Raw genomic sequence first — 54372 nt, forward strand, 5'->3', positions numbered from 1 at the left:
TTGCTGGATGTGGCCGAGCCCGAGCCTTTGCCCGCCGATTCGCCGCTGTGGCAGCACCCGCGCATTCTGCTCACGCCGCACATCGCCGCCAGCGCCAGCCGCCGTGCCAAAGCGCAGCAGGTGGTGCGAAGCATGGCGCAATGGCAAGCGGGCGAACCGCTGGCCAATGCCTTGGATCGCCAACGCGGTTACTAGAGCGGCGTTTTTTCAGGCTTTGTCCAGGGCGCGGTCCAGGGCTTGCCAGTACTGCAATGCGCTTACGCCCTCCAGCTTGGCCAGCGCAGCCAGCGGGTCGCCCTCATCGACATACGCATACGCCATGGACCAGGTCGGGTAGCGGCGAGCGCCCTCCAGCTCAGCCTGGAGCACGGGCGTGAATGCGGTGTGGCGGCTGTCGCGGCTGAGCCGTTGGATCAGGCCTTGGAGGGCCGGCACCGGCCCTTCCAAATACTGGCCAAAGCGCCAGCCATCGAACACCAGCAGCCCCGTGAGCGCATGCTCTGCATTGAACTGCCGCGCCGCTTTGACGATGGCGGCGACGCAGTCCGCGCCCTGCCCCTCGGCCAACAGGCTGTGATACAGAAAACACTGAAGCCTTGAGTTGCTCAACCCGATCCCCTTTGATTTTTTAGCGCCGTGGCTGGGCATGGCGCCTTGCGTTGCACGAGCTTAGCGCATTCTCCGCTTGGAGACGGCGGCCTGCGCTTGCGGGCGGTCCTACAGGTGCAAACCCCTAGGCCAAGGGGCACCAGGCGTGCCACCAAGACGCGCACTCTCTCGTATAGTTTTCGGATTCCCGATGGAGAGCTGCAGCAATGGATTACACCCGCCCCAACCATGTTCCCACTGATGCCGAAGAGGCCCGCCAAACCGAGCAAGAGCAGCGCGGCCTGATTATTTTTGCCGTGCTGGTGGTGGCGATCACCCTGGTGGCGGCCATTGTTTTTGGCAGCCAGATCACGCGCTGAAACGCCCGCACGCTCTGCCCACCTTGCCATGCCCCGGCCACCGGGGCCTTTGTTATGGGCCATGAATGAGCCGCAGCGGCGCCAGCCGCAAGCGCAGTGCCCGTTCCTCCGGCCTCAGGCAGAGCGGAGCATTTTTTCCCACCACAGCCGCTTCAAGGGCTCCCGCTTCAGCCACAATCGCCGCTGGGCCTGGATTTGCTGCGGGCCCGTCTGTGCCCTGTTGCTGCCATGTCTTCCGCCCCTTCCGCCTCTCTTGCCCCTGACGCTGTTTCTCCCCGCGCCACCGCCATCGGTCTGTCTGCGGTTTTGTGCTGGTCTACCTCGGTCGGATTGTTCCGCAGCGTGGCCGAGCATCTGGGCCCCATCGGCGGCGCGGCCTGCGTTTTCACGCTCAGCGCGTTGCTGGTAACGCTGCGTTTTGGCCTGCCCAAGCGCGCGCAGTTGGCACGCATGCACCCGGCCTATCTGTGGGGTTGCGGCCTGGTGTTTGTGCTCTACGAGATTGCGCTGTCGCTGTCGCTCGGCTTTGCCAGCAACCGCAGCCAGACGCTGGAGCTGGGCATGATCAACTACCTCTGGCCCAGCCTGACGATTGTGCTGGCCACCGTGTTTGGCTTGCAGCGCTTTCATGCCGGCCTGGTGCCCGGCGTGTTGCTGGCTATGGCCGGCATTGTGCTGGTGCTAAAAGGCGACGGTGCGCTGTCGGTGCAAAGCGTCTGGGCCAATGTGCAAAGCAACCCGCTGGCTTACGGCCTGGCGTTTGCCGCAGCCTGGTTGTGGCCTTGCTACTCAGTCATCTCCAAGCGCTACGCGCAAGGCGCCAACGCGCTGTCCCTATTTTTGTGGCTGGTCGCAGCGGTGCTCTGGGCCAAATATGGATTGAGCAGCGAAGGCGCACTGCAGTGGTCGCTGCCCGCCGTGGTGCAATTGGCCATGCTGGGCGGCCTCACCGCGCTGGGCTACAGCTGCTGGGATTACGGCATTCGCCGCGGCAATCTCACGGTGATGGCAGTGGGCTCGTACTTCACGCCCGTGCTTTCGGCCCTGGTGGGCACCGTCTGGCTGCAAGTGCAGCCGGGCTGGAGCTTTTGGCAGGGCGTGGCCCTGGTCACTGCCGGCTCGCTGATCTGCTGGTGGTGCACGCGCAGCCGCCACTAACAGTTTTCTGCCAGCGCAACAACCAGTAACCACAGCCGCTACACGTTGGCACACCAGCGCCATGGCCGCATGGCACACTCGCGGGTTTTGTACCAACCCGAGGGGGGATGATGCTGGGAAAGATTGAAAGTGCTTTGCTCTACCTGATGCGCCTGGTGATGGTGCTGCTGGTGCTGTTCACGCTGTTCACCTTTGTGCTGTGGGGCGTGGAGACGCTGCGCCCGGCCAAGAGCGAGACGGAGCAGGCCGAGGCCAACAAGCAGCGCGATTGGTCGGCCGTCAAGGTCAGCGATGAAGAGCTGAAAAAGATCACCTATTCCGATTTTGGTTACGGCGATGCCGACCAGGCCTTGAACGACGGCAAGCTGGCCGCCGACAGCGCCGTGGTAGCCGCGTTTGCTGAGGTCGATACGCTGCTGCGCACCGCTATTGAGCGCAACCCGGAAGCCCGTAAAAAACTGGAGCAAGAGAACGGCGAAGCTGGCCTGGCGCCCGCCAAGCCGCTGCCCGAGATCATCAAAGCCCTGCAAGCCAGCCAGAGCGCCAGCTATAGCGCTGCAGCCGCCGTTGCCGCAGCAGCGACCGATGCCACCGAAGAATCGGAAAGCGATTACCAGCCCCAGCCCACCAGCATTGGCGAGGCTTTGCTGAACCAGGCGCGCAACACCATCAGCAGCTACGGCTATGACGCCGGCCGCGCTTTTGTGCTGGGCGCGCCCGCAGCGCTGAAGACTTTGCTGGCCGATCCGCAAGTGCAAGCCGGGATCGACAAACAGACCGCTTCGATGGTGGTGAGCAACCTCACGCTGAACTACGGCATGTCGTTCAGCAACAAAGCCAGCGCCAGCGAGCCCAGCGAGAAGCCGCGCCACGGCTGGCTGGAGCGCCTGCTGGAGCCGAGCAATCTGCTGGTCTTCACCATCCTGCTCTGGAGCTTTGTGCTCATGATGATGATCGTCGTCTTCCTGCGCGTAGAGCGCCATTTGCGCGCCATGGCCGCCGAAGGCAAGCTGCTGGCGCAGCGCAAACCATAAGCGTTTGTTGCCGATCTGAGGCTGCACGGCGCAAGCCGCCGCAGCCCATAAAAATGGGGAGCCCAAGGCTCCCCATTTGCGTTTTAGAGCAGCTTTTTGCTGCCCGGTACGGCTTTACTGCTGTTTGACGCTGTAGCGGATATCAGCCGGCGCGCCAGCGGTCAGATCACCGGGTTTGACCTTGCGGAAAGCGTTTTCCGTCTCGGCGCCGGTTTTGGAAGCCGCCGTCACCTTGGCCAGCAGATCGGCCGCGCTCACGCCCGAAGCCGGGTTGAGTTTGACAACAAACTTGCCATCGGAGGCGATCGAGTTGACCGAGTTGCCGCCGGTCAACTCCGAGACCGAATAGCTGCCCGCCGGCAAGCCCGATTTTTGCAGCTCCATCATCGCGCGGGCTGCGGCATGCAAGGCGCTGGTACGGCCGTAGTTGCTGCTGCTGTGGCCGCCCGGGCCTTGGAATTCGGCCACGATGGTGGTGGCCGCGCCTTGTGCCTGGGCCAGGCTTGCGCCGGCCGCCAAAGTAGCCAACAACAGGCTGGAAATGATTTTTTTCATGGTTTCGCTCCTGTTCCTGCTTACTTCACTTCACGCGTACGCACACCGATAGGTGCCAGCGCCGGCTCGATCACGCTGCCATCGGCCATGTTGTAGCCCGAGGCAATCAGCACCGCCGTCAGCGCACGCTGAATGCGCTGCACTTCCTTGGCCGGATCACCCTTGGTGCCCCATTCCCAGAAAGCATGGCCGCCGCCGCCCGCTGCGTTCGATGCCAGCGACCAGTTGTAGGTAGGCACGCCGGTGTTGGCGGGCACGTTGTCGTTCAGGCTGCTCGATCCGCTAGGCACCTTGCTGGCCTTGTCCACATCCACCGACAGCGCCGATTGCCAGCCCGCTTGCAGCGCGATATTGGCCGTGTCGCCGTTGACAAAAGCGGGGCGCAGGCCGTACCAGATTTGCTCGATCGAGACAGCATCTTGCGCGCCATCGGTCTTGCCCATGCGGCTGTTTTCTGCTGTCATGCCAGCCTTGAAGGTGGGCTCGATGCTGGCACGCACCTCGTTCAAGGTGTCGGTACGTTCCGAGCGCATGTCCACCAGCAAGGTGCAGCTGGGGATCACATCGCTGCCAGCGGCCGGGGCTTCGCAGCTGGCTTGGCCCACGGTGTAAGTGGTTTTGAGCGCGTCGCTGCGCAGCTCGGAAGGCGTCTTCACATCGGCAATCTTGGCGATGGTGGCCGCCATGGCTTCCACAGCGCTGGGCGAGCCGTCGCCTGGCGTGGCTGGAGCCTTGAACTTCATCTCGAAACGGTAGCTGCCAGTGAAGTTGATCGCGCCACCGCCTTCGGAGCCGAAGTTGGCCACGATGTTCAGCGGGTTGGAGCCAGTGCCCAGATCCTGGTCAAAGCCATAGAGCTGCTTCATGCCGGCCAGGTTGCCCTTGCCTTCTTCGCCCGCCGTGCCGCACAGCCACACGTCGTACACCGGCTTGATCTTGTGCTTTTTCATCATCTGCGCCAGGGTGAACACGGCCGAGGTGTTGCCCATCGCGTCCGAATAGCCAGGCACATACATGCGCACCGCGCCGCCCGCTTTGGCTGCGGCTTCGTTGCTGAACCACTTGCGCGCCAGGGCGTAGTTGGCGTCTTCAACAATGCGGCCCGAGCTGTTGAAAGCCAGCTCGCTGCTGATGGCTGCCAGCTCGTCCGGCGTGGTCACCACGGCTTCGGTCATGGGCTGCAGCTTGATCGGCAGGTACGGGCTGCTTGCAGGCGGCAACACCTCGGGGTTGACCACGTCGAGGTGCGACTCGATCAGCACCTTGGGGTATTGGCCCTTGTACGACTGCGCGCCCTTGCTGCTGGAGTAGCTGCCCTTGATTTCGACACAGGCGTTGTACACGGCCGAGCCGTCGACCACCTGCACATCGGTGCCGGCGATATTGCCGTCGGCCCGGGTCTTGATCTCGCTGGCCGAGAAGCCCCACTCCTGGGCCATGCGGCGGTGCACCTCGGCCACCATGCGGTGCTCGAAGCGCGAGGGCGATGCAATGCGCACCAGCTCCATGTGCTGGTCAAAACGCGCTTTCTCGCTGGCTGGCGTGTTGAGCTCGGCGGTGATGGCGAGGATGTTCTTGTCCGTCACCAGCTTGGCCGAAGCCGCTGCGATGGCCGGATCAATGGCGGGCACGCCATCGACAATCTTGGTCGGCTGGGGCAGCTGTGCTGCCGGGGTGTTGTCGTCGCTGCCCGATCCGCCGCCACAGGCGCTCAGCAGCAAAGCGGCTGACATGGCATAAAAAAGCGGTGATCGGCTGAAAGTTGTTTGACGCGTCATGCTCTGGTCTACTCCTTTGGAAGTGCGTGTGCACGGTTGCTCGTCCCCGCCAGCCCCGCGTGGTGGACTCTCGCGACATGCATGGGGTCATGCATGTTTATTAATTTTCACAATATATTTATAAAAATTCACACGGGCGCGACGCATCTTCTGCTTGACGCAAGTCAGGAACTGTCACCGATTTGTCAAATTAGGGTGAAACCTAGGCACAGCTAACCAGCAGCAACCATTTCCAATTGCAACAACCGCAAGGGCTGCAAAAGCGGCTCCGTCATCAGAGCAACGCAAAAGCAGCATCAACCCAGGCGCAGCAACTGCCACAATGCCAGGCATGGCTGCGCCCCGCCCAGCCGCTGACCGCACCACCATGTCTTACGCGCTTTCGCTGCTCACCATCGCCGGCATCTATCTGGCCATCCTCGCCAGCCCCGGCCCGAACTTTTTCATCCTCAGCCAAATGGCGCTGCAAGACCGCAAGCAAGAGGCGCGTGCCGTGGTCTACGGGCTGACAACGGGTTCGGTTTTCTGGGTGGTGTTGGCGCTGGCCGGCCTGTCCACTTTGTTGGCACAACACCCTTGGCTCTCTACCACGCTGCGCGTGTTGGGCGCCGCTTATCTGGTGTGGTACGGGGCGCATCTGCTGCGCTCGGCTTTCCAGCCAGCTGCAGCCACCGGCGGCACCGAGCCCAATGCGCCGCCCGCACAGCACCTGTCTACCAGCAGCGCTTACCGCACCGGCTTGCTCACGGGCATGACCAACCCCAAAGGCGCGGCTTTTTGGACCAGCGCTTTTGCCGCCCTCTTCCCGGCCCAGGCCCCGCTGTGGTTTTACGTGGCCACAGTAGTGCTGGTGACCAGCATGTCGCTGGGCTGGCACCTGGGCATTACGCTGGTGTTCGGCAACGCTGCCATGCGCCGCGGCTATCTGCGTATTGAACGCAGCGTGAATGGCGTGGCCGGCGGCGCGCTCGTGCTGCTGGGCATTCAGCGCATGGTGAGCCGTTAAACACGCGCAAGGCGACGTCGCGCTGTCGCTGTTTTGATGGCCGGTGGCGGCCGTGCTTGGGATCAACGCTCGGCTACAGCTGCCGGCGCTACGGCATTCGCCGTGGCAATCTCAGCGTGATGGTGGTCAACGCCATGGCACTGGCTGATCGCCGCCAATACCCAAGCCTACACAGCCGCTGGTGCCCCACAAATGCGCGCGCAGCTGCTATGAAAAACGGAGAGCCCAGGCTCTCCGTTTGTATTTGCAGCGGGCTGTTTATTGCTGCTTGACCGTGTAGCGGATGTCCGCCGGCGCACCCGCCGTCAGATCGCCTGGCTTGACGTTGCGGAAAGCGTTTTCTGCCTCGGCGCCGGTCTTGGCGGCGGCGGTCACTTTGGCGAGCAAATCGCTGGCGCTGATGCCCGATGCTGCGTTGAGTTGCACCACCAGCTTGCCATCAGACGCAATCGAGTTGACCGAGTTACCGCCACTGAGGGACGACACGGTATAGCTGCCTGCTGGCAATCCCGCTTTTTGCAGCTCGACCGCCGTGCGCGCTGCCGCATGCAAGGCGCTGGTGCGGCCATAGTTGCTGCTGCTATGGCCGCCGGGGCCCTGGAAATCGGCCACGATGGTTTGCGCCTGGGCCAGGCCCGCCGTGCACGCCAGGGCCGCCAGCAGGGTGTGGGAAATCAGTTTTTTCATGGTTCTCTCCTGTGGGGCTTATTGCACTTCACGCGTGCGCACGCCGATGGGGCCGACGGCCGGGGGCAGCACCGTGCCGTCGGCCAGGTGGTAGCCCGAAGCGATCAGCACCGCCGTCATCGCGCGCTGCATGCGCAAGGCTTCGCGCTTGGGATCGCCGCGTGTGCCCCATTCCCAGAAAGCATGGGCGCCGCCACCCACCACGGTGGATTCCAATGTCCAGTTATAGCTGGGCACGCCGGTGTTGGCGGGCACGTTGTCGTTCAGGCTGCTGGAGCCCGCGCGCACCTTGGCCACCTTGTCCACATCCACCGATTGCGCCGATTGCCAGCCCGCCTGCAGTGCCACATTGGCGGTGTTACCGTTCACAAAGGCCGGGCGCAGGCCGTACCAGACTTGCTCCATGGTCACGGCGTCGGGCGCACCTTCGGCCTTGCCATAGCGGGCGTTTTCCGCCATCAGCCCGGCCTTGAAGGTGGGCTCGATGCTGGCGCGGATTTCGTTCAGGGTATCGGTGCGCTCTGAGCGCATGTCCACCAGCAAGGTGCAGCTGGGCGCCACGGCGCTGCCCGCTGCCGGCGCTTCGCAGCTGGCCTGGCCCACGGTGTAGGTGGTTTTGAGCGCGTCCTTGCGCTGCTCCGACGGTGTTTTCACCTCGGCAATCTTGGCGATGGTGGCGGCCATGGCTTCGGCAGCGCTGGGCCCCTTGGCCGAGGGCTGCGCGGGTGTTTTGAACTTCATCTCGAACCGGTAGCTGCCGGTAAAGTTGACGGCACCGCCGCCTTCCGAGCCAAAGTTGGCCACGATGTTGAGCGGGTTCGAGCCCGTGCCCTTGTCCTGGTCAAAGCCGTAGATCTGCTTCATGCCGGCGAGGTTGCCCTTGCCCTCTTCACCCGCCGTGCCGCACAGCCACACGTCGTACACCGGCTGGATGCCGTACTTTTTGAACATGTGCGCGATGGTGAACACCGCCGACGTATTGCTCATCGCATCGGTGTAGCCCGGCACATACATGCGCACGGCATTGCCCGCCTTGGCCGCATCCTCGGTCGCAAAGGACTGGAAGGCGCGCGCGTAGTTGGCGTCTTCCACAATGCGGCCGTTGGCGTCAAAAGCCAGAGTCGTGTTAATGGCGGCCAGTTGCGCCGGGGTTTTGACCACCGGCTCGCTCATGGGTTGCAGACGGATCGGCAGGTAGGGGTTGCTGGCAGGCGGCAGCACCTCGGGGTTGACCACGTCGATGTGCGATTCGATCAGCACCTTGGGGTACTGGCCCTTGTACGACTGCGCGCCCTTGCTGCTGCTATAGCTGCCTTTGATGGCGACACAGGCGTTGTAGACCGGCAAGCCATCGACAATTTGCACGTCCGAGCCTGGCAGATGGCCATCGGCACGGGTTTGCACATCGCTGGCGGCAAAACCCCAGTCGCTGACAAAACGTCGGTGCACTTCGGCCGCCATGCGATGTTCGTAGCGCGATGGCGAGGCAATGCGCACCAGCTCCATGTGCTGGTTAAAGCGCGCCTTTTCGCTGGCAGGCGTGTTCAACTCGGCCATGATGGCGAGCAGCTTTTTGTCCGCCACCAGCTTTTGCGCGGCAACGGCAATCACCGGGTCGATAGCGGGCACGCCGTCGGTGATGGTGGTGGGCTTGGCGACCGGGGCCGAGGCGCTGCCGCCACCGCCCACCGACGTGCAGCCGCCCACGGCCAGCAACAGGGCTGCCGACACAGCGACCGACAACGGGGATCGAGAGAAAGGAGAGAGGCTTGTCATCTTGGGCAAGTGCTTCCTGAAATGTGCCTGCGCACGGGGATTGTGGATAACTCGGTGGATAGCCACATCAGTGCCAGATAGCTACATTTTTAATAGCATCAAACAACTGCATAATGCGCGCTACATCCGAGATTAGGCCGCGAGCATAAACGAGCCACCGCCCTCGCCTTCTCCGTGAAAACGCGAGGTTGTCGTAAGCAAATGCATCCGCAACGATGGCCACTGTGCCCGAGCTGCGTCATCAGTGCGCTGGATCACCGCGCTGGTGCTGCTGGACATTCAGCGCATGGTCAGTCGCTAAACAAGCTCCGAGCTTGCTATCAAGCGCCCCGGCGCGCTGCCTCGATGGCCGCGATGTCGATCTTGGTCATGCCCATCATCGCGGCGAACACGCGCTGGGCGGTGGCAGCGTCGGCGTTGAAGACGCCTTCGGTCAGCACCCGTGGCGTGATTTGCCACGAGATGCCCCAGCGGTCCTTGCACCAGCCGCAAGCGCTTTCTTGCCCGCCGTGGTGGACGATGGCGTTCCAAAGCCGGTCCGTCTCGGCCTGGTCATCGGTCGCAATTTGGAAAGAGAATGACTCGTTGTGCGCAAAGTGCGGCCCACCATTGAGCCCAATGCACGGAATGCCGGCCACCGTGAACTCCACCACCAGCACGTCACCCTGCTGCCCATCAGGGTAGTTGCCTGGTGCGTGGTGCACCGCGCCTACGCGGCTGTCGGGGAAAGTGGCCGCATAAAAGCGGGCGGCTTCCAGCGCCGCGCCGTTTTGGAACCAAAGACAAATGGTGTTTTTGGGAAGCATGCCGGTCTCCTTGCTTAGAACCTGTTTCCGATCTGCAAGCGCACCAGCCTAACGGATACCAACCGAACAGGGGTAACAAGATTCAGCAGCCGGTGCTGGCAGCCTTGGCCAACTCGCGGCAGGCGAGGCTATTCCTCGTCGCTGCCCGCCACCACCTTGCGCACCACATCGCCACCGAAGCCCCGGCTGGCCAGAAAACGCATTTGCTTGGCGCGCTCCTGTGGGGTGGTGGGCGGGGTGCCAAAGCGGCGCTGCCATACCTCGCGGGCTCGCGCCAGCTCGGTGCCACGCAAGCGCTCTACGGCATCGGCAATCAGCTCGTTGTCTACGCCTTTGTGGCGCAGCTCTTGTGCCAGGCGGCTGGCGCCAAAGCGGCTGCCTTTGCTGTAGATCACACTTTCGACCACGCGCTCGGCGCTGATAAAGCCCTTGGTCTCCAGCTCGGCCAGCACGGCCTCCAGGTCGTCGCCCTCTTCCACATGCTTGGCGAGCTTGCTGGCCAGCTCGGCACGGGTATGCTCGCGCAGCGCCAAATAGCGCAGAGCACGGCCTTTGAGGGAGAGTTTGGCAAACGACATCAGCTTTTCAACACGACAAAACAAAGAGCTGCTGGCGCTTGGTGGTAAGCGCCAGCAGCTGGTTTTTGAACAAATGGCTGGGCCGCGATCTCTACGCAGTGGTATTGCAAGGAGATCGCAACACCTTCTTAGGCCTGGGCGCTGGCCTCGGGCATCTCGATCACGCCGTCTTCGGCGGGGCGCGGCGCAATATTCAGGCTTTCGCGCACCTTGTTCTCGATCTCGATGGCCAGATCTGGGTTCTCGCGCAGGAACTCGCGCGAGTTGTCGCGGCCTTGGCCGATTTTCTCGCCGTTGTAGGCGTACCAGGCACCGCTTTTCTCGATGATGCGGGCGTTGACGCCCATGTCGAGAATTTCGCCTTCGCGCGAGATGCCTTCGCCAAACAGAATGTCGAACTCGGCGGTTTTGAACGGAGGCGAGACCTTGTTCTTGACCACTTTGACCTTGGTTTCGTTGCCAATGGCTTCGTCGCCCTTTTTGATGGTGCCGGTGCGGCGGATGTCGAGGCGCACCGAGGCGTAGAACTTGAGCGCGTTACCGCCAGTGGTGGTTTCGGGGCTGCCGAACATGACGCCGATCTTCATGCGGATCTGGTTGATGAAGATCACCGTGCAGTTGGTCTTCTTGATGTTGGCGGTCAGCTTGCGCAGCGCCTGGCTCATCAAACGGGCCTGCAGGCCGGGCAGCTGGTCGCCCATTTCGCCTTCGATTTCGGCCTTGGGAGTGAGCGCGGCCACCGAGTCGACCACGATCAGATCGACCGCACCCGAGCGCACCAGGCTGTCGACAATTTCCAGCGCTTGCTCACCGGTGTCGGGCTGGCTGATCAGCACATCGCTCAGGCTGACGCCCAGCTTTTGGGCGTAGCTGGTGTCGAGCGCGTGCTCGGCGTCGATGAAGGCGCAGGTGCCACCGAGCTTTTGCATCTCGGCCACCACTTGCAGGGTCAGCGTGGTTTTACCCGAGGATTCCGGGCCGTAGATCTCGATCACCCGGCCGCGTGGCAGGCCGCCTACGCCCAGTGCAATGTCCAAACCCAGCGAGCCGGTGGAGACCACCTGGATGTCCGCGATCGCCTCGCCTTCGCCGAGCTTCATGATCGTGCCCTTGCCGAACTGCTTTTCGATCTGGGCCAGGGCGGCGGCCAGGGCTTTGGCTTTTTCGGAATTGGCTTCGGGCTTGGTAGCGGTGGCGTTCATGGATTTCTCCTTGCGTTTGGTATTCATGTCGGTAGGTCTTGCACCAACTGTATGGGTATACAGCCTGGATGCTTGAACAGTAGTTTATGGGATCTGTACATTTTACAAAACCATTTTTTTAGTCAGTTTGCTTGACTATATCTATACTCGCCACACAGCCCTTGGCTTGAACGCAAGCCCTTGTTTTTACAAAGACCATGCCCATTCTTCTGCCCCATTTGCCCGACGACAGCTGGCGCCTGACCCACCTCGGCCGCCTGCTCGGCCATGCCATGCGCCGCTTTGATGCCCGGGTTTTGCAGCTGATGGTGCGCGATGTGGAGGTGCCACTGGCGCTGTCCAACCTGGCCGCACGCGACCAGATCAGCGCCGCGCACATCCACATCACACGCCACCTCGCCCTGGCCGGCGACCGCCTGACCGACCTGGCCGAGCGCGCTGGCATGAGCAAGCAGGCCATGGCCAGCCTGGTGGACCAGTGCGAGGCCTGGGGCCTGGTCACCCGCGAGAGCGACCCGCGCGATGCGCGCGCCCGCATCGTGCGCTTTACCGATACCGGTTTGCTGTGGCTGCAAGCCTTTGAGCGCGCCGTGACGCAGGCCGAGGCCGAGTTTCGCGAAGAGGTGGGCGACGAGGTAGCCACCGTGGTGAAACTGGGGCTGGAGGCTTACGCGGGCGATGACTGAGGCGGCCAGGCCTTGCTGGCGCAGGTTCCCACGCAGCAAAAAGGCCCGTATTGCCACGGGCCCTTGTCAGCGCGGTGAGCGCCTGAGCGCATCAGGCCGCGTTCATCAATCAAAGACGATCACGCTGCGTGCGATACCGCCGCGCTCCATGGCGGCGAAACCTTCGTTGATGTCTTCGAGGCGGATGCGCTTGGAGATCAGCTTGTCCAACTGCATGCGGCCTTGCATGTGGAAATCCACCAGGCGGGGAATATCCACGGTGAAGTGGTTCGAGCCCATCATCGAGCCTTGTACGCGGCGCTCAAACAAAAAGTCGTAGCCATGAAACTCCACCTTGGTGCCCAGCGGGATCATGCCCACAATGGTGCTGGTGCCACGCGGGCGCAGCATGGCAAAAGAGTCTTCGGTGCACTTTTTGATGCCGATGCACTCGAAAGCGTAGTCCACGCCGCCGTCGGTCATGGCGACGATCTTCTGGACCAGCTCGGCATCGTTACCGTCTACGCCATCGGTGGCGCCAAACAGCTTGGCCATCTCCAGCTTCTGGGGATCAATGTCGATGGCAATGATGCGCGAAGCACCCGCCAGACGGGCCGCGTGAATGGCGGACAGCCCAACACCGCCGCAACCAATGACGGCCACACGTGATCCCGCTGGAATCTGCGCCGTGCGGGCCACCGCGCCGTAGCCTGTCAACACGCCACAGCCCAGCAACGCGGCGTAATCCAGCGGCATGTCGTCGCGCACCTTCACGAGCGCGTTCTGGTGCACCAGCATCTTCTCGGCGAAAGAGGACAGGTTCAGAAATTGGCCCAGGTGCTCGCCCTTCCAGCGCAGGCGCTTAGCCACGCCAGGCGGCTGTTTGACAGCCGTGTTGACGCACAGGCTCAGGTGGCCGTCCACGCAGTATTCGCAATGGCCGCAATACACCGACAGGCACGACACCACGTGGTCGCCGGGCTTGAGCAAATCTACCCCGTCGCCCACGGCTTCGACCACGCCAGCGGCCTCATGGCCCAGGACAACGGGCACCGGTGTGGGGTACTTGCCCTGGATGAAATGCAGATCGCTGTGGCACAGGCCGGTCGCCTTCACGCGCACCAGCACCTCGTTGCGGGCGGGCTGGTTGATCTCGACTTCTTCAATGGTCATGGGCTGGCCCACGCCTTGGAATACGGCAGCTTTCATGTCTCTCTCCTGGTGGTTCACTCTGAAGGCGCCGCAGGCCTGGAGGCCTCGCAGCGCACTGCGGGCAGGTCAGGCAAGGCCTTGCGCCACACCCGAGCCGCGCCCCGGGGACGCGGTCTGAACCAGTCTGCCACTGCTGCACCAGCTGGGCTTGCGCTGCATCAGGCCACGGCGGCGCAACTTGTGCACTCTGCCTTGTCCATGTTCAGCGGGCCCGCGTGTCAGTCTTGCCCCGCTTGCCTGTGCTAACCCCGCTTCTCAAAGCGGTAGAACAAATTGGGCTCGGCCACGATGTACAAGGTGCCTGCCGGGTCGATGGCCACGCCTTCGGGCTGGCCGATGCTCTCGTCGAGGCCGCTCAAACCGGCCCACAAGGGCATCAGGCCCAGCAGTTCGCCGGCGCGCGTGTACTCGTAGAGCACGGAGGATTCTTCGCCCAGCAAGAGCAGGTTGCCGCTGCGCGGATCGACCTCGATCGAGGCCAGGTCGGTGCTAGGCACGCCGGCCGCGTCCTGGCTCTCCCAGGGGTGGGTGGCCAGTTGCAGGTTGCGCGCGCCTGGCGTCAAGACCGGCCCGTCCAGCGCCAGCACCTGCAGCGGCCATTTCTCTGTCACCGCCAGCAGTTGCTGGCGCTGGCTGTCCCAGCCCAGGCCTTCCAGGCCAAAGTTTTTGATGCTGGCCTCGCCCAGCGCCAGCACGGGGCCTTGTTGCGTCTGCACCTCGCGCTGGCCCGGGCCAATCTGCACCCAATGGATGCGGTTGCGGCGCTCGTCGGCAATAGCAAACCAGTCGTCGCGGATATGGGCAATGCCTTCGGGATCGCGCACGCCGCGCACCGGCATGCTGCGCAGCAATTGGCCCTCGGTGCTCAGCTCCACCACGGCTGGCGGGCGGTTGGTCACGCCAAAGAGCATGCCGCTCCGGGCGTCATAGGTAAGCCCGGAGAGGTTGTCCACAATGCCGGCAATCGGCCGGTGCTGGATGCTGGCCTGGTAGCCCGCCAGTTGCTGCGCGCCAGCCGGCTGCGCGGCTGCAGCCGCCAACGCCTCGGCTGGCTGCTGCCAGGGCATGCTGAGCGTGTGCGCCTGCCAATAGGCGGCGCCCAGCAGCAGCAAGGCCAGTGCCCCGGCCAGCTTGCGCTGCCGCGCCGGCCAACGGCCTGCATGCCCTCCCCGCGTTTTTGTTGTCATCCTGCTCCCATCGCTGCCAGCCTGGGCTCAGCCCCAAGTCGAGCGGCCATCCTACGCGCGCTGTGCGGCGTTTCCGTGACTGCGGCCGCTTTTTTACCCGCAAGATAGCGAAAAACCCGCTCGTCAGCGTCGGCAAAACAGCTGCCGGGCGGCATGGGGGGCGGGTTTGCACCAACATGGCTGCAGGCCGGCTCTGCCCCATTCCTACCCTGGGCCTGGCCTAGAATTGACCAATAACAAGAGGAGACCCCATGCGAATACTGATTGCCGAAGACGACCAGGTGCTGGCCGATGGCCTGCTGCGCAGTCTGCGCAACTCAGGCGCGGTGGTAGACCATGTTGCCAGTGGCAGCGAGGCCGACGCCGCGCTGATGGCCAACAACGAATTCGATCTGCTGATCCTCGATCTGGGCCTGCCCAAGATGCACGGTCTGGAAGTGCTGAAAAAGCTGCGCTCGCGCGGCTCGTCGATCCCGGTGCTGATCCTGACCGCTGCCGAAAGCGTGGACGAGCGCGTGCAAGGCCTCGACCTGGGCGCTGACGACTACATGGCCAAGCCGTTTGCACTGTCCGAGCTGGAGGCGCGGGTGCGCGCGCTCACGCGCCGCGGTGTCGGCATGAGCACCAGCCTTATCCAGCATGGCCCGCTGGTCTACGACCAGGCCGGCCGCGTGGCCACGCTCGACGGCCGCATGGTGGAGCTGTCAGCGCGCGAGCTGGGTTTGCTGGAGGTGCTGCTGCAACGCTCGGGCCGCCTGGTCAGCAAAGACCAGTTGGTCGAGCGCCTGTGCGAATGGGGCGAAGAGGTCAGCACGAATGCGATCGAGGTCTACATCCACCGCCTGCGTAAGAAGATCGAGAAGGGCCCCATCCGTATTGCCACCGTTCGCGGTCTGGGCTACTGTCTGGAGAAAATTCAGACGCCCGCGACACCATGATCAGCTGACGACCGGCGGCTGAACCACTTCCACCCACCGCCACTTTCAGCACAAGGACAGCCTTGGCCCTGTTTCGTAGCGAGCAGCGTTCATTGTTCGGTGAGATCCTCGATTGGATGCTCACCCCGCTGCTGCTGCTGTGGCCGGTATCGCTGGCACTGACCTGGCTGGTGGCGCAGAACCTGGCCAACAAGCCGTTTGACCGGGCGCTGGAGTACAACGCCCACGCGCTGGCGCAAATCGTCAACGTGCAAGGCGGTAAAACCTATTTCAACCTGCCGCAGCCGGCCAGCGAGATTTTGCGTGCCGACGATTCCGACGCGGTCTACTACCAGGTGATCGCGCCCAACAACCAGTTTTTGGCGGGCGAGGCCGATCTGCCGCAGCCCAGCAAAGATGTGGAGCGCGTCGTGGGCGTGGTGCAGTTGCGCGATGCCGAGTTGCGCGGCATCGACGTACGCATTGCCTGGATCTGGGTGCGACTGTCGCTGCCCGAGCCCAATCTGGCGCTGATCCAGGTGGCCGAAACGCGCGAAAAGCGCAGCGTGCTGGCCACCGAAATCATCAAGGGCGTGATGCTGCCGCAGTTTGTGCTGCTGCCGCTGGCAGTGCTGCTGGTGTGGCTGGCGCTGGCGCGCGGCATCAAACCGCTGCACCAGCTCGAAGAGCGCATCCGCGCGCGCAAGCCCGACGATCTCTCGCCCATTCACCACAAGGACGTGCCGCTGGAAGTGGTGCCGCTGGTCGATTCGGTGAACGATCTGCTCGGCCGCCTCAACGACTCGCTGGCCACGCAAAAGCGCTTTCTGGCCGATGCCGCGCACCAGCTCAAAACGCCTTTGGCCGGGCTGCGCATGCAGGCCGAAATGGCCCAGCGCGCCGACGCCCAGGCCGACGATCTGAAGCTGTCGCTGCAGCAAATCGGCCGCTCCAGCATGCGCGCCACCCATACCGTCAACCAGCTGCTGGCGCTGGCGCGGGCTGAAAGCCCGGGCGCGCTGCAGCAGCGTGCGCCCTGCAATATGGCCGAGATTGTGCTGGACGCCATGCACGACTGCATCGACCGCGCCCTGGCCAAGCACATCGACATCGGCTACGACGGCATGCAGCCCGAGGACAGCGAGGTCTGGGTCAATGGCAACGCCACCTTGCTGGGCGAGCTGGTGCGCAATCTGTTGGAGAACGCAGTCAACTACACACCCTCCAGTGCGGCCGCGCCTGGCATCATCAACGTGCACCTGCTGGCCGACCGCTTTGGCCATGTGCTGGTGCTGCAGGTGGAGAACTCCGGCCCCGGCATCGCCGAGGAAGACCGCGAGCGCGTCTTCCAGCCCTTTTACCGCGTGCTCGGCAGCGAGGTCGACGGCTCCGGCCTGGGCCTGCCGATCGTGCAGGAAATTGCGCGCCAGCACGGCGCCACCGTCACTCTGGAAGACGCCTTCCCCAAGCAAGCGCAGCGCGGCGTGGTGTTCAGCGTGCGTTTTCCGACGGTGAAAAAGCCGCAGTAACACTGGCCTTGGCACATTGCTATAGTGCCCACTATCGCCGACCACCAAAGTGCCTGCCATGGATCGAATTGAGCGCCGATTCACTCTCTGCCCCGACGACGTACTGGCCAGTATCAGCATCGCCGCCAAGCTTTCGCAACGCATTTTTTCCGCCGGCTGGCCAGGCAAAGCTTTGCTGGTAGTGATTTGGTTGGCACTGGCCTGGTTTTTTTACCAAATCATGGCTTTGTTCGGCGAGCGCCCCGTACCCTTGCACGCCCGATCGCTCGTAGTCAGCCTGGTTCTGCTGGTGGCAGCCGTGCTGGCCCGCAGCTTTTACGCGCAGCGCGCCTACCGCAAAGCGCTGCTAAGCCACGACGGCTGGATGATGGCCGAAACGGCGGTGGAGCTGACACCCGAAGCCTATGCCGGCCACAGCCAGCAAGGAGACTGGCGTATTCCTTGGTCAGCCTTTGACCAGGTGCAAGAAGATACCGAACGCTTTTACTTTGTGCTCAAGCCCAACCTGGTTTTTGTCATGCCCAAGGCGGTGATTGGCAGCGAACAAGAGGTGCAAAGCGTGCGAACGTGGAGCCAGTCAAAGGCCTAGCCCAGCCTGGCCGCCTCACGCACATACGCCACCCAACGCGCCGCCTGCGCCGGGCTGGCGAACGCCGAGCGCGGCAACACCACCGCGTCGACCGCGCTGCTGTAAACCGCCACCACCCAACCGTAATTCACCACCCGAGCCACGCCTGGCCAGCGCAGCAGGTGGTCGTAGGTATTGGTGCTGTCGCGCAGCCCTTCGTTGCTGACAGTGACGGTGTGCTGGCAGAGAACAGCGCGGTTATTGCGACTCGTCAAATAAATGGCATTGAAACCGCATTGCAAGAGCCAGAAAGCCACGTACGCGGCCAGCGCGGCCGCCCCGCTCCACAACAAGGTGGCGCCTTCCGAGCGCAGCCAATAGCCAAAGGCAGCGCCGCACAGCAGCAACAAAGCCTGGGTGACGGGCGAGCACAGCTGGCTCAGGCAGTGGAAAAGCCAGTAGTCGCCAAAGCGCAGCTGGTATTGCAGCCGCTCAGGCAACGGCTCAGCGGGCTGGGCGAGAGTGCTGTTGCTCATGGCTGCCGAAGCTGCTCAACCTGCTCAGGGCTGGCAGGTTTGCAGGTCCTTGCCTTCCATCACATGCCAAGTCTGCACACGTTTTTTGGTGGCGGCATCGAGCTTGGGAAAGCGCACCGTGTAGTTGGTGGTTTCGGGGCGCTCCACCACCACTTTGGCACCGCTCACGCCTTTTTTCGCCATGGTCGCCAGGTGGCGCTCGGCGGCTTCTTCGGTAGAGAAGCGGCCCAGCGAGATACCGGGCTCCAGGCTGGCGATGCGGGCGCGGTCGGTGCTGATCTCCATGGCACGCAGTTCGTTGCGGCGCGTGTCCAGCGCCTCTTGGCTGTTGAACTTGCCCACGTACACCATCCAGCGGCCGCTGGTGGTGTTGGGATCGAGCTTCCAGCTGCCTTCTGGCAACTTGGCCAGTTGCAAGCGCAGCGCCTCTACCTGCTTGCTGTCAAAGCTGCCAGCGACCAGGCATTCTTTTTTCTCGGGCGGCTTTTCGGCGGGTTTTTCTGCCGGTTTCTCGGCCACTTTTTCGGCCGGCCTCTCGGCTTCGGCCGGCTTGCTGGCATCTACAGCCGGCGCAGGTGCCAGTGCAGCAGCCGTTTCCGTGCTGCGAGCGGCTTCGGCGGCTGCGTTCTGGGCCTGCAGCTTTTGCGCTTGTTCCAGCTCTTGCGAGCTCAGGATTTGCAAGGCATCGGGGCGCACTTGCTGCTGCAGGCGCTCGGGCTCGGACGGGTTGTTGGGCGCCCAGCCCAGGCTGCGCAGCATGCCGTGCGAGAAGGCGTAATAGCCGGCATTGGCCAGCAGCAACAGCACGATGGCAAAACGAATCATCCCGACTTCCCTCTTTTTTCTGGTGCGCCTAGGCTTGCGGGCGCACGCTGATTTCCGAGCTGGTGACAGCGACCACGCCGCCCGCCGTCTGCACCTGCAGCGCACCGTCGGCGGCCACACCCTGGGCGGTGCCGGCGCTGCCATCGCTCAAGCTTACCGCACGGCCTGCCAGCGCGTCGCGCTGCGCAAAGCGCTGTTGCAGCGGCGCAAAACCCTGACGGGCAAAGGCTTGCAAGGTGGTAATCAGCGGCGGCACCACCGCTTGCAGTGCCTGCGGTGCGTCCCAGCGGCCATCTACCATCTGCAAGCTGCCGGGCACGGTCGAGAGGCCATCGCCCTCGGGCGCACGCACATTGATGCCGATGCCCACCACCACATAACGCGGCGATTTTTGCGCATCCAAAGCGCCGCCATAAGCGCCGAAAGCCGGCTGACCACCCGGCGCGATAAAGCTGGCAGTCTCCACCAGAATGCCGGCGAGCTTGTGGTCGCCGCTCAGCCACAAATCGTTGGGCCATTTCAGGCCAATGCGCGGCGTGCTGCTGCCTGCCGCCGGCAATTGCGGCTGCAGGCTCTCGGCCACGCTCACGCCCACGGCCAGCGACAGGCCCGACCAATCAGCCGGTGCCAGCGGCAGGCCCAGCGAGAACATCAGCGAATCGCCCACCGCGCTGCGCCAGGGCCGGCCCAGGCGGCCGCGGCCTGCCGTTTGCTGCTCGGCCACCAGCAAGATCGGCTCTTGCCGGCCCTCGCGCGCCCGGCGCATCAGCTCGGTGTTGGTGGAATCGATGCTGGGCACAATCTCGATCGTAAAACCCGGCAGCTGCGGCTCCACCGCTTGCCAGATGGCCTCGGCCGGCCAGCGGATCGGCTCGCTCATGCGCGTGCTCCTGGCTTGCTGGCGGGCTGGGTTTTGGGCTTGGCCGGAGCTTTCGTAGATGGCTTGCTCTTAGTGGCCTTCGTGACTTTGGCTTTTTCAGCCGTTTTGGCTGTGGTGCTGCTGCGTTTTTTGGGCAGCACCGGCTCAGGCAGGTCGGCGCGCGGCAGCTTGGGCTTCCAGCCGCGCTTGGGCGCCAGCATGGTGCCTCGGCATTCGGCCGCGCCGCAACGGCAGCCATAGGCGGCCTTGAGTGCGGGCGTGTAGCGCTCTTCGATCACCAGGCCGTAGTCATAGCCCAGCTCCTCGCCCGCATGGATATTGCGCAAGGCACTGATAAAGATACGGCCGTCAATCTCTTCGGCAAAACAGTTCGGATCGCAGCTGTGGTTGATCCAGCGCGAGCTGTTGCCGCCGTCGCCCCCGTCGATCACATGCTCGCCGTCGAGCTGGAAGAAAAAGGTGTGATTGGGGTTGGCCGGGTCGTGCGGGTGGCGATCCTGGCTTTCTTCGTAGCTGATGCGTTTGCCCGCGTATTCGACAATGATTTCGCCTTCTGCGATATCCTGCAGCGCAAAAACACCCCGGCCGTGCACACCGGAGCGCCGCACCTGCGTGCGGGGACCGGCCCTCCGGCCAGCTGCGGAAATTGGGGGGACATTGCTCGGCATGGAATTTTTCTGCTACTTTAAAAAATAGGCACATGCGCATGCGCACAGGTGCACACGTGTAGGCGCCCGCGCATACGCGTAAAGCGAGCATTGTAGAAGCGCCAGCCCGAGCGTGGGCTGGCAGACCCCAGATTGATGAGAGTGAACCCATGTCCAAGACCCTGGTCATTGCAGAAAAGCCGTCCGTTGCGCAAGACATTGTTCGTGCGCTGACGCCGGTGGCGGGCCAATTTGCCAAGCACGACGATTACTTCGAGTCGGACGGCTATATCGTGACCAGCGCAGTGGGTCACCTGGTGGAGATCCAGGCGCCGGAAGAATTTGACGTCAAACGCGGCAAATGGAGCTTTGCCCACCTGCCGGTGATTCCGCCGTACTTCGAGCTCAAGCCGGTGGACAAGACCAAGACGCGTCTGAACGCCGTCGTCAAGCTGGCCAAGCGCAAAGACGTGACCGCCCTTATCAACGCCTGTGACGCGGGCCGCGAAGGGGAGCTGATCTTCCGCCTGATCGAGCAATACGCCGGCGGCGCCAAGGGCGGCCTGGGCAAGCCAATCTCGCGCCTGTGGCTGCAGTCGATGACGCCGCAAGCCATTCGCGACGGCTTCAACAAGCTGCGCAGCGACAACCAGATGCAGGGCCTGGCCAACGCCGCCCGCAGCCGCTCCGAGGCCGACTGGCTGGTGGGCATCAACGGCACGCGCGCCATGACCGCGTTCAACTCGCGCGATGGCGGCTTCTTCCTGACCACCGTGGGCCGTGTGCAAACGCCTACGCTGTCGCTGGTGGTGGAGCGCGAAGAGAAAATCCGCAAGTTCGTCAGCCGCGATTACTGGGAAATCCATGCCGAGTTCGCCGCCCAGGCCGGCCACTACCCGGCCAAGTGGTTCAACCCGCAGTGGAAGAAGAGCGAAGACGCTGAGGCCAAGGCCGACCGCGTCTGGAACCTGCAGGAAGCCCAAGCCATTGCCGACGCGGTGCGCGGCAAACCGGCCGTGGTCACCGAAGAGAGCAAGCCCACCACGCAGGCCAGCCCGCTGCTGTTCGACCTGACCAGCCTGCAGCGCGAGGCCAACAGCAAGTTCGGCTTCTCGGCCAAAACCACGCTGGCCCTGGCGCAGGCCCTGTACGAACGCCACAAGGCGCTGACTTACCCGCGTACCGATTCGCGCGCGCTGCCCGAAGACTATCTGCCCGTGGCCCGCCAGACTTTCGAGATGCTGGCGCACAGCAATATGCAGCAGCTCGCGCCGTTTGCGCAGCAGGCCATCGGTGCCAACTACATCCGCCCGAACAAGCGTATTTTTGACAACAGCAAGGTCTCGGACCACTTTGCCATCATCCCCACCACGCAGGCGCCGGGCGCGCTGAGCGAGGCCGAGCACAAGCTGTACACGCTGGTGGTGCGCCGCTTCATGGCGGTGTTCTTCCCCAGCGCCGAATACCAGGTCACCACGCGCATCAGCCAGGTCGAGCAGCACCACTTCAAAACCGAAGGCAAGGTACTGGTCAAACCCGGCTGGCTGGCCATTTATGGCAAAGAAGCGGCGCATGAAGTGGAAGACGCCAAGGAAGGCGACAAGGGCCAGAACCTGGTGCCGGTGCAGCCGGGCGAAAAACCGGCGGCCGAACAGGTCGACCCCAAGGGCCTGAAAACCAAGCCGCCCGCCCGCTACTCGGAAGCCACGCTGCTGGGCGCGATGGAAGGCGCCGGCAAGCAGATCGACGACGACGAGCTGCGCGAAGCCATGCAGGAAAAAGGCCTGGGCACGCCAGCCACGCGCGCGGCCATCATCGAAGGCCTGCTGACCGAAAAGTACATGCTGCGCGAAGGCCGCGAGATGATCCCCACGGCCAAGGCTTTCCAGCTGATGACGCTGCTGCGCGGCCTGGAGGTGGAAGAGCTCTCGCGCGCCGACCTGACCGGCGAATGGGAATACAAGCTGGCGCAAATGGAAAAAGGCCAGCTCTCGCGTGAAGCCTTCATGGCCGAGATCCAGGCCATGACCGAGCGCCTGGTGAAAAAAGCCAAGGAATACGACCGCGACACCATTCCGGGCGACTACGCCACCCTGTCGACGCCCTGCCCCAACTGCGGCGGCGTGGTGAAAGAAAACTACCGCCGCTACGCCTGCACCGGTGCCAATGGCGCTGGCGATGGCTGCGGCTTCTCGTTCACCAAATCGCCCGCCGGCCGTACCTTTGAAACCGCCGAGGCCGACCTGCTGCTGCGCGAGCGCAAGATGGGCCCGCTGGACGGCTTCCGCTCCAAGGCCGGCTGGCCGTTTGCCGCCGAAGTGGCGATCGTGCGCGACGAAGACAACAACAACTTCAAGTTCGAGTTCGTCTTTGAAGACAACAAGGACGATGGCGAAACCGGCGAGCTGGTCGACTTTGGCAGCCAGAACACGCTCGGCGCCTGCCCCAAATGCGGTGCACCGGTGTTCGAACACGGCGCCAACTACGTCTGCTCCAAGGCCGTACCCACGGCCCAGCAACCCACACCGAGCTGCGATTTCAAGAGCGGCCAGATCATCTTGCAGCAACCGATCGAGCGCGACCAGATGGCCAAACTGCTGGCCACCGGCAAGACCGATCTGCTCGACAAGTTCGTCTCCAACCGCACGCGCCGCAGCTTCAAGGCTTTCCTGGCCTGGGACAAAGACGCCGGCAAAGTGAACTTCGAGTTCGAGCCGCGCGACAGCAAGTTCCCGGCCCGCAAGACCGCCGCCACCAAGACGGCCACAAAAACGGCAACCAAGACTGCGGCCAAAACCGCCACCAAGGCCGCTGCCAAAACTACCAAGGCCACCAAGACGGCCAGCAAAACCGCCACAGCCAAGGCACCGCGCAAAGTTGCTGCCACCTTGACGCCGAGCCCGGCCCTGGCCGCCGTGATCGGCAGCGAAGCCACCTCGCGCCCCGAAGTCATCAAAAAGCTCTGGGACTACATCAAGGCCAACGGCTTGCAGGACGCCAAGGACAAACGCGCCATCAATGCCGACGCCAAGCTCAAGCCCGTGTTCGGCAAAGACCAGGTCAGCATGTTCGAGCTCGCCGGCATCGTCGGCAAGAACGTCAGCTAAGCGCGCATGTACATCCGCCGCACGCACCGCATCGCCATCGGCATAGCCGTGGTGCTGGCGGTGGCTGCGGGCGTGTACGCCTGGCGCGGCCCGGCCGTTGTGGACGAGGCCAAGGAAGCGGCCAACGCCTTGGTCAAAAAGGCCTCGGCACCACCGCCACCCACGCCCGAAGAGCAGCAACGCAGCCAGGCTCGCCGCGCCGCCCAAGCGCAGGCCGAAGGCAAACCCGCACCTGCGCCCGCGCTGCAACCGCGCAAATGCGTGCAAAACGGCAAGATCACCTACACCGACGAACCCTGCCCCACCGGCAGCCAGGAGCAGATCGTGCCGGAGAATCTGTCTGTGGTGCCGGGCTCCCGCTGAACGCAGGCGGCAACGCGCCCGCGTCCCGAAGGCTGCACACTGCCCTGCGCTGTGTCTGCTATGGTGCTGTGGTTCAAAAAGGATCACGACATGGTTCAGCCAAGAGACAACTCCCCCTCCAGCAAAATCGCCGCCATCACCGGAGGCGGCTCCGGCCTGGGCGCGGCCACCGCTCGCCGCCTGGCGCACGACGGCTACCGCGTAGCGATTCTGGATCTGCAGCTGGAGAACGCGGAGGCCGTGGCCCGGCAATTGAATGCCGACCGGCCCGATTGCGCCCTGGCTCTGCAGCTGAATGTCGCAAACCCGGCTTCGGTCGACGCCGCTTTTACCGCGCTCGAACAGCGCTGGGGCCAAGGGCCCGATGCGCTAGTGAACAGCGCTGGCATCATGCCGGTTGCGCCCGTGCTGGACTGCAGCTACGACATGTTTCGCACAGCCATGGAGGTGAACGTGGGCGGCAGCTTTCTGTGCTCGCAACGCGCAGCACGCGGCATGGCCGAGCGGCGCTTTGGCCGCATCGTCAACCTGGCATCGATCAGCTCGGAGCGCGCAGGTGTGGGCCGTGTCGCCTACGGCACGTCCAAAACGGCGATTGCCGGGCTGACGCGGCAGTTCGCCATGGAACTCGGGCCGCTGGGCATCACCGTCAACGCCATCGCGCCCGGCCCGGTGCTGACCGCGATGACCGAAAAGAACTACACGCCCGAGACCCGGCAAGCCTTCGAGGCCTCGATCCCCGCCCGCCGCATGGGCCGCACCGAGGAAATGGCCGACGCCATTGCTTTTCTGTGCAGCGATGGCGCTGCCTACATCAACGGCGTGATGCTGCCTGTGGATGGCGGCTATCTGGCTGCAGGCATTGCCACCACGGCCGGCCTCAAGGCCTGATCCGCGACACCGCTGCCCAGCGCAAGCGCATGACAGAGCGCACAGAGGTGGCTAGCGCCGGGAAAACGCCAGCGCACACTGCCAACCCAAGTCCGCCAACGGCCCGGCTTTGGCACCCGTAGCTGCGGCGTCTGCGGCGGCGGCGGTGCCATCGGCGGCGCGCTGCGCAATGCCGTACAAAATGGCGGCCATGCGGAACAGGTTAAAGGCCAGGTAGTACTCCCACAGCGTGCCTGGGCTGCGGCCAGTGCGCTGGGCGTATTGCTGCAGGTAGGCGGCTTCGTCCGGAATGCCCAGCGCGACCAGATCGAGGCCGCCAATGCCGCGCCACAGCTCCGGCGGCACGCGCCAGGCCATGCCGTGGTAGGCCAGATCCGCCAGTGGATCACCCAAGGTGGAAAGCTCCCAGTCGAGCACGCCGATCACGCGCGGCTCGCTGGCGTGCCAGATCAGGTTGTCCAAGCGGTAATCGCCGTGCACCAAGGTGGTTTCATCGGCCTCGGGCAAGTGCTGCGGCAACCAGTCGATGAGGCGGCGCATGGCTTCGTTGATCGGTACCGTCAGCTGCTGTGTCTGCTGGCCCCAGCGCTTGACCTGGCGCGCCACATAGCCGCCGTGGCGGCCATAGTCAGCCAGGCCGACGGCTTGCAGATCGACCTGGTGCAGCGCGGCGATGACGCGGTTCATCTCGTCATACAAAGCGGCGCGCTCAGCAGGCGCCAGCCCGGGCAAGGCCGGGTCCATGAAGACGCGGCCAGCCAGAAAATCCATCAGGTAAAACGGCGTGCCCAGCAAGCTCGCATCGGCTTCATAAGCCAACATGGCGGGCACGGGCACCTGGCTGCCGGCCAATGCACGCATTACGCGGTATTCGCGGTCTACCGCATGCGCACCAGCCACCAACTGGCCCGGCGGCTGTTTGCGCAGCACCATTTGGCGCTCGCCCACTTGCAGCCGATAAGTGGGGTTGGATTGGCCGCCGGCCAGCACGCTCACCTGCACCGGCTCGCCTTGCGACAAGCCTGCATTCTTCAAATACGTTTGCAGCGCAAGGCTTATCTGTTGGTGGTTATCAGCTTCTTTTTTCATAGCACTACCGCACTATCAACGAACCATGGGCGGAATGGCGCGGATCGCAGCGGGCACGCCACGCTCGGCATCGGCGTCTTTCTCGGCCGCTTGCACCAGCTTGCGCGCCATGCTGAAGCGGTGCACCTCGCTCGGGCCGTCATAGATGCGGAAGGCGCGCATGTCGGTGAAGATGCGCATCACCGGCGTGTCCATGGTCACGCCCTGGCCGCCCAGCATTTGCACGCAGCGGTCCACCACGCGCCATTCGGCTTCGGAGCAGACGACCTTGGCGCGGCTCGATTCGTAGTTGCCTTGCTCGCCCTGGTCCAGCAACCACGCGGTGTGCCAGATGTGCAGGCGGGCGGTGTGCAGATCCATGTCGTTGTCGGCCAGCATGAAGCCCACGCCTTCATGCGACGACAGCGGTTTGCCGAACGCAGTGCGGCGGCGCGCATAGGCCAGTGCCACATCTTGCGCACGCCGCGCCTGGCCCAGCCAGCGCATGCAGTGCGTCAAGCGCGCAGGCGCCAGCCGCACCTGGGCATAACGGAAGCCCTTGCCGACCTCGCCCAGCACGTCGCTCGCGGGCACGCGCAGGTTGTTGAAGCGCAGCACGCCGTGGCCGCCGGTGAAGCAGGCATCCATCGCGTCCATGCTGCGTTCCAGCACGATTTCCGGGCGGCGCATATCGCTCAAAAACATGGTGGCTGCACCGTCTTCGGTACGCGCCATGATGATCAGGTAATCGGCCCCTTCCGCACCGGTGATGAACCACTTGAGGCCGTTGATGATGTAGTCGTCACCATCGCGCACAGCCGTGGTGGCCAGCGCTGCCGGGTCCGAGCCGGCGCCCGGTGCGGGCTCGGTCATGGCAAAGCAGGAGCGCGTTTCGCCCGCCACCTGCGGGCGCAGCCAGCGCTCTTGCTGCGCGGGCGTGGCCACGGCTTCCATCAAGTGGATATTGCCTTCGTCAGGCGCATGGATGTTGAGCGCCGTCGGGCCCAGCCAGGAATAACCCGCCTCCTCAAACACCACGGCTTTTTCGATGTGGGTGAGCCCCAGGCCGCCCAGTTCTTTCGAGGCATGGGGCGTGAGCAAACCCGCCGCACGCGCCCGGCCTACCAGTTCGCGGCGCAAGGCCTCGCTCGGGCCGTGGCTCGATTGGCGTTCGTCGTTTTCGAGCGGAATCACCTGATCGGCGATGAACTGGCGCGTTTTGTCGCGCAGCGCCACCAATTGCGGAGAGAGAGAAAAGTCCATAGCAGTGCCTTGATTTTCAATGGCTCCGATGTTGCCATGCAGCTTTTGGCAACTGGTCGCTACCGTGACAAGGGGGCGACAAAGCCCGCTGCCTGGCGGCCGGGCGAATCACCTGCAAGACAGGCTCGTCATACATCTAGGCTATAAACCTAGCATGGATACGACCAACCCTGCTCTCGCACCGCACTCGCACCCTTCGGACACTGCTTCCACGCCGTCGCGCCACCTGGCGCTGGCCGGCACCACCAATTTCCGCGACCTTGGCGGCTACCAGGGGCTGGACGGCGGCAAGCTGCGCTGGCGCACGCTGTTCCGCTCAGACCACCTGGCTTTGCTCACCCCCGAGGCGCAACGCACTTTGTTGCAACAACTGCGCGTGGCGCGCAGCGCCGATTTCCGCGGCCAGCGCGAGCAAACGGTAGACCACTACGCCATTGATGGCCTGCAACACCATTCGCTGGCGGTAGAGCCCACCGTGGTGCAGCGCGCCTTCAGCTTGCTGCAGCAAGGCCAAAGCCTGACGGCGGCCGACACGGTTGGCCTGATGCAGCAAACCTACCGCAGCTTTATCCACGACAACTCGGCGCAGTTTGCGCGCTTCTTCCAGATGCTGCTGGCGAGCGACGCGCCGCTGGTCTTCCACTGCACCGCCGGCAAAGACCGCACCGGCTGGGCCGCCACCTTGCTGCTGATGACGCTGGGCGTGCCGCGCGATGTGGTGCTGCACGATTACCTGCTCACTAACGACTACTACCACCGTCCGGCTGAGGCCCGTGCCGCTGCCAGCCACATCCCCGAAGAAGTGCTCAAGGTGCTGTGGACGGTGCAAGAGCCTTTCCTGACCGCCGCGCTCGACCCGGTGCTGCAGCAATACGGCAGCGTGCCCAAGTACGTGGAGCAGGTGCTGGGCGTGGACGCCAAGGCGCAAGCCCAATTGGCCAAGATGTATCTCGAATAAACGGGAACGAAAAACCACCAGCGGGGTCTGTCAGCAGATGAATGCCTGGCCTCTGAACCTTCGCTGGACCCCGCGCAACATCGCCATTGCCGTGGTGTTGCTGGCCGCCGTGCTGCTGTGCTGGCTGCCGGCCTTCAACGCGCTGGCCGACCGCTATGTGGACGACGGGCTCAAGCGCTCGCTGCTCAGCTTTGCCACTGCCCGCGCCTTGCACAGCGCGGTGTCGGTGCTGCAAGGTACAGAACTGGCCGTGCAGCCCATGGGCGTGGGCCTGACGCTGACCTTGGGCCAGGCGCTGGCGCCGATCAACGACTTGATCGCGCAGTTTGCCGACTGGATGCTCTGGGCCAGCATTGCCTTTGGCATGCAAAAACTCTTGCTCTCGATGGGCGGCAGCTACGCCGTCACCGCCGTGGTGAGCCTGGTGGCGCTGGCCTGGTTGGCACTGCATTTGCAGCAACGTGCGCCCGCCTGGCTGAACCGCTTGCTGGTGGTACTGCTTTTTACCCGGCTGGTGATGCCGGTCACCATCATCGGCAGCGAATGGCTGTTCCAGCAGTTTCTGGCCCAGCCCTACCAGCAAAACCAGTTGGCAACCGAGAGCACGGTCAGCCAGCTGCAGCAACTCGACATCAGCGGCGACAAAGCTGCCAACGCCAGCACCAACCCGGCAACGCCGGGTACAGCGACAGTCGACGCGGCAGACCCAGCCACACCCAGCTTGTGGAACCGCTTCAAGCAATGGGGCCAACAAGCCCAGCAAGCGGCCAGCGATGCCGCTACCGGCATGCAAAAACTGGTCACCAACCCGGGAGATACGCTGCGGCAAAAGCTCAGCCAGCTGGAGCGCGAGCTCGATCAGCAGGTAGAGCGCCTGATCACCTTGATCGTGGTGTTTGTGCTGCAAACCATCGTCATCCCGCTGGCGCTGGTGTGGGCGCTGTTGCAGCTGTGCAAAGGTCTGGTGGCCGCGCCGCGGCGTGCCACCAGCACGGCAGTTTGATCGCTTGGCGACTTAACCGAGCGCGGCCCACCACTGGCCAATGGCTGCGCCCACCTTGGCCATGTGCGTATCGTTTTCTTCAAAGCTGCGCTTGCCGCCGGTCAGGTAAGCACTGATCACCAGGCCTTCGGACTGCGCATTGGGCCAGACGATCAAGGTATCGCCCGCCGAGCTGTTGTCGCCCGACCCCGTCTTGCCACCCGCCTTCCAATCGCTGGGCAAACCGGCGCGCACACGCTTGTCGCCCGTGCGGCTGTCCACCAGCCATTGCTGCAGCAAGGCGCGGCCAAAACCCTTGAGCGTGTCGCCCTGCAACAGCGCTTGCCAGGTGGTGTTGATGGCGCGGGGCGTGGTGGTGTCTCGCTCGTCGCCAGCCACTGCGCTGTTCAACGTGGGCTCATTGCGGTCCAGGCGCGTGGTCTGGTCGCCAATCTGGCGCAGCCAGGCGGTCAACGCCGCCGGGCCGCCCGTGGCCTGCAGCAGCACATTGGCTGCCGTGTTGTCGCTTACCACTACGGCAGCTTCGCACAGCTCCAGCAGCGTCATGCCGTCAGGCACACCAACGCGCTTTTCCGTGACCGGCGAATATGTCACCACATCGGCTGCCGCAATGGTGGCGTGCAGGCCGAGATCGACCGAGCCTTCCTGCGCCATATGCAGCACGCGCGCGGCCAGCAGCGTTTTGAAGGTGCTGCACATGGGAAAGCGCTCGTCGGCGCGGTAACCGGTGGAGCCACCGGATTCGGCATCGAACACATACACACCCAGACGGCCACCGCTTTGCGCCTCGATCAAGGCCAAGGCCTTGTGAAAAGCGCGGTCCGCCTTGGGATGCGCGGCCTGGCGCGAGGCACAACCGCCCAGGCCCAGCGCTGCGCTGGTGCCCAGAACAAAAGAGGAGGCTACAAAATGACGTCGCTGCATATCGGTACGGATTGTTAGCTGTTGGAGTGGGTACGAGATGGCTGAGCATACCGTGAGCCAACAAGGCCTGCGCCAAGGCTGAGCAAATCCTGCTTGCTCCTCGTCACAACCTGGCATGCCCAGCGCCCCAAAAAACAGGCCGCGCCCCAAAGAACGCGGCCAGCCACAGCATGAAGAAAGCAGACGCAGTTACAGCTTCTCGATCTTCAGCGCTGTCTCGTCCAGCAAAGCAGCGATTTGTGCCACCTGCTCATCGCTCAGCTCGGCGGCATCGAGCTTCAAGCGCAGCGCCAGCTTGAAGTTCTCGAGCGCACGCACCAAAGATGCGGGGCGCTGGCGCGCTTCTCGGTCTTTGCCCTTGGCCAGGCGCGCCAGCAGCAGTTGCAGCGAATCGGCCTGCTCAGCCAAAGCCTGCTGGCCTTCGGCGGTGATGGTGTACTGCTTGCGCCCACCTTCTGAATCGGTGGCCGTGGCATGGCCCATGTCGACCAGATAGCTCAAGGTCGGGTAAATCGTTCCTGGGCTGGGTTGGTAATCGCCGCCAACCAGCTCGCTGACCGCGCGAATCACGTCGTAGCCATGGCTCGGCTGCTGGCCAATCAGGTGCAGCGCCAGCAGCTTCAAGCCGCCGGCTTCGAACATACGCTCGCGCTTGTGGGCACGGTGGCGCTCAGCGTCCGGACCGTGGCCGTGGCCACGCGGGCCGCCGCGACCAGGGCCGCCGTCATGGCGCGGACCACGGCCGGGCCCGCCTTCGTCGCCAAAGCGCTCGCCGCGGGGGCCGTGTGGATGGTGGTGGTGGAAGTGGTGATGGGGATGAGGCATGGTGGATATCCTTTACTAAGATGCATCTAAGATATATCTTAATTACAAGGATTTCAAGGACTGATTTGTAAAGAGGGCGTGAAGGTGGGTAGTCAGAGTAGGTCGTATCAAATTTGATAGCTGGCGGTGCTTTCCGAGAAGAGACCACAGGCAGGAAACACACCGTGTCGGCCATTCTTTGAAGCCTCATACCGGCATCACGCCTTCTGCACCAAGATACGCCCTACGTCAGCCCAACAGTTCAAGCTATAGTTACATTCCAGATACAAATCACAAAATCAAAGGGGATGGAATGGCGGTGTTGATACCCGCGCTGAGCACTTGTTTGCCACGCATGACCAGTGGCGAAAAGCGCCTGGCCGAGCGCTTGCAGCAAAAGCTGGAAGACGACTACCTGTTGTGGTGGGACGTGCCCGTGGGGCCATTACAGACACGGCCCGACTTCGTCGTGATCCACCCACGCCGGGGCGCGCTGATCCTGGAAACCAAGGATTGGCGCCTGGACACCATCCGCAGCGCCACGCCGCAACGGTTTGAGATCATCCCCGACGGCAAGGTCACCGTCACCATCAACCCGCTTGCGCAGGCTCGCCATGGAGCCATTCAAGTTGTCAACGCTCTGGAGCGCGATCCGCAGCTGGTGCAGGCCGATGGTCCGCACCAAGGCAAGCTCGCCTTTCCATGGGGCCACGGCGTGGTGTTCACCCGCATCACCCGCAAGCAGTTTGAGAGTGCCGGCCTGGGCGAAGCCATCCCTGCCCATCTGGTGATTTGCCAGGACGAGATGCTGGAAGACGCCGATCCGGAAGCCTTCCAGCAGCGGCTGTGGGCCATGTTCCCGTACAGCTTCAAGCACGCCATCACCCTGCCCCAGCTCGACCGCATCCGCTGGCAGCTCTTCCCCGAAGTGCGCGTGCCCCAACAGCAAACCCTGTTTGGCGAAAACAGCGCACCCGACGACGACGCACTACCCGACATCATGCGCGTGATGGACTTGCAGCAAGAGCAGCTCGCCCGCAGCCTGGGCGACGGCCACCGCGTCATCCACGGTGTGGCAGGCTCGGGCAAAACCATGATTCTGGGCTACCGCGCCGAGCATCTGGCGCAAACCCAGGGCCCCGGCAGCAAGCCGATTCTGGTGCTGTGCTACAACGAGCCGCTGGCCGTCAAGCTGGCGTCCACCATGGCGGCCAAGGGCCTGGAAGACCGCGTGCATGTGCGCCATTTTCACAAATGGAGCCGCGAGCAACTCGTCACCTACAACCTGCTGCCGACTGGCACCCAAAACTGGCCCGTCGGCAAGCTGATGGAAGAGTTTGTGCAGCGCGTCATCAAAGGGGTGGACGACAAACACATCCCCGCAGGCCAATACCATGCCATCCTCATCGACGAAGGCCACGACTTTGCCCCCGAGTGGCTCAAGCTCGTCACACAGATGGTCGATCCCACTACCAACAGCTTGCTGCTGCTCTACGACGACGCCCAAAGCATTTACGACCGGGGTCAGAAGCGCAACTTCAGCCTCAAGAGCGTGGGCATCCAGGCCTCGGGGCGCACCACCATTCTCAAAATCAACTACCGCAACACACGTCAGATTTTGCAGATGGCCCACCGCATGGCAGGTGACCTGCTCTCGCCCGAGGATGCCAAAGACGACGACAGCATTCCGCTGCTCAAGCCCATGAGCTGCGGCCGCGAAGGACCCGAGCCCATCGTCATCGACCTGCCCACCCTGCCCGAGCGCGCCGCCCGCGTGGCAGATTTGCTGGCCGACCAGCACGCCCAGGGCCATGCCTGGGGTGAAATGGCCGTGCTATGCCGCCATTACGATGAAATGAACGCCTGCGCCGAAGCCTTGCGCCGCAAAGGCCTGCCGCACAACGTGCGCAAAAAATCCGGCCAGTTCCAGCCAGCCCGAGATGTGATTCAGGTGATGAGCATGCACGCCAGCAAGGGGCTGGAATGGCCTGTGGTGGCGGTGATGCGCAACCCCACGCCAACGGAGGACGAGCAAGCCGATCCGGCGCTCGAAGCCCGGTTGGTCTATGTGGCATCCACCCGCGCCACCCACCATTTGCTGCAGGTGTAAGCCCAGTGCAGAGGGCCAGCCGTCCTGCATCAGCCGCCCCGCACCACCAATAAGCCCACAGCTCCAAAGCGCATCGCCGTAATTGCACAAGCTCGGGTTACAGTGGCCAGCGGCGGCGCCCGTGCGGGCCAGGCTTACGCCTTGAGCGCAGCGCGCCTTGTTCACTACCTGCAAGCCTGCGCCACGCGCGTTAGTTGCTTGCCGGCTCACCCCCACAGGATCACCACCATGAGCAGTGCGATGTACACCCACTCGGTTCCCGTTTTGAAGCAGATGCTGTCGGCTTTGCAGGCCATTCTCAAGCAGGCCAGCGAATACGCGACGGCCAAGTCGATCGAGCCAGATGCCTTGCTGCAAGCGCGGCTGGCGCCCGATATGTTTCCGCTGGTCAAGCAGGTGCAGATTGCCTGCGATTTTTCGCGCGGCATTGCTGCGCGCTTGGCGGGGGTAGAGGTGCCCACCTTTGGCAGTGATGAAAAGAGCTTTGCCGACCTGGATGCATTGATCAGCAAAACCTTGGCTTTTTTGGACAGCGTGAACCCGTCGCAGTTTGACGGCAAGGAGTCTGCCGAGATCGTTTTACGCCCTGGCACGCCCAAAGAGAAAAAGCTGAGCGGCAGCGCCTATCTGGTGCACTACGGTTTGCCGCAGTTCTTCTTCCACGTAACCACGGCCTACGATTTGCTGCGCCACAACGGTTTGCCGATTGGCAAGCGCGATTACATGGGCGTGTACTGATCCCGCGCGTGATCCCGCGTGCAGCGGGCTGGTGAGCCGCTACCGGTTGCCCGCTGCCAGCCCCGCGCCCGGGTTCACATCCAGCACCAGCCGCTCGGGCGGCACCAGCGCATCTTCGTGCTGGCAGGGCCATTTGCTTTGGCCGTCGATGCTGGGCAAGGTGTGGCCGTCTTCGATCACGTCGCCGTTTTGCACCAGGTAGACGCCTGCATTGAAGAGATACGGTGAGACTGCGCCCGGGTCTAGTTGCAGGAAATGGCATTGCACATCGGGCACACCAAAAGCGGCGCCGCCCAAGGTATCCATCAGCATTTCGCCGGGCCGGTTGCTGATATTGAAGAAGCGCACATTCAGCACGCCGTAGTAGATAAAGCCTTCGGCGTGCGCTTCGATGTAGCGCGCCGGGTTGATCAGACAGCCAGCATTGCTTTGGCTGATGGCGGTGACGCCGCCGTTCTCGATCAGCACATGCATCACGGCTTGCAAAATCTCCAGCCGCTCCTCAGTCTCCAAACCACGGCCCATGAATTCGCTCACCAGCACGCAGTGGCGGCACTGCGCCAGCGCGGATTCTTTCTCTGGCCAATCCCAGGTCTGCTGCAATGCCTCGGCGTAGTCACTCGGGGTGCAGGGCTTGTCGGCGTGCAAGATGGCGATCTCGCTGGGTATGCCTTTTTTGTCGCTGTAATCCACCGTGTAGTCGCGCAGCGCCAGCAAGATGGTGTCGCCGTCCATCAGCAAATCCACCTCGCCCAGGCGCTCAGCCAACGCGGCGCGCAAGCGTTCGCCATCCAGCTGCGGCGCCTGCACATACAAAGCCTCAAAAGACCACATGTCAGGAGCCATGCGCGGCTCGCTCTGCTCGTCGTCGCTATTGGCCATACGCCACCTCAAGTAGTTGCTGATGGAGCATCTTGCCATGCCCATGCTGTAAGTCGAAGCCCGGCAAACATCCCCTCAAGCCGTAGAAACACCCGCCGCAGGCAGCCAGTTGAGCGACAGCAAGGCCAGCACCGGCGGCAGCGCGAAGCACCACATGCCCAGCCACAGGTAGGCCAGTGCCGCCAGCGCACAGCCCGAGGCGAAGTACAGGATGGAGGGCACCATTTTGCGCAGCCGCGCCAGGGCCGCGCTGCGTGCCTCGCCCTGCACGTTTTTCAGCAGATCAGCCAAGTCCAGCATCACCTGCGTGGTGTTGCCGGTCATCAAGGTGGAAGGCGGCAGTTGCGACAAATGCATGCGGTGCATGGCGTTTTGCACGGCCATGGCGCAGACCATGCTCATGCCGGCTACAAAGGCCAGCGGCGCATCGGCATTGCGAAACGGGCCGAAGCCGATCATCAAAGCCGCTGCCAGCACCAACAACAAGATTTTGGCCACCACCAAGCTGTAGAGCGGCGGGCGTTGGCGCGCTACCAGTGCATTGCTGGCCATGCGCGAAAGCACTACGGCCGCGCAAAAAACCGGCAGCGCCGCCAGCTTGGACAGCGCGCCTTCGCTGCCGTGGTGCACCAGCGATGCGCCCAGCGTCACAAAGTTGCCGGTGACATGCGCCGTGAACAAGCCGCCCAGAGCCAGAAAGCCCGCCGTATCGACATAGCCGGCGTTGAAGCCCAGCATGCGGGACAGCGTTTTCTGGGCATCCATGGCGGCTCCTTGCTAGGTGGGTGCGGGCTTAGATTTTGCCCTGCGCCGGGTGGTTGATGGCCAGGTAGTGCTTGACCACGGGCGGCTCGCTGCCGCTGTGGTACTGCAGCACATCGGCCTGCACATCGGCATCATGGTGTGTCACGCGCTTGTGCTGGCGCAGATGCTCGGCCCAAGATTCGACCTGGAACCACTCGACGAAGGTGTTGTGCGCAGCCGCATCCTGCACCACGCCCCAGGCGTATGCGCCGTCGCGGCGGCGCTCGGCCGACAAACGCGCCAGCGCTTTCAAAAATGCCTCTTGCTGCGCGTGCTCCACGTGGTAGGTGATCTGGATCATCACCGGGCCGCGGTCATTGTCCACCTCGGTTTCCAGCAAGGGTTCGGGCCAGTGGTTCGAAGGCGCCAGATCAGCCTCGCCTTCGGGCAGCTTGATGCGGTGCGCGATCAGGCCCATCACCACCAGGCCGGCAGCACCCGCCAGCAGCGTGTAAGGCACGCCAATCGCCTTGGCCGTGAAGCCCCAGCTCAGGCTGCCGAATGTCATGGCGCCGTTGAACACCGTCAAATAAACGGCCAGCGCGCGGCCGCGCACCCAGTTGGGCAAAATCGCTTGCGCCACACCGTTCATCGTGGTCAGCGCCGTGATCCAGGCCGTGCCCAGCAGCAGCAAGGCCACCACGGCCATCCACTGCGCAGGGCCGATCGACAAGAAGGCCATGACGGCCGCTGTGACGATGGCAGCCAGCAGCAGCAAGCCATCCGACGAGAGCTTGCTGCGCAGCTTGGGCAGCAAGAATGCGCCGCCAATAGCGCCCACGCCCACAGCACCCAACAGCACGCCATAAAAGCCCGCGCCGCCGCCCAGCAGTTGGCGCGCCACCAACGGCAGCAAGGCCCAGACCGAGCTGGCCAGTGCAAAGAACAGAAAGGCGCGCAGCAGCACCACATGCAGCTCACGGCTGGCAAAGGCGTAACGCAGGCCGGCGCGGAAGGCACCGGCGAAGCGCTCGGTCAGATCGTCCTGCTCGGCCTTGGGGCGCGGCCACCACAGTAGCGCAGCAATCACGAAAACATAGCTGATGACATCGACGCCATAGGTGACCGAAGCGCCCATGCCTGCCAGCACAATGCCGCCCAGCGCCGGGCCAATGGCGCGGGAGATGTTGATGCCCAGCGAGTTGAGCGCCACGGCAGATTTGAGGTCTTTTTTGCCCACCAGCTCAGGCACGATGGCCTGCCAGGTGGGGCCCATCAGCGCCGCGCCAATGCCGCCCAAGAACGTGAGCGCGATCAGCGAGAACACAGTCTGCATGCCCATGGCCGACAGCGTCATCAAGCTGATGCTGACACTGGCCAGCAGCAGCTGGATGCAGATCAGAAACTTGCGGCGGTCCAGAATATCGGACAGCACACCGGCAGGTATCGCCAGCAAAAACGCCGGAGCAGAAGCCGCCGCCTGCACCAGCGCCACGGCGGTGGGCGATGGCGAGAGGTCGGTCATGATCCAGGAGCTGGCCACGTCGCGCACAAAGCTGCCGGTGTTGCCGATGACGGTGGCCACCCACAACACGGCAAACAGCTTTTGCTTGAGCGGCGCAAAGCTGCCGCTGGCTTCGTTGGCGGCAGTAGCCGCAGGTGGCGGTGTGGGGTTGGGGGCGTTGGTCGATGCGTTCATGCGTTCAAGGTTTTTTCTGCAGATCCAGCCAGGCCACCAGCAAAAAGCCGCCGATCAGGCCCAGATGTTCATAAAAAGAATTGGCCGCGCCAAAGCGCGCTGGGCCTGCAGGCAGCTCCCAGTAACGCAGCGCGAGAAAAGTCGCCATCAAGGTAAAAGCTGCCAAGGCCAGCGCGCCCAGCCAGCGCAGCTTGCCCGTCAAAATCATCGCGGATGCGCCCAGCTCCAGCACGATGACCAGCACGGCAAATACGGGTGCGGGCGACAAGCCGAAGTGCGTCATCTCGCCAATCGCGCCATTGAAATCGGTCAGCTTGTTAAAGCCGCCCTGCAGGTAAGCCGCGCACAGCCCCAGATACGCCAGCCAGCGAATCGCCTCACTGCCAAAAACAGGCCTCGCCATGTTGGCGAGGCGGTTTGAAAAGCTACTGGACGAGGTATTCATTGGTCTTCTCCCATCAATCTACCTACGCAAAAAGCACGGCCTCAAAAACGGGCGCGACCTAAGGCCAGGGACACCGAGGAAGAGCCGCCTCGCACCGATGGTGTCGCCGGCTGCCCGTATGCCCCCCCTCCCGCGAAGCAGAGAGGGGGAAGCGGCGGGGCCGCCTAGGCCAAGCGGCTCAGAGGGTGAAGCTAGCTCACATCCAGCAAGAGCAACCCAGCGCGCCAAAGAAGCTCTTCGGATCAGACGTCGGCACGCTCGATGCCCAAGCGCTGGCGTGCTGGTGGCCGTGCATGCCGCAGCTGGTGCCGCAGCCGCAGGCGGCGGCCAGGTTGCGGTAGTTCAGCGGTTGCAGCGAGTTTTTGCCTGCGCCTTCGGGCTCGCCCCAGGCGGCAAAACCACCGTAGCGGCGCACGGGTGACCAATCGGGCATGGCGGGCGGCACCGGGTTGTCGTCGTGCTGCTGGAAGCTGCCCGAACCAAACACCACGCGGCCGCCGACCACGGTCATGTCCGAGGTGAGGAAGGAGATGTCGTCCTCGGGCACCTGGAAGTAGTCTTTGTTCGGCACGATCAGATCGGCAAACTGGCCTACTTGGATGCGGCCACGCTTGTCCACCTCGTTGCTGAACCAGGCGACGTTTTCGGTCCACATGCGCAGCGCGGTTTCGCGGTCGAGCAGGTTGCGCTCGGGGTACATCTTGGTGCCGCCGACGGTTTTGCCGGTGACCATCCACGAGATCGACACCCAAGGGTTGTACGAGGCCACGCGTGTGGCGTCAGTACCGGCCGACACCTTGACGCCTTTTTCCAGAATCTTCTTGATCGGCGGCGTGGCCTCGGTGGCCTTGGCACCGTAACGCTCGATAAAGTACTCGCCCTGGTAGGCCATGCGGTGCTGCACGGCAATGCCGCCGCCGAGCGCAGCAATGCGGTCGATGGATTTGTCGGAGATGGTTTCGGCGTGGTCGAAGAACCAGTTCAGGCCGTTGATGGGCGACTCCCGGTGCACCTTCTCGAACACATCGAGCGCGCGGCTGATGGTTTCGTCGTAGGTGGCGTGCAAGCGCCAAGGCCATTTGTTCTGCACCAGCACGCGCACCACTTCTTCCAGATCGCCTTCCATGTTGGGTGGCATGTCGGGGCGCGGCTGGCGGAAGTCTTCAAAGTCGGCCGCCGAATACACCAGCATTTCGCCCGCGCCGTTGTGGCGGAAGTAGTCGTTGCCTTGCTTGTATTTGACGCTTTGCGTCCAGGCCAGAAAGTCTTCTTTTTCTTTCTTGGGCTTTTGCGTGAACAGGTTGTAGGCCAGGCGCACGGTGATCTGGCCGTCCTTGTCGAGCTGCTCGATGACTTTGTAGTCGTCCGGGTAGTTTTGCGAACCGCCACCGGCATCAATCACGCCTGTTACGCCCAGGCGGTTGAGCTCGCGCATGAAGTGGCGCGTGGAGTTGAGCTGGTAGTCAAACGGCAGCTTGGGGCCCAGCGCCAGCGTGTTGTACAAAATGGTGGCATTGGGTTTGGCCACCAACAGGCCAATCGGGTTGCCATTGGAATCGCGCACGATCTCGCCGCCAGGTGGTTCGGGCGTGTCTTTGTTGTAGCCCACAGCGCGCAGAGCGGCCGCATTGAGCAAGGCGCGGTCATACAGATGCAGCAGAAACACCGGTGTATCGGGCGCCACGGCGTTGATTTCTTCCAGCGTGGGCAAGCGCTTTTCCACAAACTGGTGCTCGGTAAAACCGCCCACCACACGCACCCATTGCGGCGCTGGCGTGTTGGCGACCTGGGCTTTGAGCATGGACATGGCATCGGCCAGCGAGCGCACGCCGTCCCAGCGCAGCTCCAGGTTGTAGTTGAGGCCGCCGCGGATCACGTGGGTGTGGTTGTCGCACAGGCCGGGCAGCACGCTGCGTTTTTGCAGATCGATCTTGCGCGTGCCGCTGCCGGCCAGGGCCAGCACCTCGGCGTCGGTGCCGACGGCGATGAACTTGCCGTCCTTCACCGCCACCGCATTGGCGCGGGGCTGGCTTTTGTTCAAGGTGGTGATCTGGCCATTGTGAAAAATGACATCAGGTGTGGCATTGGACATGGGTGTTCCTTGCGAAGAGTTGGATGTCGAACTGCAACCCATCAGCCCGCCGGCAGCCAGGCCGGCAGCTGAGGTGATGACTTTGCGGCGTGTTGTCATGGGGCGATCTCTGTGGTGGGGTGGCTCAGGAATCCTGCGCTGGCGCGGCAGGCTTGCTGGTGCTGGCCGATGCCGCTTTGCCCGGCAGTTGGCCCAGCACGTGGTCGGTGGCTTGGCACTCCACGCAGGCCTCGCCAAAGCCGGCACCGGCCATCAGCTTTTTGCCCACGGGCACGATTTGCTCACCCACCAGAATGCCCAGCAACCCCACCAGGGCGACCAGCGGCGGTGCGGGCGAGCGCACCTGGATCAGGCTGTAGATGATGCCGACGAGCAGGCCCGCGGCAAGGGAGAAGGCATAGAGTTTCATGGTGCACCGCCCTGTCTGGCTGGATGGGAAGGCGGTGGCGCCGCACGGCTGCTGCGGCGGCGCTACCGCGGCTGCACAGAATTACTTTTTGGCGGGGTTGGGGCCAATGGTGTCGCCGTGCTTCACGCGCTCTGGCGCCTTGTGCACCATGGTGTAGCAATAGTCCACGCCCATGCCGTAAGCGCCCGAGTGCTCGCGCACGATGTCCATCACCGCGTCATAGGTGTCGCGCTTGGCCCAGTCGCGCTGCCACTCCAGCAGCACTTGCTGCCAGGTCATGGGCACCACGCCGGCTTGGACCATGCGGTCCATCGAGTACTTGTGCGCATCCATCGAGGTGCCGCCCGAGGCGTCGGCCACCATGTAGATTTCGTAGCCGGCATCGTGCATGGCCGACAGCGCAAAGGTGTTGTTGCAGACTTCGGTCCACAGGCCCGAGACGATGATTTTCTTGTGGCCCTTGGCCACGTTGGCAGCCAGCGCGTCACGCACATTCTGGTCGTCCCACGAGTTCATCGAGGTACGCTCCAGCAGCTTGTGCGTGGGGAATACGCTCAGCAGCTCGGGGTAGGTGTGACCGGAGAAGCTGTCCGTCTCGACCGTGGTGATGGTGACGGGCACGTTGAACACCTTGGCCGCCTTGGCCAGGCCCACCACATTGTTCTTGAGCGTCTGGCGATCAATCGACTGCACGCCAAAAGCCATCTGCGGCTGCTGGTCGATAAAGATCAGCTGGCTGTTTTGCGGGGTCAGGACTTCGAGGTAGTTGCGGTTAGACATGAGGGAGCCTTTCCATTGGTACAGAGGGGAGGAGAACAGCAGCCGATTACTGCAGAGGGGCAGCATCGACCAGCACCACTTCGGTGTCTTCGGTCGCGGTGATACGGATGGTTTCTTCGCCATGGATGGCCGCGCCATCCTGCTTTTGCAGGGCTACGCCATTGACGCTGGCGCTGCCGGTGGCCAGCACCAGGTAGCCATAGCGATCAGTGCTGGAGAAGCGGTATTCCACGCTTTCACCGGCCTTGACGGTGGCGCCCAGAACGCGAGCGTCGGCACGCAGCGGCAGCACGTCCTTGTCGCCCGCAATGCCGCTGGCCAGCGTGACAAATGCGCCGTGGCGATCGCCCTTGGGGAAGGCTTGCGAGCCCCAGCTGGGCTTTTCGCCCTGGCGGTTGGGAATGATCCAGATCTGGAAGATGCGGGTGGTGCCCGGCTCCAGGTTGTATTCGGCGTGGGTGATGCCGGTGCCTGCGCTCATCACCTGCACATCGCCAGCAGGCGTGCGGCCCTTGTTGCCCAGGTTGTCCTGGTGGGTGATGGCGCCTTCGCGCACATAGGTGATGATTTCCATGTCCGCATGCGAGTGCGGCGGAAAACCGGTCTGCGACTCGATCGTGTCGTCGTTCCAGACCCGCAAAATGCCCCAGTGCATGCGCTGCGGATCGCGGTAATCGGCAAACGAGAAATGGTGCTTGGTATCGAGCCAACCGTGGTTGGCTCCACCCAGACTCTCGACAGATCGACGTTCAATCATGGCAGCCCTTTGCAATCAAGAAAGCGCCTACTATAAAATCAATTAATCGAATTGATACATATCAGTTGTGTCAAAAATATAAAAGCAGCTATTCGTTTTTTGCGCCCTGCGTCCGGCATCTGGCTGCGTTATCAAGGGTTTACACCGGGAAACCGAGCCAGCTCCCGCAGGCGTTTTCCCAGTCTTTCCAAATAATTGCTGAAAAATTTACCGTCTGCGCTAGGCGTTTTCGGACAGGCTTTGTAGGTCCGTGCTGACAAGCAGATGCGCCAGCAGCCGCATCATGCTTGCCATGGGCTGCTGCCCGCCATCTGCCTCCCACCGCATGAAACACCTGCCTGATCTGGAAGCCTGGGCCATTTTTGCCACTGTGGCCCGCAGCGGCTCCTTTGCCCGCGCCGCCGTAGAACTGGGGCTCTCGCAAGCCACCGTCTCCAAGGCCGTGGCCCGGCTGGAGGCGCGCATCAAAGCCCACCTGCTGCACCGCACTTCGCGCCAGCTGTCTTTGACTCCTGCGGGCGAAAGCGCTTTGCAAAGAGCGGCCCATCTCTTGCAGGAAGGCCACGCGCTGGAGGCGGAGATTGCCGACCAGTCCGCCAGCCTGCGCGGCCCCATCCGCATTGCCGCGCCCATGTCGTTCGGGCTGGCGCGGCTCGCGCCGATCCTGCCGGGCTTCATGCAACAACACCCGGACGTGCAACTGGACATCAGCTTCAGCGACGCCCAGGTCGACCTGATCCGCGACCGCTACGACCTGGCCCTGCGCATTGCCAAGCTGGACGATTCCAGCCTGATCGCGCGCCAACTCTGCACCGTGAAGATTTTTCTGGTGGCCAGTCCCGATTACCTCGCCCAACACGGCCGGCCGCAACACCCGAGCGAGCTCGCGCTTCACCACGCACTGCACTACAGCCTTGCCGCCAGCGGTGAGCTGTGGCGCTTTGCGCATCCAACGCTGGGAGAAGCCAACCAGCAGGTGCCGATGCGCCTGGCAGCCAACAATGCCGAGGCGCTCAAACCCGCGCTGCTGGCCGGGCTGGGCCTGAGCTTGCAACCGGCTTTTCTGGTGTGGCAGGAGCTACAAGACGGCCGCCTGGAGAATGTCTTGCCCGAGTGGCAACCCACGCCGATCGCCTTGCATGTGCTCACCCCGCCAGGCCGCAGCCGCCCGGCGCGTGTGCAGGCGTTTATCGACTACGCTGTGCAGCAGTTTGTGCGAGAGCCCTGGGCGGAGTTGCAGGCCGAGCCGTGATCAGCGCCCCGCCGCTGCAACCGCAGCGGGTGCAGGCGTGCGCCGCCCCCAGTTCATCACCGCTGTACCGGCCACCGCCAATGCGCCGCCGATGAGCATGGAGGCATCCACGCTCTCGCCCAGCCACAGCGCCGAGCAGATCACCCCGATTACCGGCACCAAGGTGATATAGCCCGAGGCCGCCCCGGCGCCCAGCGCTTTCACGCCATCAAAATACCAGGCGTAGGCCAGCGCTGTGGAGCCCCAGGCCAGAAAAAGCAGCGCACCCCAGGAGCCCGCATCAGCATGCAACACGCCGGCCAGGCCTTGCGGCCCTTCGAGCACCAGGCTGCCAAGCAAAAGCATGATGGCACCCATGGTTGAGGTAACGGCGGTGGTGGATAGCGCGTCCACGCCCGTCAGGATGGCGCGGCCGATCAGCGTATAGCTCACCCAGCAGGCCACGCAACCCAGAATCATCAGCTCGCCCAGGCCCAGGCCAGTGCTCAGCAACTGCCAAGGATTGCCGTGCGAGATGACCAACACCGCGCCAATGGCCGCCACCAGCATGCCCAGGCCGATGGTACGGTTGAGCCGCTCGCGGAAGATCCAGGCCGCCAGCAACAGAGTCAGCACCGGGTTGAGCGTGATCACCAGGGCCGCTTTGCTGGCCGGCAGATGCTGCAAACCGCTCAGAAAAAAGGCCGCATAGCCAAACACGCCCACCGCCGCCGCGGCGGCCATGCCCAGCCAGCGCTTGGCCGACCAGGTTTTGAGCTGGCCCATGCCGCCCGCCATGTACAGCCACGGCAACAGCACCAAGCTCGCCAGCACAAAGCGCAGGCCCGAAGCCGCCATGGGCGGCATGTGCTGCGCCACGATGCGGCCCGCCGGCCAGGAAGCGCCCCACAGCAAAGCCATGCCAATCAGCCGCAGGTGCGAAGAGGCCTGCGGCCCCAGTATTTTTTGCAGATTCATAAACAACACCGAGGGCAGCGGCCCCTCTCACCAGCGCCCGGACATCAGGGCGGATCCGCTGCGCTCGCCACTATAGCGATGCAGCCCCGGCCTTGCGGTCGCCAGCGCACGCGGGCGACCGCCAAGCGGGGGCATGTGGGCTGCGCCAAGACACAGCCGAAGCATTTGTGCCAAACCGGCTGCGCCGCACTTGCAGTGGCCAATTGCTACCAAAACAAGAGCAACCCAGAAGCACACCATCGTCGGCACCATCGGTGTCGCGCGCTTAACGCGGAGGCACGGGCAATCGTCGCTATAGTGGTCTTTGTTACACACCGAACATCCCTAGGAGACACCCATGTTCAACCACATCATGCTGGGCACCAACGACCTGGAGAAATCGCGCCAGTTCTATGACGCCTTCCTCGCCGTGCTGGGCGCGCCTGCTGGCGTCGCCAACAAAAACCGCTACTTCTGGCGTGCCAACGGCGGCACCTTCAGCGTCAGCACACCCATCAACGGCGAACCCGCCACGCACGGCAACGGCTCCACCACCGGCTTTGCCTGCACCTCCACCGAACAAGCCGACGCAGCGCATGCCGCCGGCATTGCCGCAGGCGGCGTGACCTGCGAAGACCCACCCGGCTGGCGCGGCGAAGGCCCTGCCGCGCTCTACCTGGCCTATCTGCGCGATCCGGACGGCAACAAGCTTTGCCTGGCCTACCGCAAGCCCAAGGCTTGAGCCAGGCTCGAAAAGCCAAACCAACAACGGGCAGCGATGCCCGTTTTTTTGTTTCTGCCCGCGCGCCAATACCGCAGCGGGCCACGCGCTGCGGCCAGCTGGTCCATACTTCGGCGCTCAGCGCGCATGTGGCCGCGTTGCTTGGCAAGGAGACAGGGTGCAGTCAGCGGACAAGGAATGGTTTGACGAGGCGTATTACCAGCGCTTTTATTTCGACAAGAAAACCAGCGTCGTCGACCAGGCGCATGTGGCGCGCCTGGGCGCCTTTGTCTGCAGCTATTTGCAATACCTGCGCGTGCCCGTGCAGCGCGTGCTCGATGTGGGCTGTGGCATTGGCCTGTGGCGCGAAGCCATTGCCCAGCACTTTCCGCAAGCCAGCTACCACGGCGTGGAATACAGCGAATACCTGTGCGAGCGCTACGGCTGGGAGCGCGGTTCGGTCATCGATTACCAACCCGCCGACGGCGAGCCTTTCGACCTGGTGATCTGCCAAGGCGTGCTGCCCTATTTGAGCCCGGCCGATCTGAAACGCGCGCTGGCCAATCTGGCCCGCCTCAGCCGCGGCGGCCTGTATGTAGAGGCCGTAGCCAAAGAGGATTACGAGCGAGAAATCATCGACGAAGAGCTGACCGACCCGCGCCTGTACCGCCACCGCGCCGATCTTTACCGCCGCGGCCTGGCCCAGGGCTTTACCGAGCTGGGCGGCGGCGTCTGGCTCAGCCAGCGCTGCGAAGTGCCGTTGTTTGCGCTGGAGTCGGTCAAGGCTTGAGCGGCTTGGCGCCTGCCTGCAACCCAAAACCGCGCAGCACATTGCGCCCGCCCAAAGCACCGACAATAGCGCCCGTGTCATCCTCCCCCGCACCCGTTTCTCCCCATGCCGTCTCGCGCCTGCGCAGCGAGCGCCTGACCCGCAGCACCCGGCCGTTTCTGGCCCGTGGCGGCCCCAAGGGCGAGCGCTGCGAGGGTTGCCGGCTGCGCCCCAGCCACTGCATTTGCGCGCTGCGCCCCACCCAGCCCACACAGGCGGGCATGTGTCTGCTGATGCACGATGCCGAGCCGCTCAAACCCAGCAACACCGGTTGGCTGATTGCCGATGTGGTGGCCGAGAGCTTTGCCTTTGGCTGGTCGCGCACCGAGGTGGATACCGGGCTGACGACGCTGCTGAACGACCCGCAATGGCAGCCCTATGTAGTGTTTCCGCAAGAGTTTGTGCAGCCGCCCAGCCGCGTGGTGCAAACGCTGCCCGCCACCACGGCGCCGGGCAAGCGGCCCTTGTTCATCTTGCTCGATGCCACCTGGCCCGAAGCACGCAAGATGTTCCGCAAAAGCCCGTATCTGGAGCGCTTTCCGGTGCTGAGCTTGCACCCGGACCACCTCTCGCGCTACAAGCTGCGGCGCTCGCGCCGCGACGAGCATTTCTGCACCGCCGAAGTGGCTGCGCTGTGCCTCGATCTGGCGGGCGACCAGCACGCCGCGCAAACGCTGGAAGCCTATCTGGACGTTTACACCCACCACTATCTGCAAGCCAAACACCAGTTGCCGCCCGACTGGAACAGCGCCGCTCACCAGCAATTGGCCGCTTTGCAGCTGCCTGTGGACGCAGCTATCCGCTCCTGAAAACAGAGCATCAAGCGCTTGCCAGCACTAGCTCTTCCTTGCCTTCAGCGGCCCCAACATTCTGGTCGGACCAAAGTTCAACAAATATTGACATCAAATACAGAACAATACGTTATCTTTGGCCCCGTTTATCCAAAATAGACCCAGCCATAAACTCAATCCATCGAAACGCGAGAGGCTCGCACGAGGCTGTCACAGGGACAGGCCAGCCCCCCTCGCAAGGAGTTGAGCAATGACGAAGACAGGTATTTTTTCCGCCGCTGGTTTGGCTGCAGCCCTGCTGTTGACAGGCGCTGCACAAGCGGCCAGCACCGATCCCGTGGGCGATGGCTCAGATTACCCCGCCTATGCCCCCAGCACCAACAGCCTGACCCGCGCCCAAGTGCAGGCCGATTTGGCCCAGGCGCAGCGTGATGGCACCATGGTGATGCGCGGCGATCACATGAACACCTACGGCGAAGCCCGGCAGCCTTCGACGCGGACCCGCGAGGAAGTGCGCAATGAAGCGGCTGCCGCACTGCGCGCAGGCAAAATCCCCGAAGGCGACGGCTATTTCGGCGAATAAGCCCCCGAGCCCGCCAACATAAAAACACCAACGCACAACGCCCGCTGCAGCCCCACTGCGGCGGGCGTTTTTTCTTCTGCTGTCGGCCGCGCTGTTTGCGGCCGATCTGCCGTATGTATGCGCCAGACTGCGCTCAGTCCACAGCAAAGCCTCTTTCGGTCAGCTGCACTTCTCCGTTGGGGCCGTACTGCAGCCAGCCTTGGCCGCGTGCGTACTCTATCGCCAATTGCTGGTCTTCGGTGCTGAACTGGTTGCGCGTCAGCAGGTGCTGCAGCACATCGGGCATCAGGCCTTCGCCGGCACGCAATTTCTGCTCGTTCACCAGCAGGTAGAGCATGTGCTTGGCGTTGCGTTGAATTTCTGCGGGGGTGGTCATGGCATCAGATCCTTATGAAGTGTGGGGCGCGGAAAACGCCTTGCCAACAACATAGCGCGCGGGTTGGCGCTTGTCTGTGAGACAAGTTCAATCTCGGGCTAAAAACCGGCGCCCGGTTGCGCCAGATAGGCCTGCTCGGCGGCCGTGCTGCTGCGCCCCAGCGCCGCATTGCGGTGCGGGAAGCGGCCAAACTCCGCAATCACCTGCTGGTGGCGGAACGCATAGTCGAGCGAGCCGCGCAGATAGCTCTGCAAGGTTTCGTCACCCGCCGCGCTTGCCACCAAGTCGGTAAAAGCTTGCACGCTGCGCGCTTGCTCGGCCAGCACTTCGCTGTGCTCCATGGGCAGGTACACAAACACGCGCACTACGGCCGGCAGCAACTGGTCCTGGCCTTGCGCTTGCATGCGGTGCGACAAAGCCAGCGCTCGCGCATCGCCAGCAAAAGCCTGGGCAGTGTTGCGGTAGATGTTGCGGCTGAACTGGTCGAGCAGCACGATCAACGCCAGCGCCGACCAGGGCTCGCCCTCCCAATCGGCCAGGCCACCGGCCATGGCGGCCTCTACGGCAGGCCCGAACTGTTGGCGGATCTGCTCGTCCAACTCGTCCGATTTGGCGAACCAGATCTGCTTGTTGCGCAAGGCATCGGCATTGCTGGGGCGGGCACTGCCAAACCAGAAGTGCAGAACGGAGTCGGGCGTGGCGATGGGCGCAGAAGCGGTCGTAGCAGTCACGGCATGGGCTTTCAAAGACAAGATAAGGCTTTGTAGCAAATCCGCTTTGCCGGCACGGCGCATAGGCCCATGCCCGGCAATACGGCAGGCGTAAAAAAGGACGGCACCTGGCCGTCCTGGTTTGTGTTGGCCGCCGGGTTTTTACACCGTACGGGCCGTGCGCTTGACCGGCAAGACGGCAGGGCGCCGCGCCCCGCGATCGCGCCATTGCAAGGCCCAGCGCTCTACGGTGTAGAACGACATGGCCGCCAGACCGGCCGAGATGGGCAGACCGATGGCCAGCACCCAAGCCCAGTCCATGTGGGCGCGCAGCAGGCGCACCACCGGGTAATGCCAGAGGTAGATGCCGTAAGACATTTTGCCCAGCCACACCAGCGATGGCAGGCTCAGCATCTCATACAGCGCGCCCTTGTGCTTGCTGACGGCAATGATCACCGCCGCCGCAGCCAGCTCGGCCAGCGCAAAGCCCCAGAGCAGCGCATCCATGTCGTCCCACTTGAAGCCCACCACCAGAAACGGGAACACCGGCAGCAACCACAGCAGGTACTTTTGCCGCGCATGCAAAGCGTCCATCCACTCAGGCCGGTGTACGGCCACGGCGGCCAGCAAACTGCCCAGCAGCATGCCGGTGGCGCGGGTATCGAAGCGGAAGAAAATCTCGTAGAACAGCTGCTCTTGCACCACCCAATAGGCGCGCCAGACAAAGGCCAGCACCACCAGCAGCAACACCGGGCGCCACAGCTGCTTGCGCGCACTGTGCGCCAGCAGCAAGGCCAGCAACAGCGGCCAGACCAGGTAGTAGTGCTCTTCGACCGAGAGCGACCACATGTGCAGCAAGGTGTTGGGGCTGTCGAAGAAGGCAATGCCGTAATCGGCCAGGTAGAGCGCGGAGACCAGCACGTCCTGGTTCACATCATCGAGATCGGGCCAGATCAGCGGCGCAAACACCCAGTACGCGGCCAGAAACAGCAGCAGCGCCGGCGCCAGGCGCAAAAAACGGCGGGCATAGAAACGCCAAAAATCCAAACGGCCCGCTTGCTGATACTCCTTGAGCAGCAGCGAGGTGATCAGATAGCCGCTGAGCACAAAGAACAGATCGACGCCAAAAAACGCCCCATCAAACAGGGGAGCATGGGCATGCGACAGGAACACCAACACAATCGCCACCGCGCGCAAACCATCCAGCGCCGGGTTGTACTTCAAACGCAAAGCAGACAAAACTCACACACTCCCTACATCGCGTGCCGGCCCCATGCACCAAGCCACGCGCCCAGACTGCCCCATGACAACCGCTGCGCCCAATGGGCGCCTGCAGCGCGCGGGCGCTGCCTTGTCTGGGGTTGAACAACAATGCGTATCTAACGCTTCGAACAGCGTAAACGCTGACCGGGGCCTGGCGCCTTGGCGACGCTCCAGGGTGGACGCAGGCGCAAAAAACCACTGCGTGCCAGCGCCCGCTGGCGCCCCATGCCTGGAGCAAAATGCGCCATGCATTAAGCCCGGGCAATACCGAGCCTAATGCATGTGCTGCGCCAAGGCTGCGCTATTTTGTTACGAGCGCAGCGACCTTGCAGGCGCTCGCCTATTCCACGTGCTGGCCGGCTGTGCTACCCAGGCGACAGCGCTTGCGTGCTTTCCCCCATGCCAGCCACCGCACCATTGCGTACGCTGGGCGCCAGCATTATTTTTGAAGCGTATGACTGCGAGCGCCCTCTCCCCGATTCCCCAAATCCGCCACTACCAAGACTGGCTGGCCCAACAACACGGCTTGCGTTTTGCCGATTACGAAGCCCTGCATGCCTGGTCGGTCGAGCAGCTGGCCGATTTCTGGCGCAGCATCTGGGATTACTACCAGCTGCAATCGCCCACGCCCATCACCCAGGTGCTGAGCGACGAGCCCATGCCCAACGCCCGCTGGTTCCGTGGCGCGCAGGTGAGCCTGGCGCGCCAGCTGTTGCGCCATGTGCAGGCGGCCGAGCAAGCGGGTCAGCCGGCCATCATCAGCGACAACGAACGCGGCGAGGCCCAGAGCATGGGCTGGGCCGAGCTGCAGCGCCAGGTGGCCTCGGTGGCTATTGCGCTGCGTCAATTAGGCATCGAACGCGGTGACCGCGTGGCCGCCTACCTGCCCAATATTCCGGAAACCATCGTCGCCATGCTCGCCTGCACCAGCATTGGCGCCGTATGGAGCGTGTGTGCGCCCGACATGGGCGTGGCTGCCGTGGTAGACCGCTTCAAGCAAATCGAGCCCAAGGTGCTGATCGCGGTAGATGGCGTCTTCTACGGCGGCAAGCCGCTCGACCGCAGCGAAGTCGTGCAGTCGCTGCTCGATGCGCTGCCCACCGTGCAACACCGCCTGGTGGTACGCAGCCCTTACGCGGCTGAGCCCGTGCCCGACAGCCACGATTGGCACGACTGGCAGTGGGCCACCCAGCAAGATGCGCAGGCCGTGGCTGCGTTCGAGCCCGAATGGCTGCCTTTCGACCACCCAATCTGGATCGTCTACTCCAGCGGCACCACCGGCCTGCCCAAGCCCATCGTGCACGGCACCGGCGGCATCTTGCTTGCCATGCATGTGGCCGGCCTGCAAAACGACCTGGGCGCCAGCTACAGCGCCACCAACCGCAACGAGCGCTTTCTCTGGTACAGCTCTACCGGCTGGGTGATGTGGAACCTGCAGGCCTGCGGCCTGCTGATGGGCACCACCATCAGCATTTTCGACGGCCACCCCGCCGGCAGCAGCAGCCAGCCCGACTGGGGCGTGCTCTGGCGCTTTGCCGCCAAGCACGGCGTCACCATTTTTGGCGCCGGCGCGGCCTACTACAACAACTGCATGAAAGCCGGGCTCGATCTGACAGCCATCCCCGGCTTGCAACAAGTGCGCACCTTGGGCAGCACCGGCTCGCCGCTGGCCCCCGAGGTGCAACGCTGGGGCAGCGCGCAACTGGCGGCGCTGGGCGCGGGCGAAGTGTTCTGGTGCAATGTCTCGGGCGGTACCGACTTTTGCGGCGCCTTCATCGGCGCCAACCGCGAGCTGCCGCAAGTGCCAGGCCTGATGCAGTGCCGCTGGCTGGGCAATGCCGTGGAAGCCTGGAACGAGCAAGGCCAGCCGGTGCGCGACGAAGTGGGCGAGCTGGTCTGCATCAAACCCATCCCCTCCATGCCGCTGTACTTCTGGAACGACCCGGGCAAACAGCGCTATCTCGACAGCTATTTCGACCACTGGCCCGGCATCTGGCGCCACGGCGACTGGATACAGATCAACAGCGACGGCAGCTGCATCATCTACGGCCGCAGCGACGCCACCATCAACCGCCAAGGCCTGCGCATGGGCACCAGCGAAATCTACAACGCCATCGAGGCGCTGCCCGAGGTGCAGGATTCGATGGTGGTCGATCTCGAATACCTCGGCAAAGACAGCTATATGCCGCTGTTCCTGGTGCTGCGCGAAGGTTTGACGCTGGACGCAGCGCTGCAAAGCAAAATCAACCAGGCCATCCGCACCGCGCTCTCACCGCGCTTTGTGCCCGACACCATCGAGCAGGTGGAAGCCATACCGCGCACGCTCACCGGCAAAAAACTGGAGCTGCCGATCAAAAAACTGCTGCTCGGCCAGCCCGCCCGCAAAGTGCTGAACCCCGAGACCATGGCCAACCCGGCCTGCCTCGCCTGGTACGAGAGCTACGCGCAAAAGCATTTGGCCAGTCTGGCCCCAGCCTGAGCCCCAGCGGCGCGGCCTGCCGTCATACGCGTTTTGCGCGTATCGGCGACAATCGCGCCCCTATGTCTGACACTTCTGCTGCTTCCCGCTCCGAAATCTCGCTGCGTCTGGTCCTCATCCTGGGCCTGCTCTCGGCCGTCGGGCCGTTTGCCATCGACATGTATCTGCCCGCACTGCCACAGATCGGCGCCAGCCTGAACGCACCGGTGGGCGCGGTACAGGCCAGCCTCACCGCCTTTTTTCTGGCACTCGGCGTAGGCCAGCCACTGTTTGGCACCCTGGCCGACATGTGGGGGCGCAAAAAGCCGCTCTATCTGGGCCTGGGCATTTTTGTGCTGGCCAGCGTGGGCTGCGCACTGGCGCAAGACATCCACACCCTGGTGGTACTGCGCTTTGTGCAAGGCATGGGCGCGGCAGCCGGCATGGCGATTCCCCGCGCCGTGGTGCGCGACATGCACACCGGCCACCAGGCCGCACGCTTCATGTCGCTGCTGATGCTGGTGTTCAGCGTATCGCCCATCCTGGCGCCGCTGGCAGGCAGCGCGGTGATTGCCGTGGGCGGCTGGCGCCTGGTGTTTTGGGTGGTGGCCGTGGCGGCCATCATCGGCCTGGCCGCCATGCTGCGCGGCATGCCCGAAACGCGCGATGCCGCCGCCCGCAGCGACAGCAGCCTGGGCACCGCCCTCAAGGCCTACGTCTTTTTGCTGCGCGACTGGCATTACCTGGGCCTGGTGTTCATCGGCGGCTGCGCCATGGCTGGCTTTTTTGTTTACCTGGCCGGCTCGCCGTTCGTGCTGATCAACCACTACGGTCTGAGCACCACGCAATACAGTCTGGCGTTTGCCTTGAACGCGATTGCGTTTATCGGCGCCGCCCAGTTCACCGGCCCGCTGGGCAAGCGCTTTGGCCTGGTGCCGCTGGTCAAGGTGGCCGCCAGCGCCAGCGGCGTGGTGATGCTTTGCATGCTGGCCTATTACCTGCTGGGCGGCGACCAGTTGCTGGTGCTGATCGGCCTGTACTTCATCGCCAGCGCCTTGATGGGCCTGGTGATCCCGACCACCTCGGTGCTCGCACTCGAAGAGCACGGCGAGATAGCCGGCACCGCCTCAGCCCTGCTCGGCACCTTGCAAATGCTGAGTGGCGCGATAGCAATGCAAATCGTTGGTCTGTTCTCCACCGGCAAGCCGCTGCCCATGGTGGTGGGCATGGCCACTGGGGCGTTGTGCGGCGTGCTGCTGACCTGGATTACGCTGGGGGGCGAGCGCAACGCGGAGCGTTATGCGGATAGTTTGCAATAACGGCTCTGGGCGCCGTGACGATCTCGATACGGCGCTGAGTGCTTAAAGTACTCGTCCGCAGCGGTAAAGTCTGCGCTTTGCACAGATTGGATAGGCTGTTTTTCTAACTGGCGTTGCTGGTTTTTTGCATGCCGCAGCTGGCCGGGTCTCGCCCCGGCAGGCGACCTCCCTTTTTGTTACACGACAAAAAGCGAGGGGAAAAAACGTGCCCTACATCCAGCGTCCCCGAAAGCTTCGCGTAGCGAATCTTTCGCGGCAACCTGCGCTCGAAGCAAACGACGGCGTGCGGTGGAACTCGCTGCGACCCAAGGGTCTTCGCTCAAACAGCCACCGCAAGTTAGAGCACGAAGTTTGGCTGTCCTGCGGCAGCCAAACCGCCGGCGTTTACTCCGATCGCAGGCGCTGGCTGAAGGGGTGGGGGAACAGCCAACAGCCCGCGAGAATTGCGCCCTTTCACATCTGCTCAGTTCAGGGTTTATCGCTGTCGAAATACATAAGCAGGTGATGCCTTACGACCTATGTCGCATCTCAATCGAGATGCGTAAGCAGGTGATGTCTTAACCCGTGGTTCGGCATTACCGATGCAGCATCTCAGTCGAGATGCGTCAAGAGGTGGAGCCAAAAGCGAGCCCGCATCTCCAAAGTAGAAACCAAGATGTATTCGGTCACGGTGTGAGCGCCATCGCCATCGGCGCCCAAACCATCGAGCGATGGCACGCCCATGGCGGAGGTGAAGTTGGCGTCGCTGCCGCCGCCGGTGGGCGGGGCTTCTTCCAGGGCAAAGCCGGCCTCTTTGGCCGATTGCTGCACGCGGGCCAGCAAGGCCTCGGCCTTGGCGTCTTTGACCATGGGCGGGCGGTTCACTTCCACATCAATGTCCAGCGACACGCCTTCGCCCACCGGGCGCAGTGCGCGCATCTTGCCGACCAGCTCGTCAGCGGCGGCCAGATCGGGCAGGCGAAAATCCACCACGCATTTGCAGAAAGCGGGCACGGTGTTGGTGGCGGTGCCGCCTTCGATCTTGCCTACGCTCACGGTCACGCCGCGCTGGTAATCGGTCATGGCTTCCAGCGCCAGAATCTGGTGGGCCATTTCGCGGATCGCGCTGCGGCCTTTCTCGTGCGCCACGCCAGCGTGCGATGCCAGGCCTTTGACGCCCAGGCGCAGCATGCCCGTGCCCTTGCGTGCAGTCACGCAGCGGCCACCGTTGGCGCGGGCGGGCTCGGCCACCAGGCAGTACTTGGCGTTGCTGGCAAAGGCCTCGATGTGTTTGCGCGATGCGTGGCTGCCGGTTTCCTCATCCGGCACGATCAGCAGATCCACCGGCAGCGGCGTGCTGCCCGGCTTGGCCGCCGCGCTGAGCGCCGTCAGCGCCAGGTAGATGCCAGCCTTCATGTCATAGCCACCGGGGCCATACAAGCGGTCGCCTTCAATGCGGATCGGGTTGTCGGCCAGCATGCCGATCGGGTGCACCGTGTCCGAGTGGCCCAGAATCAACAGGCCTGGGCGCGTATCGCCTTCGGCGCGATTGGTGATGTGCAGCAGCGGCAAAGCCGGGCCAGCGCCGTGTTTGCCTTCGGCCC

54 protein-coding genes (2 of these 54 only partly in view) are annotated in these 54372 nt (G+C 63.4%); 23 read left to right on the plus strand and 31 right to left on the minus strand.

The window, feature by feature from the left end:
- Positions 1-195: the 3' end of a 2-hydroxyacid dehydrogenase gene (locus ACFIQF_RS15970; RefSeq protein ID WP_393944359.1), read on the plus strand. The gene continues 780 nt to the left of window position 1, outside the view; 195 of the gene's 975 nt are visible here — the last part of the coding sequence; its start codon lies beyond the left edge, outside the window; the stop codon is at positions 193-195.
- Positions 196-207: 12 nt separating this feature from the next.
- Here ACFIQF_RS15970 and ACFIQF_RS15975 read toward each other — a convergent pair whose 3' ends face one another.
- Positions 208-648, minus strand: coding sequence for a BLUF domain-containing protein (locus ACFIQF_RS15975; protein WP_393944361.1), 441 nt, complete (start codon positions 646-648; stop codon positions 208-210).
- A gap of 167 nt (positions 649-815) precedes the next feature.
- On the opposite strand from ACFIQF_RS15975, the gene ACFIQF_RS15980 reads away from it, so the two are divergent.
- The 3 genes from ACFIQF_RS15980 (at position 816) to ACFIQF_RS15990 (ending at position 3160) form a co-directional block, all read left to right on the plus strand.
- On the plus strand, positions 816-968 hold the full coding sequence (locus ACFIQF_RS15980) for a hypothetical protein (RefSeq protein WP_393944362.1): 153 nt from the start codon (positions 816-818) through the stop codon (positions 966-968).
- A 228-nt stretch (positions 969-1196) separates the two neighbouring features.
- Positions 1197-2126 carry an aromatic amino acid DMT transporter YddG gene (gene yddG, locus ACFIQF_RS15985; protein ID WP_393944364.1) on the plus strand — a complete coding sequence of 310 codons (930 nt, stop codon included), beginning with the start codon at positions 1197-1199 and terminating at the stop codon, positions 2124-2126.
- A gap of 107 nt (positions 2127-2233) precedes the next feature.
- A complete protein-coding gene (locus ACFIQF_RS15990) occupies positions 2234-3160 on the plus strand; it encodes a hypothetical protein (protein ID WP_393944366.1) in 927 nt (308 codons plus the stop codon).
- 114 nt (positions 3161-3274) lie between these two features.
- On the opposite strand, the gene ACFIQF_RS15995 is transcribed toward ACFIQF_RS15990, so the two are convergent.
- Both ACFIQF_RS15995 and ACFIQF_RS16000 read right to left on the minus strand, forming a co-directional pair.
- Positions 3275-3715, minus strand: a complete 441-nt coding sequence (locus tag ACFIQF_RS15995; protein WP_393944368.1) for a peptidase dimerization domain-containing protein — start codon at positions 3713-3715, stop codon at positions 3275-3277.
- A gap of 20 nt (positions 3716-3735) precedes the next feature.
- On the minus strand, positions 3736-5493 hold the full coding sequence (locus tag ACFIQF_RS16000; RefSeq protein WP_393944370.1) for a zinc-binding metallopeptidase family protein: 1758 nt from the start codon (positions 5491-5493) through the stop codon (positions 3736-3738).
- Between the two features lie 331 nt (positions 5494-5824).
- On the opposite strand from ACFIQF_RS16000, the gene ACFIQF_RS16005 reads away from it, so the two are divergent.
- Positions 5825-6499 carry a LysE family transporter gene (locus ACFIQF_RS16005; protein WP_393944371.1) on the plus strand — a complete coding sequence of 225 codons (675 nt, stop codon included), beginning with the start codon at positions 5825-5827 and terminating at the stop codon, positions 6497-6499.
- 258 nt (positions 6500-6757) lie between these two features.
- On the opposite strand, the gene ACFIQF_RS16010 is transcribed toward ACFIQF_RS16005, so the two are convergent.
- From ACFIQF_RS16010 to recA, 5 genes are all read right to left on the minus strand, one after another.
- Positions 6758-7186, minus strand: a complete 429-nt coding sequence (locus tag ACFIQF_RS16010) for a peptidase dimerization domain-containing protein (RefSeq protein WP_393944373.1) — start codon at positions 7184-7186, stop codon at positions 6758-6760.
- 18 nt (positions 7187-7204) lie between these two features.
- Entirely contained in the window at positions 7205-8962 is a 1758-nt protein-coding gene (locus tag ACFIQF_RS16015) for a peptidase M20 (RefSeq protein ID WP_393944374.1), read from the minus strand.
- Between the two features lie 320 nt (positions 8963-9282).
- Positions 9283-9768 (minus strand): VOC family protein, encoded by a 486-nt coding sequence (locus ACFIQF_RS16020; RefSeq protein ID WP_393944376.1) that lies wholly within the window; start codon positions 9766-9768, stop codon positions 9283-9285.
- Positions 9769-9896: 128 nt separating this feature from the next.
- Positions 9897-10346 carry a recombination regulator RecX gene (gene recX, locus ACFIQF_RS16025; protein WP_393944378.1) on the minus strand — a complete coding sequence of 150 codons (450 nt, stop codon included), beginning with the start codon at positions 10344-10346 and terminating at the stop codon, positions 9897-9899.
- 128 nt (positions 10347-10474) lie between these two features.
- Positions 10475-11548 carry a recombinase RecA gene (gene recA, locus ACFIQF_RS16030; RefSeq protein WP_393944380.1) on the minus strand — a complete coding sequence of 358 codons (1074 nt, stop codon included), beginning with the start codon at positions 11546-11548 and terminating at the stop codon, positions 10475-10477.
- A 197-nt stretch (positions 11549-11745) separates the two neighbouring features.
- Between recA and ACFIQF_RS16035 the strand changes: the two genes are divergently transcribed.
- Positions 11746-12234: a MarR family winged helix-turn-helix transcriptional regulator gene (locus ACFIQF_RS16035; protein ID WP_393944381.1), complete on the plus strand. Its 489-nt coding sequence runs from the start codon at positions 11746-11748 to the stop codon at positions 12232-12234.
- 105 nt (positions 12235-12339) lie between these two features.
- On the opposite strand, the gene ACFIQF_RS16040 is transcribed toward ACFIQF_RS16035, so the two are convergent.
- Positions 12340-13422 carry a Zn-dependent alcohol dehydrogenase gene (locus ACFIQF_RS16040; protein WP_393944382.1) on the minus strand — a complete coding sequence of 361 codons (1083 nt, stop codon included), beginning with the start codon at positions 13420-13422 and terminating at the stop codon, positions 12340-12342.
- Positions 13423-13667: 245 nt separating this feature from the next.
- Positions 13668-14612: an SdiA-regulated domain-containing protein gene (locus ACFIQF_RS16045; protein ID WP_393944384.1), complete on the minus strand. Its 945-nt coding sequence runs from the start codon at positions 14610-14612 to the stop codon at positions 13668-13670.
- 251 nt (positions 14613-14863) lie between these two features.
- Between ACFIQF_RS16045 and ACFIQF_RS16050 the strand changes: the two genes are divergently transcribed.
- From ACFIQF_RS16050 to ACFIQF_RS16060, 3 genes are all read left to right on the plus strand, one after another.
- On the plus strand, positions 14864-15550 hold the full coding sequence (locus ACFIQF_RS16050) for a response regulator (protein ID WP_393944386.1): 687 nt from the start codon (positions 14864-14866) through the stop codon (positions 15548-15550).
- 62 nt (positions 15551-15612) lie between these two features.
- Entirely contained in the window at positions 15613-17058 is a 1446-nt protein-coding gene (locus ACFIQF_RS16055) for a sensor histidine kinase (protein WP_393944387.1), read from the plus strand.
- Between the two features lie 58 nt (positions 17059-17116).
- Complete coding sequence (locus ACFIQF_RS16060; RefSeq protein WP_393944388.1) at positions 17117-17647, plus strand: YcxB family protein; 531 nt, start codon at positions 17117-17119, stop codon at positions 17645-17647.
- On the opposite strand, the gene ACFIQF_RS16065 is transcribed toward ACFIQF_RS16060, so the two are convergent.
- The 4 genes from ACFIQF_RS16065 to ACFIQF_RS16080 are packed head-to-tail and all read right to left on the minus strand — an operon-like array spanning position 17644 to position 20535.
- Entirely contained in the window at positions 17644-18162 is a 519-nt protein-coding gene (locus ACFIQF_RS16065) for a hypothetical protein (protein WP_393944389.1), read from the minus strand. The two genes, ACFIQF_RS16060 and ACFIQF_RS16065, sit on opposite strands and share 4 nt — an antisense overlap.
- Before the next feature lie 24 nt (positions 18163-18186).
- The gene (locus ACFIQF_RS16070; RefSeq protein ID WP_393944391.1) at positions 18187-18987 is read right to left on the minus strand and encodes an SPOR domain-containing protein; all 801 of its coding nucleotides are present in this window, start codon (positions 18985-18987) and stop codon (positions 18187-18189) included.
- A gap of 28 nt (positions 18988-19015) precedes the next feature.
- A complete protein-coding gene (locus ACFIQF_RS16075; protein WP_393944392.1) occupies positions 19016-19867 on the minus strand; it encodes a biotin--[acetyl-CoA-carboxylase] ligase in 852 nt (283 codons plus the stop codon).
- Entirely contained in the window at positions 19864-20535 is a 672-nt protein-coding gene (locus tag ACFIQF_RS16080; protein ID WP_393944394.1) for an SET domain-containing protein, read from the minus strand. Before ACFIQF_RS16080 ends, ACFIQF_RS16075 begins: the two co-directional genes overlap by 4 nt.
- Positions 20536-20684: 149 nt before the next feature.
- Between ACFIQF_RS16080 and ACFIQF_RS16085 the strand changes: the two genes are divergently transcribed.
- From ACFIQF_RS16085 to ACFIQF_RS16095, 3 genes are all read left to right on the plus strand, one after another.
- Positions 20685-23621 carry a DNA topoisomerase III gene (locus ACFIQF_RS16085; protein WP_393944395.1) on the plus strand — a complete coding sequence of 979 codons (2937 nt, stop codon included), beginning with the start codon at positions 20685-20687 and terminating at the stop codon, positions 23619-23621.
- A gap of 6 nt (positions 23622-23627) precedes the next feature.
- The gene (locus ACFIQF_RS16090) at positions 23628-23984 is read left to right on the plus strand and encodes a DUF4124 domain-containing protein (protein WP_393944397.1); all 357 of its coding nucleotides are present in this window, start codon (positions 23628-23630) and stop codon (positions 23982-23984) included.
- A 90-nt stretch (positions 23985-24074) separates the two neighbouring features.
- Positions 24075-24875 (plus strand): SDR family NAD(P)-dependent oxidoreductase, encoded by an 801-nt coding sequence (locus ACFIQF_RS16095; RefSeq protein WP_393944399.1) that lies wholly within the window; start codon positions 24075-24077, stop codon positions 24873-24875.
- A 51-nt stretch (positions 24876-24926) separates the two neighbouring features.
- Here the strand turns inward: ACFIQF_RS16095 and ACFIQF_RS16100 are convergent, their stop codons facing one another.
- Complete coding sequence (locus tag ACFIQF_RS16100; RefSeq protein ID WP_393944401.1) at positions 24927-25964, minus strand: phosphotransferase family protein; 1038 nt, start codon at positions 25962-25964, stop codon at positions 24927-24929.
- 15 nt (positions 25965-25979) lie between these two features.
- A complete protein-coding gene (locus tag ACFIQF_RS16105) occupies positions 25980-27206 on the minus strand; it encodes an acyl-CoA dehydrogenase family protein (RefSeq protein WP_393944403.1) in 1227 nt (408 codons plus the stop codon).
- 154 nt (positions 27207-27360) lie between these two features.
- Here ACFIQF_RS16105 and ACFIQF_RS16110 point away from each other — a divergent pair, with 154 nt between their 5' ends.
- Complete coding sequence (locus tag ACFIQF_RS16110) at positions 27361-28164, plus strand: tyrosine-protein phosphatase (RefSeq protein ID WP_393944404.1); 804 nt, start codon at positions 27361-27363, stop codon at positions 28162-28164.
- Positions 28165-28201: 37 nt separating this feature from the next.
- A complete protein-coding gene (locus tag ACFIQF_RS16115) occupies positions 28202-29167 on the plus strand; it encodes a hypothetical protein (RefSeq protein WP_393944406.1) in 966 nt (321 codons plus the stop codon).
- Between the two features lie 12 nt (positions 29168-29179).
- On the opposite strand, the gene bla is transcribed toward ACFIQF_RS16115, so the two are convergent.
- Both bla and ACFIQF_RS16125 read right to left on the minus strand, forming a co-directional pair.
- On the minus strand, positions 29180-30091 hold the full coding sequence (gene bla, locus ACFIQF_RS16120) for a class A beta-lactamase (protein ID WP_393944408.1): 912 nt from the start codon (positions 30089-30091) through the stop codon (positions 29180-29182).
- Between the two features lie 189 nt (positions 30092-30280).
- Positions 30281-30916: a PadR family transcriptional regulator gene (locus ACFIQF_RS16125; RefSeq protein WP_393944410.1), complete on the minus strand. Its 636-nt coding sequence runs from the start codon at positions 30914-30916 to the stop codon at positions 30281-30283.
- 292 nt (positions 30917-31208) lie between these two features.
- On the opposite strand from ACFIQF_RS16125, the gene ACFIQF_RS16130 reads away from it, so the two are divergent.
- A complete protein-coding gene (locus ACFIQF_RS16130; protein WP_393944412.1) occupies positions 31209-33005 on the plus strand; it encodes a DEAD/DEAH box helicase in 1797 nt (598 codons plus the stop codon).
- A 228-nt stretch (positions 33006-33233) separates the two neighbouring features.
- Positions 33234-33743: a DUF1993 domain-containing protein gene (locus ACFIQF_RS16135; RefSeq protein ID WP_393944414.1), complete on the plus strand. Its 510-nt coding sequence runs from the start codon at positions 33234-33236 to the stop codon at positions 33741-33743.
- Between the two features lie 39 nt (positions 33744-33782).
- Here ACFIQF_RS16135 and ACFIQF_RS16140 read toward each other — a convergent pair whose 3' ends face one another.
- The 8 genes from ACFIQF_RS16140 to ACFIQF_RS16175 all read right to left on the minus strand — a co-directional run bounded on the left by ACFIQF_RS16140 (position 33783) and on the right by ACFIQF_RS16175 (position 41551).
- Positions 33783-34625, minus strand: coding sequence for a DUF4261 domain-containing protein (locus ACFIQF_RS16140; protein ID WP_393944415.1), 843 nt, complete (start codon positions 34623-34625; stop codon positions 33783-33785).
- Positions 34626-34700: 75 nt separating this feature from the next.
- The gene (locus ACFIQF_RS16145) at positions 34701-35390 is read right to left on the minus strand and encodes a YoaK family protein (protein WP_393944417.1); all 690 of its coding nucleotides are present in this window, start codon (positions 35388-35390) and stop codon (positions 34701-34703) included.
- Between the two features lie 28 nt (positions 35391-35418).
- Complete coding sequence (locus tag ACFIQF_RS16150; RefSeq protein WP_393944418.1) at positions 35419-37068, minus strand: MFS transporter; 1650 nt, start codon at positions 37066-37068, stop codon at positions 35419-35421.
- A gap of 4 nt (positions 37069-37072) precedes the next feature.
- The gene (locus tag ACFIQF_RS16155) at positions 37073-37471 is read right to left on the minus strand and encodes a DoxX family protein (protein ID WP_393944544.1); all 399 of its coding nucleotides are present in this window, start codon (positions 37469-37471) and stop codon (positions 37073-37075) included.
- Positions 37472-37709: 238 nt separating this feature from the next.
- Entirely contained in the window at positions 37710-39605 is a 1896-nt protein-coding gene (locus ACFIQF_RS16160; protein WP_393944545.1) for an amidohydrolase, read from the minus strand.
- Between the two features lie 124 nt (positions 39606-39729).
- Positions 39730-40014 (minus strand): XapX domain-containing protein, encoded by a 285-nt coding sequence (locus tag ACFIQF_RS16165; protein ID WP_393944420.1) that lies wholly within the window; start codon positions 40012-40014, stop codon positions 39730-39732.
- Positions 40015-40095: 81 nt separating this feature from the next.
- On the minus strand, positions 40096-40794 hold the full coding sequence (locus tag ACFIQF_RS16170; protein WP_393944422.1) for a hydrolase: 699 nt from the start codon (positions 40792-40794) through the stop codon (positions 40096-40098).
- 46 nt (positions 40795-40840) lie between these two features.
- Positions 40841-41551, minus strand: coding sequence for a pirin family protein (locus tag ACFIQF_RS16175; RefSeq protein ID WP_393944423.1), 711 nt, complete (start codon positions 41549-41551; stop codon positions 40841-40843).
- Between the two features lie 325 nt (positions 41552-41876).
- On the opposite strand from ACFIQF_RS16175, the gene ACFIQF_RS16180 reads away from it, so the two are divergent.
- Positions 41877-42803 (plus strand): LysR family transcriptional regulator, encoded by a 927-nt coding sequence (locus tag ACFIQF_RS16180; protein WP_393944425.1) that lies wholly within the window; start codon positions 41877-41879, stop codon positions 42801-42803.
- On the opposite strand, the gene ACFIQF_RS16185 is transcribed toward ACFIQF_RS16180, so the two are convergent.
- Positions 42804-43760, minus strand: a complete 957-nt coding sequence (locus tag ACFIQF_RS16185) for a DMT family transporter (protein WP_393944427.1) — start codon at positions 43758-43760, stop codon at positions 42804-42806.
- Between the two features lie 337 nt (positions 43761-44097).
- Here ACFIQF_RS16185 and ACFIQF_RS16190 point away from each other — a divergent pair, with 337 nt between their 5' ends.
- The 4 genes from ACFIQF_RS16190 (at position 44098) to ACFIQF_RS16205 (ending at position 46663) form a co-directional block, all read left to right on the plus strand.
- Entirely contained in the window at positions 44098-44481 is a 384-nt protein-coding gene (locus ACFIQF_RS16190) for a VOC family protein (protein ID WP_393944429.1), read from the plus strand.
- Positions 44482-44638: 157 nt separating this feature from the next.
- Positions 44639-45250 carry a class I SAM-dependent methyltransferase gene (locus ACFIQF_RS16195; protein WP_393944431.1) on the plus strand — a complete coding sequence of 204 codons (612 nt, stop codon included), beginning with the start codon at positions 44639-44641 and terminating at the stop codon, positions 45248-45250.
- Between the two features lie 74 nt (positions 45251-45324).
- Positions 45325-46098: a tRNA-uridine aminocarboxypropyltransferase gene (locus tag ACFIQF_RS16200; protein ID WP_393944433.1), complete on the plus strand. Its 774-nt coding sequence runs from the start codon at positions 45325-45327 to the stop codon at positions 46096-46098.
- A gap of 232 nt (positions 46099-46330) precedes the next feature.
- Positions 46331-46663, plus strand: coding sequence for a DUF4148 domain-containing protein (locus ACFIQF_RS16205; RefSeq protein ID WP_393944434.1), 333 nt, complete (start codon positions 46331-46333; stop codon positions 46661-46663).
- A 133-nt stretch (positions 46664-46796) separates the two neighbouring features.
- Here ACFIQF_RS16205 and ACFIQF_RS16210 read toward each other — a convergent pair whose 3' ends face one another.
- The 3 genes from ACFIQF_RS16210 to ACFIQF_RS16220 all read right to left on the minus strand — a co-directional run bounded on the left by ACFIQF_RS16210 (position 46797) and on the right by ACFIQF_RS16220 (position 48988).
- On the minus strand, positions 46797-47039 hold the full coding sequence (locus tag ACFIQF_RS16210) for a hypothetical protein (RefSeq protein ID WP_393944435.1): 243 nt from the start codon (positions 47037-47039) through the stop codon (positions 46797-46799).
- 98 nt (positions 47040-47137) lie between these two features.
- Positions 47138-47833, minus strand: coding sequence for a DUF924 family protein (locus ACFIQF_RS16215; RefSeq protein WP_393944437.1), 696 nt, complete (start codon positions 47831-47833; stop codon positions 47138-47140).
- A gap of 78 nt (positions 47834-47911) precedes the next feature.
- On the minus strand, positions 47912-48988 hold the full coding sequence (locus tag ACFIQF_RS16220) for an acyltransferase family protein (RefSeq protein ID WP_393944439.1): 1077 nt from the start codon (positions 48986-48988) through the stop codon (positions 47912-47914).
- 478 nt (positions 48989-49466) lie between these two features.
- Here ACFIQF_RS16220 and ACFIQF_RS16225 point away from each other — a divergent pair, with 478 nt between their 5' ends.
- Together ACFIQF_RS16225 and ACFIQF_RS16230 are read left to right on the plus strand one after the other, a co-directional pair.
- Positions 49467-51491, plus strand: a complete 2025-nt coding sequence (locus ACFIQF_RS16225; protein ID WP_393944440.1) for an acetoacetate--CoA ligase — start codon at positions 49467-49469, stop codon at positions 51489-51491.
- A 62-nt stretch (positions 51492-51553) separates the two neighbouring features.
- Positions 51554-52789, plus strand: coding sequence for a multidrug effflux MFS transporter (locus ACFIQF_RS16230; protein WP_393944442.1), 1236 nt, complete (start codon positions 51554-51556; stop codon positions 52787-52789).
- Between the two features lie 591 nt (positions 52790-53380).
- On the opposite strand, the gene ACFIQF_RS16235 is transcribed toward ACFIQF_RS16230, so the two are convergent.
- Positions 53381-54372, minus strand: partial view of a M20 family metallopeptidase gene (locus ACFIQF_RS16235; protein ID WP_393944443.1) — the 3' portion only. It continues 154 nt past the right edge of the window; 992 of the gene's 1146 nt are visible here — the last part of the coding sequence; its start codon lies beyond the right edge, outside the window; it ends in the stop codon at positions 53381-53383.

The sequence above is a fragment of the Comamonas trifloxystrobinivorans genome (assembly GCF_043359985.1).
GTDB classification, from domain to species: domain Bacteria; phylum Pseudomonadota; class Gammaproteobacteria; order Burkholderiales; family Burkholderiaceae_C; genus Comamonas; species Comamonas trifloxystrobinivorans.

Bases quoted from the DNA above. Each gene is read 5' to 3' on its own strand.
- ACFIQF_RS15975 (WP_393944361.1), bottom strand. From the start codon at position 648: ATGCCCAGCCACGGCGCTAAAAAATCAAAGGGGATCGGGTTGAGCAAC.
- ACFIQF_RS15980 (WP_393944362.1), top strand. From the start codon at position 816: ATGGATTACACCCGCCCCAACCATGTTCCCACTGATGCCGAAGAGGCC.
- yddG (WP_393944364.1), top strand. From the start codon at position 1,197: ATGTCTTCCGCCCCTTCCGCCTCTCTTGCCCCTGACGCTGTTTCTCCC.
- ACFIQF_RS15990 (WP_393944366.1), top strand. From the start codon at position 2,234: ATGATGCTGGGAAAGATTGAAAGTGCTTTGCTCTACCTGATGCGCCTG.
- ACFIQF_RS15995 (WP_393944368.1), bottom strand. From the start codon at position 3,715: ATGAAAAAAATCATTTCCAGCCTGTTGTTGGCTACTTTGGCGGCCGGC.
- ACFIQF_RS16000 (WP_393944370.1), bottom strand. From the start codon at position 5,493: ATGACGCGTCAAACAACTTTCAGCCGATCACCGCTTTTTTATGCCATG.
- ACFIQF_RS16005 (WP_393944371.1), top strand. From the start codon at position 5,825: ATGGCTGCGCCCCGCCCAGCCGCTGACCGCACCACCATGTCTTACGCG.
- ACFIQF_RS16010 (WP_393944373.1), bottom strand. From the start codon at position 7,186: ATGAAAAAACTGATTTCCCACACCCTGCTGGCGGCCCTGGCGTGCACG.
- ACFIQF_RS16015 (WP_393944374.1), bottom strand. From the start codon at position 8,962: ATGACAAGCCTCTCTCCTTTCTCTCGATCCCCGTTGTCGGTCGCTGTG.
- ACFIQF_RS16020 (WP_393944376.1), bottom strand. From the start codon at position 9,768: ATGCTTCCCAAAAACACCATTTGTCTTTGGTTCCAAAACGGCGCGGCG.
- recX (WP_393944378.1), bottom strand. From the start codon at position 10,346: ATGTCGTTTGCCAAACTCTCCCTCAAAGGCCGTGCTCTGCGCTATTTG.
- recA (WP_393944380.1), bottom strand. From the start codon at position 11,548: ATGAACGCCACCGCTACCAAGCCCGAAGCCAATTCCGAAAAAGCCAAA.
- ACFIQF_RS16035 (WP_393944381.1), top strand. From the start codon at position 11,746: ATGCCCATTCTTCTGCCCCATTTGCCCGACGACAGCTGGCGCCTGACC.
- ACFIQF_RS16040 (WP_393944382.1), bottom strand. From the start codon at position 13,422: ATGAAAGCTGCCGTATTCCAAGGCGTGGGCCAGCCCATGACCATTGAA.
- ACFIQF_RS16045 (WP_393944384.1), bottom strand. From the start codon at position 14,612: ATGACAACAAAAACGCGGGGAGGGCATGCAGGCCGTTGGCCGGCGCGG.
- ACFIQF_RS16050 (WP_393944386.1), top strand. From the start codon at position 14,864: ATGCGAATACTGATTGCCGAAGACGACCAGGTGCTGGCCGATGGCCTG.
- ACFIQF_RS16060 (WP_393944388.1), top strand. From the start codon at position 17,117: ATGGATCGAATTGAGCGCCGATTCACTCTCTGCCCCGACGACGTACTG.
- ACFIQF_RS16065 (WP_393944389.1), bottom strand. From the start codon at position 18,162: ATGAGCAACAGCACTCTCGCCCAGCCCGCTGAGCCGTTGCCTGAGCGG.
- ACFIQF_RS16070 (WP_393944391.1), bottom strand. From the start codon at position 18,987: ATGATTCGTTTTGCCATCGTGCTGTTGCTGCTGGCCAATGCCGGCTAT.
- ACFIQF_RS16075 (WP_393944392.1), bottom strand. From the start codon at position 19,867: ATGAGCGAGCCGATCCGCTGGCCGGCCGAGGCCATCTGGCAAGCGGTG.
- ACFIQF_RS16080 (WP_393944394.1), bottom strand. From the start codon at position 20,535: ATGCCGAGCAATGTCCCCCCAATTTCCGCAGCTGGCCGGAGGGCCGGT.
- ACFIQF_RS16085 (WP_393944395.1), top strand. From the start codon at position 20,685: ATGTCCAAGACCCTGGTCATTGCAGAAAAGCCGTCCGTTGCGCAAGAC.
- ACFIQF_RS16090 (WP_393944397.1), top strand. From the start codon at position 23,628: ATGTACATCCGCCGCACGCACCGCATCGCCATCGGCATAGCCGTGGTG.
- ACFIQF_RS16095 (WP_393944399.1), top strand. From the start codon at position 24,075: ATGGTTCAGCCAAGAGACAACTCCCCCTCCAGCAAAATCGCCGCCATC.
- ACFIQF_RS16100 (WP_393944401.1), bottom strand. From the start codon at position 25,964: ATGAAAAAAGAAGCTGATAACCACCAACAGATAAGCCTTGCGCTGCAA.
- ACFIQF_RS16105 (WP_393944403.1), bottom strand. From the start codon at position 27,206: ATGGACTTTTCTCTCTCTCCGCAATTGGTGGCGCTGCGCGACAAAACG.
- ACFIQF_RS16110 (WP_393944404.1), top strand. From the start codon at position 27,361: ATGGATACGACCAACCCTGCTCTCGCACCGCACTCGCACCCTTCGGAC.
- ACFIQF_RS16115 (WP_393944406.1), top strand. From the start codon at position 28,202: ATGAATGCCTGGCCTCTGAACCTTCGCTGGACCCCGCGCAACATCGCC.
- bla (WP_393944408.1), bottom strand. From the start codon at position 30,091: ATGCAGCGACGTCATTTTGTAGCCTCCTCTTTTGTTCTGGGCACCAGC.
- ACFIQF_RS16125 (WP_393944410.1), bottom strand. From the start codon at position 30,916: ATGCCTCATCCCCATCACCACTTCCACCACCACCATCCACACGGCCCC.
- ACFIQF_RS16130 (WP_393944412.1), top strand. From the start codon at position 31,209: ATGGCGGTGTTGATACCCGCGCTGAGCACTTGTTTGCCACGCATGACC.
- ACFIQF_RS16135 (WP_393944414.1), top strand. From the start codon at position 33,234: ATGAGCAGTGCGATGTACACCCACTCGGTTCCCGTTTTGAAGCAGATG.
- ACFIQF_RS16140 (WP_393944415.1), bottom strand. From the start codon at position 34,625: ATGGCCAATAGCGACGACGAGCAGAGCGAGCCGCGCATGGCTCCTGAC.
- ACFIQF_RS16145 (WP_393944417.1), bottom strand. From the start codon at position 35,390: ATGGATGCCCAGAAAACGCTGTCCCGCATGCTGGGCTTCAACGCCGGC.
- ACFIQF_RS16150 (WP_393944418.1), bottom strand. From the start codon at position 37,068: ATGAACGCATCGACCAACGCCCCCAACCCCACACCGCCACCTGCGGCT.
- ACFIQF_RS16155 (WP_393944544.1), bottom strand. From the start codon at position 37,471: ATGGCGAGGCCTGTTTTTGGCAGTGAGGCGATTCGCTGGCTGGCGTAT.
- ACFIQF_RS16160 (WP_393944545.1), bottom strand. From the start codon at position 39,605: ATGTCCAATGCCACACCTGATGTCATTTTTCACAATGGCCAGATCACC.
- ACFIQF_RS16165 (WP_393944420.1), bottom strand. From the start codon at position 40,014: ATGAAACTCTATGCCTTCTCCCTTGCCGCGGGCCTGCTCGTCGGCATC.
- ACFIQF_RS16170 (WP_393944422.1), bottom strand. From the start codon at position 40,794: ATGTCTAACCGCAACTACCTCGAAGTCCTGACCCCGCAAAACAGCCAG.
- ACFIQF_RS16175 (WP_393944423.1), bottom strand. From the start codon at position 41,551: ATGATTGAACGTCGATCTGTCGAGAGTCTGGGTGGAGCCAACCACGGT.
- ACFIQF_RS16180 (WP_393944425.1), top strand. From the start codon at position 41,877: ATGAAACACCTGCCTGATCTGGAAGCCTGGGCCATTTTTGCCACTGTG.
- ACFIQF_RS16185 (WP_393944427.1), bottom strand. From the start codon at position 43,760: ATGAATCTGCAAAAAATACTGGGGCCGCAGGCCTCTTCGCACCTGCGG.
- ACFIQF_RS16190 (WP_393944429.1), top strand. From the start codon at position 44,098: ATGTTCAACCACATCATGCTGGGCACCAACGACCTGGAGAAATCGCGC.
- ACFIQF_RS16205 (WP_393944434.1), top strand. From the start codon at position 46,331: ATGACGAAGACAGGTATTTTTTCCGCCGCTGGTTTGGCTGCAGCCCTG.
- ACFIQF_RS16210 (WP_393944435.1), bottom strand. From the start codon at position 47,039: ATGACCACCCCCGCAGAAATTCAACGCAACGCCAAGCACATGCTCTAC.
- ACFIQF_RS16215 (WP_393944437.1), bottom strand. From the start codon at position 47,833: ATGCGCCGTGCCGGCAAAGCGGATTTGCTACAAAGCCTTATCTTGTCT.
- ACFIQF_RS16225 (WP_393944440.1), top strand. From the start codon at position 49,467: ATGACTGCGAGCGCCCTCTCCCCGATTCCCCAAATCCGCCACTACCAA.
- ACFIQF_RS16230 (WP_393944442.1), top strand. From the start codon at position 51,554: ATGTCTGACACTTCTGCTGCTTCCCGCTCCGAAATCTCGCTGCGTCTG.